We start from the raw sequence: 57,671 nt of genomic DNA on the forward strand, positions 1-57,671 counted from the left end.
GGTTTTTAAAACTACGACACAGATTACGATAAAGCATCAGCAATGATGAACATCGGTTTGATACTTGGTTATCGCTATTTCAAAAAAGAATTGTTAAAGATCCAAGCACGTATTCGCGTGTTTTGAGACAAACTAACGATAAAACGTCAGCGCACAACACAGTGCACCTCAGAACAAACGCAAAACGAATTGCTTGACGATCATAGAGGCGTTGAACCACCTGATCCCATTTCGAACTCAGAAGTGAAAAGCGCCATCGCCGATGGTAGTGTGGGAGATCCCATGTGAGAGTAGGTCGTCGTCAAGCTTTAATATTTTAGGAATAGATTTTCGCGATAGTGTGTGTCTATTTTTGACAGATAAGCATGTAATACTAGTTTATCGTCAAGCTTATAAATTGAAGTCCTGATTTAATTATTAGGCAATTGAAAATTTGGTTTTATTAGACAATTTCTAATAAAACAAACCAGTTTTCTTGATGATCATAGAGGCGTTGAACCACCTGATCCCATCCCGAACTCAGAAGTGAAAAGCGCCATCGCCGATGGTAGTGTGGGAGATCCCATGTGAGAGTAGGTCGTTATCAAGATTTAATTAGAGAAACCCTATCTTGCTAAGCAGGGTAGGGTTTTTTCGTTATAGGGAATCACCATCGCCGATGGTAGTGTGGGGCTTTCTATAACAGACAAGCATGTGAGAGTAGGTCGTTATCAAGATTTAATTAGAGAAACCCTATCTTGCTAAGCAGGGTAGGGTTTTTTCGTTATAGGGAATCACCATCGCCGATGGTAGTGTGGGGCTTTCTATAACAGACAAGCATGTGAGAGTAGGTCGTTATCAAGATTTAATTAAGAAGGCCCTGATAGTTAATGCTGTCAGGGCTTTTTTTCGTCTTTAGAAAAGTCATAAAATAACAATGGGGTAGTAAACCTCAATGAAAATGGAAATAAACTAAAATTTCTTGATGATCATAGGGGCATTGAACCACCAGACTCAACCTCGAACTCAGAGGTGACTCTTTACATGCTACAGGCGCCCGCCATCTCCTACGGTAGTCCCGCAAGGAGATAAAAAGTCACCAAGATTTAATTATTAGATAGCCAATAGGGCATATCTAACGATGCTAGAAAGCTTTCTGCATCTGACCCCTGTAAGAGGGCTAGTGTAGATATAATTCCTGCATTGATACAGGTAGGGGCTGCTACCGTCACACTTCTAGGTGCGTCTATCATAGCCAATCCGGTGATCGGGTTTAAAACGTGAGAATAGCGAATACCGTCTTTGAGCAGAAAGCGTCGGCTATCACCTGATGTGGCAAGGGCTCCTGATGAGAGGGCGACAATGTGTTTTGCTTTTTCTTGATCGTTAATCGATTCGATACCTACCTTCCAGCTTTCGCCGTTTAATCTTCTACCATTGCAGGCAAGATCGCCGCCACAATTGATTAGAAAGGCTGCGGATGTTTTTGATAAAATTATTCGACAGATACTAAGCATTTTATCAACAGCATATTCTTTCCCAATACCTCCAAAATCTAGCTCCATGCCTGAAGGGAGCTTTAATTCTGTTGGGTTATTTGGGCTCCAACCTAACTTTGCCCAACCAACGTTGGTTAATAGTTCATTAATTACGCTTTGTTGAGGTAGGTTGTCGCTACCATCAAATTTCCAAGCTTTTCTTAGAATACCGGATGTTATGTCAAATAGCCCTTCTGACGCGTGGTAAGCGTGATTAGCGAAAACCATTAATTGAGCGGTTTCTTGGTCCAATATTTGAGTTATGTCTGTTTTTGAATGTATTTTGGAAAATGTATTGTTTGCTTGATAACGGCTAAATTTGTGTTCAATTCGCCATGCTTCGATAATGGCTTTTTTCGCGGCGTTCTTAGCGAGCTGTGTTTGTTCACATTCAATCAGTATTGCACAGTTGCTTGCCATGCATTCGAATTGGATTTTATAGCTGTGTTTATTTTCTTGCCACAAGCTAGGATTCGGATGATTCGATGGGTTAAACGATGAATCTATAATTAATGCTTCAATAAACTTCATGGCGTCCCTGTAGATGAAAATCCTCTACTGCTGAGAGTAGAGGATTTATGATTCTAAAACTTATATCCTACGATCAACATAGCTGCGTCTAAACTTGGATAAAGTTCCTGAGATGTCAACTTTCCATAGCCTTTATCACCAGAGCTTTCTTGATGATAAACAGAGAATCGAGTGTAGAACTCGGTTTCATCAGCAAATTTATAACCGTATTTTAATCCAAGGGTATAGGTATCTAGATCCCCTAAACGGTAATCAGCACTGGCAAAATCAGCATTTGTATAATCACTAGAGTTTAAATATCGATGATAAAAGTCTGCTTTGCTTTGAGTGTACCAACGAAGTTGTGGTTCTAAGTACTGGTTATCAAAACGAATGCGATATTTTGCGTTGATAGTATGTGAGTTAATGCCCCAATCATCAAACATATAACGATAACTTATATCGAGTATATCGTCGTTATCAAATTGATATTTTGTTTGCCAATAAATGCTCTGTTTTAGGCGTGAATCAGGACGCTTTTCATAAAGGTATAAGTCTCGGCTACCACTTTGAAAATTGCCACCGAAATTAGCGCCGGCATTATCATCTATGACAGAAATGATCTTATACGGATCTGTTAAGTAACCAGAGCTGGTACTCAACGAATAGTTGAACTGCATGATGGTTTTGCGGTTGATGATTTGTGTGATGCCAAAAACTGCATCTACAAGGCTTTTATTATCTGAATCTGTGCGTTGAGTAAACTCACTATCAGAGTTATTGAGCGGCACTTGAACTAAACCTGTGGGCACGCCACCTTCTGGATTAACTGTGTCACTAGATAGGTTTAAGCCCAAAGTAAGGGTTGTGTTCTTTTGGTTTAAATAACGTGATAGGCTGCCATTTACGCCAAGAGACTGGTAATCATGCTCTTTAGAAAGGTAACCACCAACACCATATGCCCAATCACGGTCTATTGGTGCAGACCAGTTGGTTGATAATGCAATGCGGGTATCTTTAAACGTATCGTCTAGAGGTTGTTCACCAGCTGCGGCGTCATAGGAACCTTTACCTGAAGGACTGGTAAATGTCTGAACATGGTCACTTGGCGTTGCGCCATTTGGAGATGCACCGGTTAAAGTGTCGGCTGCAATTTTAAAAGTGAGTTTCGTTTCCTCGTCATAATTCTTGGTAGCACTAATGACTGGCTCAGCGGCAGAAACTCGTCCGTCGCTTTCTGAGTAGAGTAAGAAAGCAGAGTCTACATCCCAGCTATCAGCGGCATTAACACTTGGAGAGATACCACCAATAAGTGCGCAGCTTGCAGCCGTTAATAATTGGGCCAAGTCACGATTTTTATGAGTGTTCTTAGTTACAGCCACAGCCACCACCTCCAAATCCTTGTCCACCACTGCTGGCTTCTTTGCTGAAATAAATGTGATCATTTAAACTGTTTTCAATAGGGTCACTAATTAGGTTCATTTCCTGCTGGGCGAGAATATCTCGCTCCCAAGGTTTAACCCCTACATCACTGCATCCTGAAAGAATTATTGGCACGGCGAGCAAGCCAATAACACTGATTATTTTTTGCATAGGTTATTTCCCTTTTTCGGCTAATAGCTTGGCAATAGCAGATTCATATTCATTTATATTTTTCTGATGAAAACCAACATGCGTTGCTCTTATTTTTCCCTGACGATCAATTAAAAAACTCGTTGGCATGCCAATAACACCAAAGTCTTCGGGTAATTGCGCTTCAGTATCAAATAACACAGTAAAACCAGGTTTGAATTCTTTTAAGAAGTCTAATGCTTGTTCATTTTCTTGATCTAAATTTATCGCGATAACTTTAAGGCCCTGCTCTTTGTATTTTGCTTGAATGCTTGTCATCCAAGGAAACGACTCACGGCAAGGTCCACACCAGGAAGCCCAAAAATCCACGAGTACGACTTGTCCCTTTTCCATCTCTAGTGAATTTTTTTGGTTTGTTTGATATTCAGGTAGCATCACTGTTTGGTGTGGTGCTGCTTTTGCTGTGGCTTGTGGTGTTAAATTGGTTGCCCATAATGCTGAAGAAAAAAATGCGCAGCTAATAAATAGGCTAGATAGCGCTGTTAGAGAAAATCCCAGATGTACTTTGATCATGTATGCCACCTAATAAGAAATATGCCTTAATAATACGATGACATTCTTAAGGGAAAATTAAGCTTCAAAATCAGGAAGCGTAAGTTTTACTTAAGGTTTCTTATTTATAGTGGGTAAACCTCTGTAAATTAAGGAACATCAAGTGACGACTTCTTTCAGGCCTTTTAGGCAAATAAAATGGCTGGTAGCGTCGATGCTTGCTTTTTTGTTGGTATCGCAAGTGCTTGCTGCTGATGACTTTTTGAAGCCCTCGGAAGCATTTCAAGTAGAAATTGATAGCGCTAAGAAAGAGGTAACTTGGACTATTGCTGATGGTTACTACTTGTACAAGTCGCGCGTAAAAGTATTGTTGGCAGAAGATAAAACAGCATCGGTACCTTTTCATTTTTTAACCAAAGCTGAAGAAAAGGATGATCCTAATTTTGGTTTGGTTAATGTCTTTCATAACAGAATGGCGATTGCTATTGATGCTAATAATCAAAAGTTGGGTAATCTAAAAGTTACATATCAAGGCTGTGCGGCGGCGGGCTTGTGTTATCCACCACAAACTAAGATTGTGGCTTTTGGCGGCAGTGATAAAGCCGATGATACTAAGCAATTATCTGTTTCTGAGCCTTCCAAATCCGCCGGTGATACGGTGCAAGCTCTTCCTAAAGCATCTATTGAAGGTGAAGAAGGTCAGTTAGCTAAGTTGTTATTAAATGGTGATCGCTTCTGGGTGTTGATTACCTTTTTTGTTTTAGGTTTAGGTTTGACTTTTACGCCTTGTGTATTGCCGATGATTCCAATATTAGCTGGTATTATTGCTGGTCAAGCTGGAAACATTACAGCTAAAAAAGGCTTTTTCTTATCACTTTCGTATGTCTTGGGTATGTCTTTTTCTTATAGTATGGCGGGAGTTTTAGTTGGTATTTTTGGTGCACAACTTAATCTTCAAGCTTTGTTTCAAGCTCCCGGTGTATTAATTAGTTTTAGCGTGCTGTTTGTTCTTTTGTCTTTTGCGATGTTTGGCTTCTATGAATTACAGTTGCCTATGTTTCTGCGTGACAGGTTAGATAGGTTAAGCCAGAAAAGTGTCGGTGGACCATATCTTGGTGTTGGAATTATGGGAGCTATCTCTGCACTAATTGTTTCGCCTTGCGTCTCTGCGCCGTTAGCTGGTGCCCTAATTTATATCAGTACAACTGGTGATGCTGTTCTTGGTGGCTGTGTGTTGTTTGTTATGAGTTTAGGGATGGGGGTTCCTTTGTTGTTAGTCGGCTTAGGTGGAGGTAAATATCTTCCAAAAGCGGGCATATGGATGATGCAGGTAAAGGCCGCATTCGGAGTAATTTTGTTGGGTGTTGCTGTTGCTTTGGTGTCTCGTATTGTATCTGACACTGTGAGTATTTATTTGTGGTCATTGCTTTGTATTATTTATGCTGTGCATCTATCTCCTTTTCAATTGGGTGGTAACGGGTGGGGAAAGACTCGACAAGGTTTTTCAATAATTCTCTTGATCTATGGGACTGCATTATTTACCTCTGGATTAGCGGGCAAACCTAGTTTAGACAAACCGTTAGGGTATTTTTCTGCAGTATCGAATGACGTGAGCTCTGCTGAGGTAAAGCCTTTGTTTGATCGCATGCAAGAAGTTGTTCTTGTTGAAAATGCGATGCAACAGGCCAAAGCTAATGGAAAGGCAGTGGTTTTAGATATGTACGCTGACTGGTGTACAGCTTGCTTGGAAATGGAAAAAAATGTCTTTAGTAGCAGTAATCTAAAAATATATTCAAATAACATTTCATTTCTGCAGCTTGATCTCACTGAAAATATGCCCGCTCAACAAGCATTTTTATCAAAATATGGCGTATTTGGTCCGCCAACTCTGTTATTCTTTTCTTCTCATGGTGATTTGATCAACGTTCGCCAAGGTGAAATGGATTTAGCGCAATTTAATAGCATGCTGCAATCAACCTTGGCGAACTTATGAAAGAAGGAATAGGTTTGCGAATACTAGTTGTAGAGGATGATCTTTCGTTAGCGGATGGTCTTGTAACTGCCTTAAAACGTGAAGGTTACACAGTTGATTTGCTTCATGATGGAATCCATGCTTTGGAAGCATTAGCTAATGAAGTGTTTGACTTGGTTGTATTGGATTTAGGTTTACCAAGGTTAGATGGCTTGGCTGTGCTTAAGCAACTACGAGCCAATGAAAATGCAGTGCCGGTACTTATTCTTACTGCAAGGGATGCATTGGAGGATAGGGTTGCTGGTTTGGATTTAGGTGCCGATGATTATTTGGTGAAACCTTTTGATGTAACCGAATTGAAAGCGAGAGCTCGGGCTTTATTGCGCCGCAGTTACGGTCGAGCAATCAGTGAGATTCACTATAAAGGCCTTGTGCTATTTCCAGCGAGCCACAAAGTGACCTATCAAGACAAAGACGTTAATCTTACTCGAAGGGAATACTCTTTGCTGCATGAGCTGGTGAGCCAACCTGGCCATGTTTTTACTCGAGATGTTTTACAGCAACTGATGTATGGGTGGGGTGATGATGTAGAAAGTAATGCGCTTGAAGTGCATATACATCATCTGCGAAAAAAACTGTTTCCAGAGTTAATTCGCACCATACGAGGTATTGGCTATGTGGTCGATCAAGAAGTGGGCTAATGAAAAACTATTAAGCTCAATTAGGCGAAGAACCCTGTTTTTTGTCATGTGTATTTTTACCATGACAAGCATCCTTATCATGGTAATTGGTTTGCTGTTTGCTAATCATGAGGTCGAAGAGTTATTTGATGCTCGTTTAGCTCAACAAGCTAGATTACTACTAACCTTGTCCGAGAATATTGAAAAGCTTGGTTCGAGTAAAAACCCTTCATTCCCTTTATTAGTTGATGCAGCAAATACTGATGCATCCGTTGGACATAAATACGAAAGTAAAATTTTTTATCAGATTTGGAGTGGTGATGAATTAAAAATTGCGTCTGATTCAATGACGCTATCTCATCAGAGAGAAGATTCGTTTGGTTATGGCGATGCAACAGCTGATCATTACCAATGGCGAACTTTTACCTTAATCCAAACAGCTGGAAATATTAAAGTCATCGTTGCGGAGCGTGCTGATGTAAGAGGTGAAATTTCAGATCAAATAGTCTTTCAAACTCTTTTTCCTGAAATATTAGCCTGGCCTATTCTAGCTGTTCTCGTTTGGGCGGCTGTTGGTTTTGGTCTTGAGCCACTTCAGCAGCTTGCTCAGCGTATTCAAAAGATTACTCCTACCAAATTAGAACCTATTGAAATGTCTTATGTTCCAGAAGAATTGGTGCCCGTGAAAACGGCCTTGAACGGATTGCTTATTGAAATTGATGTATTGATGGAAAGGGAAAAGCGTTGGATAGCAGATGCAGCTCATGAATTAAGAACTCCTTTAAGCATTCTCCGAGTTCATGCTGAAAATGCAGCATCCGCTGAAAATGATCAAGAGAGAAATCAATCCTTAACTCAGTTAACATCAGGGGTTGATCGGTCAACTCGAATTGTGTCTCAGTTGCTTGCGCTTGCTCGTCTTGAACACCAGAAAAAAGTCACTAAAGAAGACGTTGATGTGCTGGCAATTAGTCGCTCAATGATTGCTGATATTCTTCCTTTAGCTTGGAAGAGAAATGTTGAAATTAGCCTGGATGTTGATGATAGTTTGCCTTGGAGTTGTTATGTCGAACCTAATCATGTTGAGATATTGCTGCAAAATCTAATTAGCAATGCGATTAAGTTTTCTCCTCAGGGTTCTATTATACAAGTGGTTTGGTCCCAGTTTGCAAATCAAGTTGAATTAAAAGTAATCGATGCAGGCAGAGGCGTTAGCAAAGAAGAAAAGCAAAGACTCAGCGAGCGATTTTTTCGTTCTGGAGAAGTCGAAGGGGCAGGCCTTGGACTTTCTATTGTTAAGAATATTGTCGATAAATATCAAGGAGTGCTTTCCTTTGAGGATTCACTTCCTCACGGTTTGACAGTGCGGGTTGCATTGCCCATTCTAGCGATAAAATAAGTTTCTCTTCCTAAAAAGAACGTTTAGATAAGCTATTACGTTTTGAGTAAATACCAGACATTGTCTGGTATTTTTTTGCCTACGTTTTGGCTTTAAGTTTTAGTCATGTTCATTTTTTCGGCATTTATTTTTTACTTAAGCATTCCTTTGTGACTTGGATTAGTTAGCTAAATATAATGTTTATCATAAGTGATCTAATGGTTACACATCTAAATAGTTCTTGATCATTTGGTTCGTTTTATTTAGTGTAAAGAGACTTATTGCTATTTTTTATCCATTTTTCTAAGGAACATGAGGTTTATTATGAAAAAATCACTAGGTAAATATCTTATATCTCTAATGAGTTTTACTATTGCTCTTTTCTCTGTATCAGTGGCAGCAACCACATTAGATAAGATAAAAGATGAGGGCACAGTGACTATAGGTGTCGCTAATGAAGTACCGTATGGCTATACCACACCAGATGGAGAGCCTGCTGGTGAAGCGCCTAGTATTGCAGTCAAAGTTTTGAACGATTTGGGCGTAGACAATGTAAAAGTTGTCGTGACGGAATTTGGCTCTTTGATTCCTGGTTTGCGTGCAGGGCGTTTTGATGTGATTGCAGCTGGTATGTACATTACCCCAAAACGTTGTAAACAAATTCTATTCTCTAATCCTACCTACAGTATCGGTGAGGGCTTTTTGGTTCAGAATGGGAATCCGAAAGAGTTAAATGGTTACGATAGTATTGATAGTAAAGCTGTTAAGTTAGGCGTGATGTCTGGTTCTGTAGAATACGGTTATGCTCGTGATTACGGTATCGATTTAAGTAAAGTCGTCACTCTTCCAGATTATCCATCTGGTGTTGCCGCTCTTAAATCTGGTCGTATTGATGCTCTAGCTGGTACTAGCTTGACGATGGCATCTTTGGCTCAGAAAGATGATCGTGTTGAGTTAGCTCAACCTTTTACACCTCTTATGATTAAGGGTAAATCAGTTAAAGGTTACGGTGGCTTCGGTTTCCGTCCAGCGGATACGGCTTTGCGTGACGCCTTTAACACAGAATTAAAAGGCTTCATCGATACGAAAGAACACATTGCAATGGTAGAGCCTTATGGTTTTGGTAAGCATACCTCTCCTGGTGGCATGACTGCTGCGAAACTGTGTAAATAACACTGGGGAATTAGACTCATGGAATTTGGAGAAATTGTCTCCGTATTACTCCAGGGGGCCGTTGTCACAATACAAATTGTGGCAATGGCATTGCCTCTCGCCGTGTTAATGGCCTTCAGCTTTGGATTGATTCGCCTTTACGCTCCAGCCCCCTTCAAACAAATTGCAATTGTTTATATTGAGTTCTTTCGAGGAACGTCAGCACTTATACAGTTGTATTGGATCTATTTCGTACTGCCATTTTTCGGAATTACCATTGATGCCATGACGGCGGCAGTTGTTGCTTTGGGACTAAATATCGGTTCGTATGGAACGGAAGTGGTACGTGGTGCTATTCAATCGGTACCGAAAGGACAATACGAAGCGTCAATTGCATTGAACTTCACTTCTTCACAACGATTGTGGCGAATTATCATGCCGCAAGCATTAGTTAATATGATCCCACCTTTTGGTAATTTGGCCATTGAGTTAGTCAAAGCAACGTCATTGGTTTCTTTGATAACGATAGGTGATTTGACCTTTAAAGCCAAAATGCTAGCCGATACCACCTTACAGGTTGGTGAGATCTTTGGCGTTGTGTTGTTATTTTATTTTGTTATGGCTCAATTCTTAGTCTTTTTTATTAGACGTTTAGAAACACACCTTAGTAAAGGTTTAGGTCGTGGAGGGCTTCATTCATGAATGGATTTCATTGGGACTGGGCGTTTACATGGGAAGTGCTTCCCATGATTTTGTCCGCAGCAAAAGTGACCTTACTGGCGACCTTACTAGGTAGTATTTTTGCCATTGTGATGGGGCTGGTATTTGCCTTGCTGCGTCGCAGTAAAAGTCGAACGCTGCGCATATCTACATATTGGATTGTTGAGTTTATTCGTAGCACGCCTTTGCTGGTACAGATCTTCTTTCTATATTACGTGATGCCAGAATTTGGGATCAGTATGTCGCCACTCGCTACGGGGGTATTTGCCTTAGGACTTCACTATGGCGCGTATTTATCAGAAGTATTCCGTAGTGGTATCGATGGCATTGAGAAAGGCCAATGGGAAGCAGCAAGAGCACTGAATTTAACAATAATTGATACTTACAAAGACATCGTGCTTCCTCAGGCCATTCGTCCAATGATTCCTGCGACCGGTAATTACATCATTGCCATGTTTAAGGAAACACCTCAGCTTTCTGCGATTACGTTATTGGAAATATTGCAAATGGCGAAGATTATTGGCTCTGAAAACTTCCGTTATCTAGAACCCTTTACCTTAGTTGGGATTTTGTATCTCGTGTTTAGTCTTTTAGCTGCCTACGGTATTCATCAGGTTGAAAGACGCTTTCCAAAAGAAGGATTTAGTTTGAAATGAGTGCACCCATTATTGAATTCAAAAATGTGAAAAAGTGCTTTGGTGAAACTGTCATTTTTAGTGATTTTAACTTTAAAGTAGAAGAAAACGAGATAGTTTCAATCATCGGACCAAGTGGCTCAGGTAAAAGTACCTTGTTACGTATCTTAATGACATTAGAAGGCATCGATGGTGGTTATATAAATGTTGCAGGTGAATCGCTTTGGCATATGCCTTGGCAGGGACAATATGTTCCTGCGAACAGCAAGCACTTGCATAAGATGCGAAATCATCTTGGTATGGTTTTTCAGCATTTTAATTTGTTTCCTCATATGACCGTGAAGCGCAACATTACAGAAGCGCCAATGCGCGTAAAAGGTGTTTCAAGAGCCGAAGCTGAGGAGTTCGCAGAAAAATTGCTGCAATTAGTTGGTTTGGCCGATAAAGCGGATAGTTACCCAAATGATTTATCTGGTGGTCAGAAACAGCGAGTGGGTATTGCGCGAGCGCTTGCGATGAAACCATCTATTTTATTGCTGGATGAGATTACTTCGGCTTTGGATCCAGAATTAGTTGATGAAGTATTGGACGTTATTCGTAATCTAGTAAAAGAAGAAAGTTTTACTATGTTGCTGGTGACTCATGAAATGTATTTTGCTCGTGAGATTAGTGATCGAGTGTGCTTTTTTGATAAAGGCGCCATAGTGGAAGAGGGTGAGCCAGAGGCTATTTTTACTCAGCCAAAGGAAGAGCGCACAAAGGCTTTCCTAAACGCTTATATTGGTCAGTGATTTTTATAACTGCTTAACTAGTTAATATTTATAAGGCGCCATACGGCGCCTTATTTTTTAGTCGTGACAAGTTACCTAGTCTACAAGGATAATGACAATATATTTTATGGAGTATTGTGCAAATGGCGCCTTTGTATAGCGTAATTTTTTTAACTTTAGCTGCTGGCTTAGCAATGCCATTGGGCGCCTTAATTGCCAATTTTGAACGTATAAAACCAGAATGGTTGGAAACTGAGCTCATGCATGGCATTACTGCATTTGGTGGTGGTGCTTTATTATCCGCTATTGCCTTAGTTTTAGTGCCTGAAGGTGTTCAGCATTTTGTGCCATGGTCTGCTGCGTTGTTGTTTCTATTAGGTGGCGTGGGCTTTATGTTGCTTGATATTTGGTTATCCAAACAAGAAACTTCAATGAGTCAACTGGTGGCAATGTTGGCCGATTTTATTCCTGAATCTTTAGCCTTGGGCGCTGCATTCGCTTTAGGTACTATTAATGGTGTATTGCTTGCAGCACTTATTGCCATGCAAAACCTTCCTGAAGGCTTTAATGCTTTTCGAGAGCTGAAATCGTCATCCCATTACAGTGCATTCACAATTATTTCGTGCTTTGCTTTACTGGCATTATCAGGTCCAGTAGCGGGTGCTATAGCTCATATTTGGCTCGCAGAATGGCCTGCCGTGGTATCAGGGATAATGCTGTTTGCGTCAGGTGGTATCTTATATGCCGTGTTTCAAGATATTGCTCCTCAGGTTGCCTTGGATAAACACTGGCTGCCGCCGATGGGAGCAGTCATGGGGTTTGCACTTGGTCTGATTGGCTATATGTTGGTTCATTAATAAAAATGTATACAAAAATAGTTTTTATGAAATATAGTGAGTACTCTTTTTAAGCCATACAGGTAGTAGGGTTGTGCTCAGAATATTAAATGATGTTAGTTTGAGTGCACTTGTCGCAGGTTTTGTGGCAGTGCTAATTGGTTTTGCGAGCTCCGTTGCAATTGTCTTTCAGGCGGCTCAAGCCGCTGGTGCGGACTCTAATACCATTGTGTCTTGGATTATGGCACTGGGATTTGGTATGGGAGCTACCTGCTTTTTCCTTTCTTTATGGTATCGATCTCCTGTTATTACGGCATGGTCAACGCCTGGTGCGGCATTGTTAGCAACCAGCTTAGGAACAATAAGTTATGCCGAAGCGATTGGTGTGTTCGTTTTTGCAGGCATATTAACTCTTGTAACGGGCATATCTGGCTTATTCGATAAGGTCATGCGTTTGGTTCCGTTGCCTTTAGCTTGTGCCATGTTAGCTGGTGTACTTTTCAAGTTTGGCCTTTCTATATTTGACTCCATGATGAGTGATGTTTTCCTCGTAGGGATTATGCTGATTACTTATTTGGTGAGTAAACGTCTTGTACCTCGCTATTCTGTGTTGTTTGTATTGGTCTCAGGTGTTGCGTTTGTGCTTGCAAGATCTGATGGGCAGCTTATGTCTACTATCCCTTTTGCTCTTGGCTCTCTGGTATGGGTTTGGCCTGAATGGAATATCGGCGCACTAATCGGTATTGGCATTCCTTTATACATAGTAACTATGACATCTCAGAATATTCCAGGTGTTGCCGTGATGCGCAGCAGTGGTTACCAAACACCAGTATCTCCATTAATCAGCTGGACAGGGTTTACCTCTATTCTTATGGCGCCATTAGGCGGTTTCGCTTTCAACTTGGCAGCGATTACTGCCGCAATTTGCTCAGGCGATGAATGTCACAAAGATCCTAAGCGACGTTATATTGCGGGCCTATCTGCTGGTGTGTTTTATGGGCTTGCTGGTTTAGCGGGTACCTCAGTAGTTGCCCTGTTTTCGATTTTTCCTACAACCATGATTGCTGCTTTAGCGGGTATAGCCTTGTTAGGAACCATCGGTATGAATTTGAAAAATGCGATGGCAGATGACTCTAATCGAGAAGCGGCGTTAGTTACCTTTTTAGTCACTGTTTCAGGTGTTTCGTTTGGTGGTATCGCATCGGCTTTTTGGGGGATTTTATTCGGTGTGATTTGTTTGCTGATATCTAATATTAGGCTCAAATAAAAGGTTCTTTTAATGGATGTTAGTCAAAGTATCAAAGAAGATATCTTGAAAAATCAGCTGCCGAGGGGTGTCCCTCTTCGGCAAGCGATCCTTTCAACTCGATATGGTGTCAGTAGAATTCCTATTAGGGATGCGTTGCTATCATTAAAGTCCGAAGGTTGGCTTGTTCCAAATGGGAAAGCAGGTGTGATGATTCCTGATTTGAATTGGACGGAAGCGGAAGATCTTTATTTGATGCGAGCTGAACTGGAATGTTTGTTGTTTAGTATGGCATTTGATTATATCAGTGAGGAAGACCTAATAAAGGCGAGGCATTTCTTAACGAAATTAAATAAAGAAAATTTAACTCTGGTCTATAAAGGAGAGCTTAATTGGTTATTCCACCACACTCTGTATAGAGCTGCTGAGCGACCGACATTACAGCGCGTGGTTGAAGGCCTTAATAAACAAGCTGTGCGTTATCTTGGCTTTCAGTACGGTCCATTGGGATATAAGGTAAGAAGTCAGAATCAGCATGAAGAGCTACTTTTACTTATTGAATCAAATAATAAAAATGCTGCGCTCATTTTTCTGAGGCAGCACATAGAAAATGCAGGAATCTTGTTAACTGAGTTTCTGAAAAAACTTAACACATGACTGGGTCAATAGGGTGTTAAAACTCTTCATCAGCAGGCTGAGGTAAATACACAGTTAAACTAGCACCACCTAGGTTTAGAGATGATTCTTTTTTTATGAAGCCTCGAACATCATTCACAACATGAGCTGTGGCTGATAATTCGGCGAAATATAAGCCTAAGCCAGTATTACCTTCAAGAAACTCTTCAGGCTGTTCATCAGTATCAGTCTGTTTGAAGCCTTCACCATCATCTTCAATTGCTATGATGAGAAAATCATTTTCCTTTTTTGCACTAATTAGAATTTTTGATTTTGCAAACCGCAGGGCGTTGTAAACTGCAGTACTGACCACTGCAGTCATTAGACGTTCGTCAAAAATACTAGTTAGATTTGCATCGCAGCTGTACTCTAGCTCTAAACTTTTTGCAATGGCGGAAGGCTGTAGAGCAAAAACTTGGTCATCCAAAAACTCATCAAGTAAAAAAGTATCTACATGTAGGTCATAGCCGTCAGATGCTAGTCTATACAAGTATAAATACTCAACCCATTCATCATTAAGTTTTTTAAGGGACTCTTCAATTAGGATAATTTTTTTTTGATTCGAATCCTTGCTCCCCATTGCGTCTTTAAGGCTTTGCAATTGGTATAGTAAAGTTCCTACCTGATTTTTACTTTCATGAATCGCACTGGCTAAGATAGTGCTGATATCGATTTTTTTCATCTCTAGCTTCCAAAAGATTTTGCGTAGGCGGAACTTTGCTGTTGGGTTGGAGCAATTGCGCTTCCGGATTTTACTTCACTAAGCCAAGCTTCAAAAATTTGTTTGGCAGTTGATATATCATTATCTGCTAAATAAATGTCTATTTCGTAGCTATAGGCTTTTGCTCTATTGTTTGGGTCATCAAAAAAAGATTCGTGTACTTTTTTAAGCGTGCTATTGAAGTTATCTTTTTGACGCGGTAACAGAGGGCCACTGTCCGATATTCTAGCAAGAGACTCTAAATGTTTTAAATAAACATCAGCTGTGTTGTAGCAGGAGTATTTAGCTAAAAATACAGCTCTTCTAAATGACATTTCTGCAGTCGTACTGTCGCTTAGAGATAGGCTTATATTTCCTAGCTCCATTTGACGCAAGATATTCTTAGGAGATCGACCGATAGCTTCAATTAATGTCGCTTGTGCTTCTTCATGCTTTCCTTGAATGACTTGGATTTTAGCAAGCCAATCGTAGGCACTAACAAAAAAGCGATTATCAAGCATCAGTTGTCTAAAGTTTTGTTCTGCTTTGTCTAGCTCTCCCATCAAAAAATAGGACTTTGCTTTGCCAAATAATGCCCAAGGCATTTTTCTGCTTTTTAGGGTTTTATTGAATAGTGATAGCGCTTTTTTGTATTCTTTAATTTCTAATAGGCTCTCGCCTATTATTCTTTCACATTTACCTATTAGAGACGGGTATTTTGTCATCACTTGTTTAGCTGCAGTAATGGCTTCTTCAAAATTGTTTGCGTCAAGCGCGACGTTTACCTTATATAGCCTTTCTTTTGTTTCTAATAGTTTGCTGAGCCGTCTTTGCAAAACAGCCTGAGAAAAGGGCTTTGTAATGTAGCCATCTGGTTGATATTCAATAGCACCCATTACCATTTCAATGGATGTTTCCGCTGTTACCATCAAATAAGTAGCGGTATTTGGAATGAGTTTAGAATGTCTTACTTCTTCTAATAATTGCTGTCCATCCTTGCCATTTCCGAGGTTGTAATCGGACAAAATGACATCAAAGGATTTGTTTCTTAGGAGTTCAATGGCAGTTTCAGCTTTCATAGCAATGTCGATAGACGTAAAACCAAAATCAGTCAGCATTTTTCGCTGCATAATTCTTGCTTCGGCCATATCCTCTATGAGAAGCGCTTTTTTCTTTGAAAAGTCTTGTTGTGCCATAAATAATTACATTCCGTGTCTAGCAATTATAAAAAGGATTTATTTGGATCAATCACGAGATCTTCTGAAAAAATTTCGTCCTCTTCAGAGGTTTGCTGTGGAATAGCGTAGGATTCACTTGCCCATGCTCCCAAGTCAATCAGCTTGCATCTAGGGCTGCAAAAAGGTCGGTCTGGATTTTCTTTGGACCAAGGCGATTTCTTTTGGCAGGTAGGGCAGGCAACCAAGGCTGCAGTATTACTATTTAACATGATTGTGACTCTAAAATTTTTTTGTGTAATTTTAAGACTTTAGCATTCATTTCAGCAATATTACCAGAGTTTTCCAAGACGAGATCAGCTCTCTCAATACGTTCGCTATTGCTTAATTGCGCTGCCATGATTTTTTCTGCGCTTTCTCTACTTATATTGTCTCTGCTCATGACCCGTTGAAGTTGTACATTTTCAGGTACATCGATTGCTATGACTAATTTACATACTGCATCTTGTTTTGTTTCAAATAGAAGTGGGTGAACAAGCAAGGCGTACGATGAGGTAATTGCATGAAGCCGCGTTGATATCTCTTCTCGAATTGCTGGGTGTGTTAGTGCTTCAAGCCATATTCTTTCTTCGGGGTTATCAAAAATAATATCACGCAGGGATTTACGATTTAAAGTGCCGTCGTTTAATAATATGTTGTCACCGTAGCGCTGATGGATATTATTTAAACAATTTGAACCCGGTTCAACAACAACTCTTGCGACGTCATCAGCATCAACGCTTTGAATGCCTATCTCATTGAAATATTTTGTTATTGTGCTTTTACCGGAGCCTATGCCGCCAGCAAGACCGATTATAGTAGGGATATGGGTTGTCATAGGCTAAAAATAAAACACCAACATGGCTGAAAATATTAAAAATGGACCAAATGCCATGTATTTAGCTCCATTTCTATTGGTCAATACAGTGTATAGGATTCCGCTTAAACTTGCACAAAGTAACAAGGGTGTTAAGCCTGAAAGTCCTAACCATGCACCGAGCGCTGCAATAATTTTAGCATCACCTAATCCTATACCTTCTTGACCTCTGAATGTTAAATAAAACCAGCGCAGTGTATAGACAATTCCATAGCCAATTATCATACCTAAGACGCTGGTTTCTAAGGTGTTGTTCGATAGATTAAATAGCAGCGCACAAGCTAGGGCAATGGTACTGCATTCATCCGGTATTAATTGATATTCTAGGTCAATTACTGCGGCTGTTATTAAAACGCTGATCAAAAGTGCATGTAGTACAAGTTGATATGCATCGCTAAATATCCAGGGCAAGGGGAGGCAGAAAACAAGATGAAGAAATTCAACTGAGGGATAGCGATACGAAATGGCGGCTTTGCAATAACGGCATTTTCCTTTGAGCAGTAAGTAACTAAATAGAGGAATAAGATCTTGCCACATTAGTGGATGATGACATTGAAAACAATGAGAGCGCTTATCACTTATTTTATCTGGCGGCAGTTTGTTAAACGGGAGTAAAAGTAATGAATGTGCTTCTTTTTCCCATAAATAAATATTATTAATCGGCCACCTGGCTGTAAATGCTGCAGCATAACTGCCCATGCTCAAGACAACTAATGCATATAAAAACCAGTTTATTGCTATCAAATTCATTTATGACATCTCAATAAGCGGTGCGTATAAAGCGATTAGTGCCGAGGCGACAAACCCTCCAGCGATCAAGAGGCAAACTACGGGAATCAATTTTTCAAGCAGGGATATGTTTTTTTGCCAACGTTTTTCGTGCTCTTTTGCAGCAAGAATAAGTGCTCTCTCTATGTCACCATCTTGTTCTGCTGAATGAAGCGCAATAGACGATTCATTAGGAAACCAATGAGTAGGAAAGCTGGTTGCATAATTTTTACCGAGACGAAGAGTGTAATAGACTTGGTAAATCTCTTCTTTTATGAGCGTATATTGGAAGTACTCGGGCATGCTCCTCAAGGCCTGTTGCAAGGTTAAGCCGGTTTTTCTTGTTGTGCTTAATAACGAAAAGAGTTTAGTTAGCCGAAAGTTGCCACTGTATTTTTCAAGCCAGTAACAAGCGTGACCTTGATATAGGCTCCGTATGATGATGAATTGAATGGCACTACAGACGAGATAAATGCTCACATTATTGGCTAACTCAAAAAAATAACTTTCTCCCATTTTTTGCTGCATTGCTCTATTCGCGATAAGAATAATCAGAGCAATCTGAATAATACAAAAGGGATAAATAATGGATTTTAATAAGCGTTGGGACCAATCGAGTAAGGATTTAAGCTGGATAATTGACACGGCGATGCTTTTTTCACAGTCTTCTCTTGAGCCTTGTGAATTAAGGAGTTGGCAGTATGGTATAGCGGACGTTTGCGTCAGTTTGCTTAATGCTTCGTTGAAAACCGTACCGTTTTCTAGCTCGGTTAATATAGCTTTACTGATATTTGCGATTTTTGGGTGAGTAGCCGAAAGAGCAAAATGGGAAATTGCTTGATTTAATTGAAGCCCAGAGTGTAGAGCGCTCTGTATCTCTTCATAAAAAATTTGCAGTGACTTGTAATCTAGCTTTTTAGGGGTCCACTCTGAGATTGATATTTGCCAGCATCCTCGGTTTATATAATCAAAGACAACATTGTTTTCGGATAATTCGTGTCGGTAATCAATCTTTCCATTTAGGTGCTGAATTTTATACCAAGGCATTTTGCACCTCACTGTTCTGAAAGGGAAAAGCTTCCCATAGGGATGGGGATGAAATAAGTGTGTCATAATCTTTCGGTAGCAATTCATTCCATAGTGGTCGTAAAGCGTTGAACATTGGTTGTTGTGAAGACGCTTTGTAGAGCATAGATTGATGGATGATAAGTTTTAATGAACTCACCAAAGAGAAAAAATCTACTTGCCAACCATGGCAGCGGTGCACGGCGTCGAGTGCAGAGTTTGTATGCAATGTAGCTAGCACGAGGTGTCCGGTCAATGCCGCATTTACTGCAAGATTGGCAGTAACGGCATCGCGCACTTCTCCGACCATAATCACATCTGGATCTTGTCTTAGGAAGGATTTCAAAAGAGCTGCAGAGTCCAAGCCAATGGCTGGATTGGGTTCACATTGAAACAAGCCTTGAATTTCGTATTCGACAGGGTCTTCTATCGTAAAAATAGTCTTCTTTCCTGTGTTTAAAGTATCAAGGCACGAATAGAGAGTCGTGCTTTTACCTGCACCTGTTGCCCCACAGACCAAAATTAAACCACTAGAGCTATTTAAGATTGTGCTCAGGGCAGTAAACAAAGATCGCTGTATGCCGATATTTTCAAGCTCTAAACGGTTTTTTTCAGGGAGTAGGCGCAAAGCTACTTTTTCGCCTTTAACCGTGGCAATAATACTGACCCGAATAAAAGTGCTTCGACTTCTTTCCTCAAAAAGAAATTGACCTTCTTGTGTTCGCCTTGTTTCTGACAAGTCTAAATTAGCGCGCATTTTTATGCGGTTAATTAAGCTTGTTCCTTGAGCTAAATTAGCTACTTTATGAAGTGATCCATAACAGCGTTGATAAATTTGAATGCCAAGATTTAAGTGTTCTATGTGAATATCGGTTGCATGATTACTCACAGCGTTAGATATTATTTCTTCTAAAGTCATTTGTCTGCTCCAGCCACACTGTCACATTGAAGCGGAAGGATGTTACTTTCTAAGTCTGAGAGGCATTTCCAATTCCTATCGGCATCGCGAGAGTATCTTAGATATTGGTTTTCAGTAATGCCGGTGCTGTCATTTAGTGTGAGAACAATATTCCCCATACCTTTGTTTTGGCTGTCTACAGAAATAGATTTGGTAATTGAGCCTTCTGCTAGGGATTGTTTTATGAGATTAAACTCTGCTTCGCTAGGAAAGGACCCATGTAAAAGAATGAATTCTTCAACCAGAGATTGATGTTGGGTAGCGAGGTTTTGTACTTCTATTAGTTTTGCTTTAGCAATTTGACGGGTAAATGTGGGGGCTGAAAGGCTTGCTATTATAGAAATAATGGCAATAACAACCATTAATTCTAATAACGTAAAACCACGTGTGGATAGACGAGAAAGTAACATTCTTCACTCCTTGAAGATTCTGTAATCATTGGCATCCTGCCGAAAAACTTAACTCATTAAGTTTTTATAGACTAAACAATTTGATCGAGAAAGTCTCCCGTTGGTGTTTTTTCTTGATAGCTATTGGTTTTACTCTCTTTAGTTGATGCGTGAATGGTTGGTTCAATATCATCTTCGATGAACTCTTCTTCTAGTTCCAACAAGATATCATTGTTTTTTCTAGCTTCGATTTCTTCGAGTTTTTTTCTATTTCGCTGGGATAATGCTTGGCCTTGCTCTGAAATAGTGACAACAAGATCACTCGAAGCCTTGGCGTTTCGAGCGTTAAGCGCTGCCATATTAGTGTCTTCATCAGAGCGTAAGTCAAATGTTGTGTAGCCAGGAGTGGTCATACTTGTGAAGGTATGATTTGAAAGCGCTATAGAATGAGGAAGGCTACCAGACATGTTGATCACCCACGTAATGTTTATCTACAAATACTAATTGGCAATATGAAATATGTCCACTTTCTAATCAAATTCAGTTGGGAAACTTCTTATCTTTATTAATTAACTCGTCTTCACTCATTAGAAAGCAAAGACGAGTTAAGGGATAAATTAGCTGGTAGATTATTCGCCTTTAAGCTTGCCCGCCTGAATAGCGGTAATAGCAATGGTGTAGACGATATCGTCGACCAACGCACCACGAGACAAGTCGTTAACAGGTTTACGAATGCCTTGCAGCATAGGTCCGATGCTAACTACATCGGCACTTCGTTGAACGGCTTTATAGGTGGTGTTGCCAGTATTTAAATCTGGGAAAATAAATACAGTGGCTTTACCAGCTACTTTGCTGTTTGGCGCTTTTTGCTTGGCTACTTTTTCCATGATTGCAGCGTCGTATTGTAGTGGTCCATCAATTAACAGATCAGGCCGAAGTCTTTGCGCAATCGCGGTAGCTTCTCTGACTTTATCAACATCGTTACCTGTACCAGAACCACCAGTGCTGTAGCTAATCATGGCGACTTTTGGGGTAATGCCAAATGCTGCAGCAGAATCAGCACTTTGAATGGCAATTTCTGCGAGTTGCTCAGCCGTTGGGTCTGGGTTTATAGCGCAGTCACCATAGACCAATACTTGATCCGGCAAACACATGAAGAAAATCGACGAGACAAGATTTGAATTAGGTGATGTCTTTATTAATTGCAGGGCAGGGCGAATGGTGTTGGCAGTAGTGTGCACAGCACCTGAAACCAAACCATCAACATCGCCAACTTGCAGCATCATGGTACCCAATACAACATTATCTTCAAGCTGTTCACGAGCAACAATATCAGTAAGTCCTCGACTTTTTCTCAACTCAACCATCGGTGCTACGTAGCGTTCACGAATGCTGTTCGGATCGAGTATTTCAACACCATGACTTAATTCAATACCGTTGTTTTGAGCAATACGGAGAATCTCGGTTTCGTTACCTAATAATGTACAGCGAGCAATGCCACGCTCCGCACATATAGACGCCGCTTGAATGGTGCGAATCTCTTCACCCTCTGGAAGAATGATGCGTTTATTCAAGGAGCGAGCGAGCTCAATCAAACGGAATCGAAACGCTGGAGGAGATAGTTTTCTTTCTTCTTGGTTCAAGGCAAAAGAGTTGATCCAATCGTGATCTATACAACGAGCAATATGCTCTTTAACCATTAAGACTCGCTCTTTATCATCAAGTGGAATCTCTTGGTTAAAAGATTGCATATTAATAACGGTTTCCCAGCTGTTAGATTCAACAGAGAGGATTGGCAATCCTTTTGCCATGGCTTTACCACAAAGCGCCATCAGTGCTTCACTTGGCTGATAACCACCAGTAACCACTAGTGCTGCAATTTTAATATCATTAAGCGCTGCAATAGCTGTCGCCATGATGATGTCAGTACGATCACCGGGAGTGAATACTAAAACACCTGGTCGTAATGCTTCTAGCATATTTTCCACGCCGCGAGCACATAGTGTGTAAGATTGTACTCGCCGAGATTCGATTTCACCCGCATTGATAATACGAGCACCAAGAAAGTCAGCTACATCTTTAACACGAGGATAGGTCAGTTCGTCCGCTTTCGGTATTTGACCTAGCAGACTAAAGTTGCGTTTGAAAATTCCTCTTTGGGCAAACAAATCGCCGTAGGATTTAACGCCCAATGACCCTGGTGTGGTTTTATTTAAAATACAACCAATAACATCGTTGGCCTTTATGCCACCGTAAGAGCCTGCGGCAATCTCAACATGATGTTCAAGTTCGTTAACTCTCATGTTGTTTGGCGCAGTGACTAAAACTAAGCCAGCGTCTAGTGTTCTAGCAATGGCTTTATTTAGCCTTGTTGCATATGGGTGTCCGGCGATCTGCGCAAGACCTTCTACAATAACCGTTGAATCTGGTTCAACACTTGCTTGAAAACGGCCAACAATTTCTTCCATGAGTTCGTCGATATTATCGTTGTACAAATAACGTTCAGCTTCATGAAGCGGAATTGGCTCAGCAGGTGTTAGTGTTGAACCTTGCGCAACCATAGCCGTTGATTTGTCTGGTCCTTTATCTCCTGGTTGAGGCTGGGCGATAGGCTTGAAGAAACTGGCTTTTAATCCCTGCTGTTCAAGTGCGCGGACAAGACCTACAGAGACGGATGTTAGGCCGACACCTGGGCCCGTAGGAACGGTCATGAGTACATTTATTGACATATCTGATGAATCCTAAATTAGTCCATTATGGTTAGCATAGTTTCGATCAATGCTGAATTAAGCTTATAGTATCTAGTGCGATCATTAGCTCTTCGTTAGTAGGTATAATCCATACATTCGTATTGCTGCTATCAGAGCTAATATTTATCGTTTCGCCACGAGGTGCATTTTCATTTAATGTTGAGTTTATACCGATATTCAGTGCTTTCAAATGATTGCAAATGACTTGGCGTAAATAGCTTGAATTCTCACCGATACCACCAGTAAAGACCAAATGATCAATACTTTCTAAAGTTGTTGCCACACTTGCTAAATGTTTGGCAGTGCGGGCTGCGAACATGTCTAAAGCCAGTTTAGCTCTAGGGTCACCAGATTCCATTGCTTCTTCTAATGTTCGACAGTCATTAGAAATTTCTGATACACCAAGTAGACCACTTTTTTTGTTTAGAATATCAAGCGCTGCGTCAGCGGATATATTTTCAGCTTGGCTAATAAAAGACAGCAGGCTTGGGTCGAGGCTTCCTGAGCGAGTGCCCATCATTAAGCCTTCTAATGGCGTGATGCCCATGCTGGTATCAGATGATAGACCTTTGTTTATTGCGCAAGTACTGGCTCCATTGCCCAGGTGAGCAACAAGTACGCCTTGTTGATCACTGCCTTTCGCAATTTGCGCTAACCGCTGACTAATATAGCGATAGCTAGTGCCATGGAAGCCATACTTGCGAAAATGATGTTCTCGATAAAAATGCATTGGAATAGGGTACAGGTATTGTTCTGGTGCCAGAGTTTGATGAAATGCAGTATCAAAAACAGCTACTTGAGGCAGTCCTGGGAAAAGCTCAAAAGCCACTTCCATCCCTTTTGCGTGAGCAGGGTTATGTAGTGGCGCAAATTGGGCGCACTCTTTAATACTATCTATGACATTTTGATTGATTAGTGCAGATTCACTAAAATTTTCACCGCCGTGTACAACACGATGACCTATGCCTGCTAATGAGCTTTCAATGATAGGGTGATTGCTAAGCCAATCTTTTATGTGAGCTACAGCATTTTTATGGCTGCCATCTTCTAGTTGAATAACATTTTTCTGCCCTTCAAACTTAAAGGTGATGCTACTCTCGTCCGAACCTAATCTTTCTGCGATACCTTCGACTAGAGTTTTTTGTCCAGCATTGGCAAGAATGGCAAATTTTAAAGAAGAGCTGCCGCAGTTGATGACTAAAATACTATCTTTCATAGTTATTCCTGAGATACGCGCAAAGACAGGTCTATTGCTTGGATGTGTTTTGTTAGGGCTCCAATGGATACAAAATCAACGCCTGTTTCAGCTACCTTTAATAGACGATCTTTGTCCATGTTTCCTGATGCTTCAAATTTAACTTGACCTTTGAAGTCTGAAACCGCTTTGCTCATATCTTCATACGAAAAATTATCTAGCATAATGATATCTGCGCCAGCAGCGACTGCCATGGCAACTTCTTCTAAATTTTCTGTTTCTACTTCAATGGTTTTACCTGGCGCGATTTTTTGTGCCATGCTGACAGCGTTGGCAATTGATCCTGTGGCCATGATGTGATTTTCTTTTATCAAAAATGCATCATATAACCCCATTCGGTGATTTTTCCCACCGCCAACAGTTACCGCATACTTCTGTGCTCGGCGCATGCCTGGTAGTGTTTTTCGTGTATCCAAAATGGTTAATTGCGTGCTTGATACGATTTCACTGTATTGGCGAGTCACCGTAGCAGTATAAGAAAGTGTTTGTAAAAAATTTAGAGCAGTGCGTTCACCCGTTAGGATTGTTCTTGCATGACCTTTAATAGTCAAAAAAGGTTTGTTGCTTTCCAGCGTATCGCCTTCATTATTATGCCAAGTGAGAGTAGTTATGTTTCCTAATTGAGCAAATACTTCGTTTACCCAAGCTTGACCGCATAGGACAGCAGGTTCTCGACTGATAACCGTTGCTGTAATTTCTTGATCGTCAGGGATAAGTTGAGCTGTTATGTCCCCGGAGCCTATGTCTTCTTTTAATGCAAACGTAACTTGCGATTGGATGTGCTCGGATAATAGAGCGTTCAGAAGGGTCATGTACTATCCTAATTTTGCCAAGTAAATAAAGAGTATTGTAGCGTTATATTGGTAATGCGTCAGTGTTGATTTTTTTATATTCATTGATTTGCATGGTCTTTCTAGACAGAAAAGAGCATAAATTTAGAATTTGTAAGTATAGATCTAGCTTTTTAAATGGAACTTCTTGCTTAACTGGGCACTATTTTTGTGTTTCTACCTGAGGCGGACTTAAGAGCGGATTAGTCTCTATAGAGCTAATAATGTGATACAGATTATCATTTTTTGAATAGTATATTGGCTTTGATACTGTGTATTCTTCGCTGTCTGAAGCGAAACATAGGATTCATGCAGTTTATACATCTCATATCTCTGGTGAATTTTGGTGGGGCGCCTTAAGCTTTAAGGCATTTATTATGGAGTTTTTACCTATTTTTATCTGTTTTTAGATGAATTCTAGGAGATTTAAAAGCTTCAAAAGTGCTTTGAGTACTTCAATCTTTATTTGGGTGGCTAGGCGATCTCTTGATTAGGTGTTAATCTAACGCCCGAATTAGATGCTTCTGATATGTAAAAAAGCCTTGTTTAGCGTAAGGTTTTAGTAAAATATCTAGAATGCAAAATCTTAGAAGTGCTCTATCTATGCGCATTCTAAGTAAATGACTTTGATTTTTTACATGCGTTTAGTAAGGCTATTTGTATGTGGAAATTTAATGTTGGGTTTGATGAACCAAACCCAAATTGGAAGCGAACTGACTAGATTTTTAGTGGTCGATGCAATGGAAATAAAATTAAAACAATAATAATTGCCATTGGAACGGATAAAAACGACGCGTTTTAAAACGTAATATACAGTGCGTCGTTTTATCCTAGGTCGGCTGGAACTTAATGGCTATTCATATGAGTTCCGACGGTTCGTTTAAGTAGCCTCCAAGGCTTAAATACACATAATGTCCTTGGTAGGTTAGTATCTGTTCTAATAGCGGGAGTTATTAACACGATGACTGAGCAGCATATTCTCGAAGACATCGATCCAATTGAAACTAAAGAGTGGGTCGATGCGCTTGAGTCTGTCCTTCGCGAAGAAGGTCCTGATCGCGCGCAATACATTTTAAATCGTTTGACGAATGAAGCTTCAAAAGCTGGTACGTCAATGCCGTCGTCTATTACGACTGCATACCGGAATACAATCGCTCCTGAAAATGAGAAGCCATTGCCGGGTGATGTATTTATGGAACGTCGTATACGCTCTATAATTCGTTGGAATGCATTGGCTATGGTAATGAAGGCAAACCGTGTTGATTCAACACTTGGTGGCCACATTACAAGCTTCTCTTCTGCAGCAACGCTTTATGATATCGGTTTTAACCACTTTTTCCGTGGTAATGACGGTAAACAACAAGCGGATATGGTCTTTTTCCAAGGTCATATTTCCCCAGGGATTTACGCGCGTTCATACATTGAAGGGCGTTTGACAGACGAACAGCTTGATAACTTCCGTCGTGAAGTGGATGGCAAAGGTATCTCTTCTTACCCGCATCCTTGGTTGATGCCGGATTACTGGCAATTTCCTACAGTGTCTATGGGTCTTGGGCCATTACAAGCGATTTACCAAGCGCATGTGATGAAGTACCAACATAGTCGTGGTCTTATTGATCAAGGCGACCGTAAAGTATGGGCGTTCCTTGGTGATGGTGAATGTGATGAGCCAGAATCTTTAGGTGCAATCGCTCTTGCGGGACGTGAAAATCTAGACAACCTTATTTTTGTGATCAACTGTAATCTACAGCGTCTTGATGGCCCTGTACGTGGTAACAGTAAAATTGTTCAGGAACTTGAAGGTGTGTTCCGTGGCGCTGGCTGGAATGTCATTAAGTGTCTATGGGGTCGTCATTGGGATCCTCTTTTCGCGAAAGATCACAACGGTTTGCTTGTTAAACGTATGAATGAAGTTTGTGATGGTGAGCTTCAGAACTACAAAGCAAATGGTGGTGCTTATACTCGTGAACATTTCTTCGGCAAATATCCAGAATTGCTAGAAATGGTTAAAGACATGACTGACGATGAGATTATGAATCTTAATCGCGGCGGGCATGATCCTTACAAAGTTTACGCAGCGTATTCCGAAGCGACTTCTCATAAAGGTCAACCGACTGTTATCTTGGCGCAAACCGTTAAAGGTTACGGCATGTTTAAAGCGGCTGAAGCGCAAAACACTGCGCACCAAACGAAGAAGTTGGATGAGGAATCTCTTGCTCAGTTCCGCGATAAATTCGGTATCCCTATTAGCGATGAAGAGCTAAAAGACTTACCTTATTACAAGCCAGCTGAAGACAGTCCTGAAATGCAATATATGCGCTCTCGTCGTAAAGAGTTGCATGGCGCTTTCCCTATTCGTAACCATGATTGTGAAGCGCTTGAAGTGCCTTCTTTGGAAGCATTCAAATCTCAGATCGCGGGAACAAATGGGCGTGAAATTTCTACAACTATGGCGTTTGTGCGTGCACTGAATGTTATGGTTAAAGATAAAAACATTGGTGAGCGCGTTGTTCCAATCGTTGCCGATGAAGCCCGTACCTTTGGTATGGAAGGTATGTTCCGCCAGCTAGGTATTTATTCATCTGAAGGTCAGCGTTATACGCCTCATGACCATACTCAGATTATGTACTACAAAGAATCTTCTGACGGTCAGATTTTGCAAGAAGGTATCAATGAGCCAGGTGCATTCTCTGCATGGTTGGCATTGGCTACGTCTTATGCAAACAGCGCTCTTCCAATGATTCCTGTTTATATTTATTACTCAATGTTCGGTTTCCAGCGTATTGGTGACTTGGCTTGGGCGGCAGGTGATTCACAGGCGCGCGGTTTCTTGATTGGTGCAACAGCAGGTCGTACTACGCTAAATGGCGAAGGTTTGCAGCATGAAGATGGTCATTCCCATATTCAGGCTGGTCTTATTCCAAATTGTGTGTCTTATGATCCAACTTATTCATACGAAGTCGCTGTTATCGTGCAAGATGGCTTGCGTCGTATGTATAAAGAAAAAGAGAGTGTTTTCTATTACCTAACAGTAATGAATGAAAACTACACACACGAAGATATGCCTGAAGGTGTTGAAGAAGGCATTATCAAGGGGATGTACAAGCTTAAATCTCATGCTAAGAAAGCCAATAAGAAACAAGTTCAATTGCTTGGTTCTGGCGTTATTCTTCGTGAAGTTGAAGCTGCTGCAGAGATCCTATTTAATGATTTCGGTGTTAACTCTGATATATGGAGTGTAACGTCTTTCAATGAGCTGCGTCGCGAAGGTCTTGATGTAAGCCGTTGGAATATGCTTCACCCTGAGTCAGAAGCTCGCAAATCTTATGTTGAATCTTGCTTGAATGGCAATGGCCCTGTGATTGCATCTACCGACCATATTAAATTGTTCGCAGATCAAATTCGTCCATTTATAACAGGTACATACAACGTACTTGGTACTGATGGTTTTGGCCGCAGTGATACTCGTGCTCAATTGCGTCACTTCTTCGAAGTTAACCGCTATTGGGTAGTAGTTTCTGCCTTGAATGCATTGTCAAAAGACGGTGTGATTGATGCATCTGTAGTTAGTGGAGCAATTGCTAAGTTTGGTTTAGATCCTGAAAAGCCAAACCCTGTAACGTGCTAATTACCTGACAAGCTAGGTATCTGGCTTAGTGTATGTTTGTAGCTAAGCTAGATAAGTTTTTAAGTTTGATGCGTCTATAAGACAAAGGAGATTTCTGTGAGTACTGAAATCATTCGAGTACCGGATATTGGTGGTGCGACTGATGTCGAAATTATCGAGATCAGTATTAAGGTTGGTGACATTATTGAAGTGGACCAATCTATTATTGTTTTAGAAACAGATAAGGCTTCCATGGATGTTCCATCTTCCATGGCTGGTAAAGTAAAAAGCATTTCTGTGAAAGAAGGCGATAAAGTTTCTGAAGGTGATGAGCTTCTTGTTATTGAGGTTGAAGGTGCAGAAAAATCCGCTCCTGAAACGCCAGTAGAGGCTTCTGCGCCAGCAAAATCTGCCGAGAAGACTGCTCCAGCTTCATCATCTTCTAGTGAAGAAAAAGTTTCTGTGCCTGATATTGGTGGTGCGACTGACGTAGAAGTTATTGAAGTCTGTGTTGCTGAAGGTGATATGGTTGAAGAGGGTGACTCTTTGATCGTTTTGGAAACTGATAAAGCATCTATGGATATACCTTCGCCGTTTACAGGCAAGATCGGTAAAATTTCGATCAAAGTAGGTGATACTGTTTCTGAGGGTGCTGACATCCTTATGTTAATAACTGAATCATCTACGCCTGCAGCTTCAGAAGAAAAAGCGGAAGCACCAAAATCTTCAGCGCCTGCGGCTGCAGCGCCTGTATCTGGTGGTGTTGAGACTGTTAAGGTTCCTGATATTGGTGGTGCGGAAGGTGTAGAAGTTATCGAAGTTGCTGTAGCGGCTGGTGATAAGGTTAAAGAGGGCGATTCTATTATCGTTCTTGAAACTGATAAAGCTTCCATGGAAATCCCTGCGCCGAAATCAGGAACAGTTAAATCTGTTTCTATTAAAGTTGGTGATAAGGTTTCTGAAGGTCATCTTGTTCTTGAGCTTGAAGTGGAAGGTGGTTCTGAAGTTGCGGCGTCTGCGCCGGTTGCTGAAAAAGCGGCTCCTGCTTCTGCTGAAGCGCCTAAAGCTAGTACTGCAAAAGCAGCTCCTGCGGCGGATCAATCTGCTGTATTGTCTGAACCTTCCAAGAAAGTTCACGCAGGTCCAGCGGTGCGTATGCTTGCTCGTGAGCTAGGTGTTGATCTATCTCTTGTTCGTCCTACTGGCCCTCGTGGTCGTATTACGAAAGAAGATTTGCATGCCTATGTGAAAGCTGCTGTACAAAAGGCTGCATCAGCTCCAGCGGGTGTTGCAACAGGTTCTGGTCTACCGACTGTGCCTGATCAAGACTTTAGCAAGTTCGGTGATGTCGAAGTTGTTAAGATGAGTAAGATTCAACGTCTAACTGCTCAAAACATGGTTCGCAACGCACTTGTTGTGCCTCAAGTTACTCAGTTTGATAAAGCTGACATCTCTGATCTTGAAGACTTCCGCAAAGGCTTGAAAGGTGAAATGGAGAAACAAGGTGTTAAATTGACGCCACTTCCATTCCTGATTAAAGCGGTAGCGCAAGCTATGGTTGCGAATCCAAGCTTCAATGTGTCGCTAATGGCCGATGGTGAAAGCTATGTTCAGAAGCATTATGTACACATTGGTATCGCTGTAGATTCTCCTGCTGGCTTGGTTGTTCCTGTTTTGCGAGATGCTGATAAAAAATCAGTTATTCAAATCGCTAAAGAAGCGAGCGAGCTGATTAAGAAGGCGCTTGATAAGCAACTTAAACCTGCCGATATGCAAGGTGGTTGTTTTACTATTTCTAGTTTGGGTGCAATTGGCGGTACTGGATTTACTCCTATCGTTAACTGTCCTGAAGTAGGTATTCTTGGTGTTTCTAAAGCAGACATCGAGCCACGTTGGAATGGTAAAGAATTTGAGCCTCGTACAATGTTGCCATTGTGCTTGTCTTATGACCACAGAGCTGTGAATGGTGGTGATGCTGGTCGTTTCATGACCTTCTTGAACTCATTGCTAAGTGATGTGCGTCGCTTGTCTCTTTAATGAGTCACTTTGGTGAATAGCTAAATAAATAAAAAGCCGCTTACAAAGCGGCTTTTTTTGGTCTATAACTTTTTGATTTTAGTGTTTTTTTTCGGTTTAGTATTTTTGGTTCACTAAGTAATTTTCTTATGTACTGGGTAGGTTGTTAACAGCCTGCATCAAGGCAGATTTTCGTGAGTCGCAGAACGCATTGTGTGGCAATCGGTTTAATACGCCCAATTTTTCAAGTCGTTCTGTGGTTTGTCCGTTGGGACTAAATATATAAACGGCACAATCTGCTTCTATAGCGTCTTTGATGGCGTTTTCTAATGCAAGACCAATAGTTAGGTCCATCATAGGGACTGCGCTCAGATCTAATACTACAGCCTTATAGTTATGTATCCGATTGTGGTGTTTTGCGATGGCCTTACTTGCGCCAAAAATCATTGGTCCGGACAAATAGAAAAGTAATACTTTTCCGTCTGCTTGATCTAGTAATGATTTTTCTTCCTCAGATAGTGGGATGTCATCATCAGCATCACTGATTGCTTTTACATTTCCTGATTGTAGTCGGCTGAGTTTTTCTATTGTCATTATGTTGGCTATAAAGACGCCGATTCCTACCGCGACCATAAGGTCAACAAACACGGTTAGTGCCATTACGCCATACATGATTATGGTTGGCGAGAGGGCAACTTTGTGTGCGCGCTTCAAGAAGCTCCAATCGAGAATATTAATCCCTACATATAAGGCTATGCCAGCAAGCACGGCCATTGGGATCGGGCTGATTAGCTCTGATGCTCCAAGTACAACCAGTAAAAGAATTAAAGCTCTTGTGATGCCTGCAAGTGGTGATTTGCCACCGGACTGTATGTTCACCACGGTTCCCATAGTGGCACCAGCGCCAGGAAGGCCGCCAAGCAGGCCCGAGAAGAAGTTGGCTGTGCCTTGACCGATAAGCTCTCGATTCGAATCGTGCTCTTTGCGGGTTAGGCTATCAGCAATGACGGCTGTTAACAGAGTATCAATACAACCTAAAGTGCCAAGCACCAATCCATTGATGATCATTTCAATAAATACTGAACGTTCAAAATGAGGCCAGTGGATAGATGGTAAGCCAGATGGAATAACACCGATACGACGTACATCCGAGTCACTAAATAGCACAACAGAAACAAGAGTTATTGCGACTAAAGCGACAAGTTGGGGAGGGATGTAGCGACGCCAGTGCTTAGGAAGATAAAATAATACGCCTAATGTTAATAGGCCTAGAAATAATTCGGAAAACTTCAAGTTAACAATAAGGGTTGGTAATGCAGTCAAGGTTCCCATTACGCCGCCAGATGGCGATGCGTGTCCTAAGAAAGGGGCAATTTGTAAGATGATTAAGATAATGCCGATGCCAGACATGAATCCTGAGATTACGCTATATGGCATGAGTGTTATGTATTTGCCTAACTTCAGATAACCTAATGTGATTTGGAATAAACCGGCGATCATAACTACGGTAAAAGCCATCGCTATACCGCCTTCTGGACTGCTAGCCATCATACTGGTCAATACCGCAGTCATGATGACGGTCATTGGCCCAGTTGGCTCTGAGATTAGGCTGGTAGACCCACCAAAAATCGCAGCAAATAGGCCGACGAGTATAGCGCCCCAGAGTCCTGCTTCTGCACCTGCTCCTGAGGCAACGCCAAACGCTAATGCGAGAGGTAGCGATACAATAGCGGTGGTTGCGCCGCCGAATAAATCGCCTACAAGAGTCCAATCTTTAAAGCGAGAAAAATCAATGATCATTGTTTTTTTACCTGTCCGTTATTTATGTTCAAATCAATCCGTTGAAATAATCCATAGTGCTCTTTTTGCAAAAGAGCCCGCATAATGCGGGCTCTTTGTTTTTTCCTAGAGAGAAGCTGTAGGTTTTATTCTACATTGGCTTCTGAAATTGATTCAGAGCCTTTTTCTTCTTCTCGAGCAATCCTAGGGTCGTTTTTCACACGACCTGCTGATGCACGTCGACGTGAAGTCGCAGCATTGCGTTTTTCTTCTTGCTCTAAACGAAGCTTCTCTTGCTGAGCCAAAATAGCGGCTGGTAATTCTACCGGTGCTTTGGCTTCTATGTTTGCTTGTTTAGTGGCTGGTTTGCCACGTCCACGGCGAGGAGTTCGAGTTGAGCTACCTGCAGTGTTTTGTACTTTCTCTTCTTCCACTTCTTTGGTTTCGGAGGAGTTCACGGCTGCAGTTTCTGAGGTGACTGGATCAGTCGTAGCTTCAGTAGCTTCTTGTGTAAGCTCTATTGCTGCAGTCTCGGCTTCTACTGTTGATGGTTTTTCTGGTGCTTCGGTTTTTATCTCTTCCGTTACACTTGCTTCTTCCATTAGTTCTTCAGTCGAGGTTGCTACTTGAATCTCTGCTGTAGAAGTTGCTGTTTTTGGTTCCGCTTCAGCTTGTTCTGCGTTGGTTTCTTCTGTCGTAATTGTTTCAGCTTCCGGTGTCTCTTGCGCAATTTTACGCATTTGAGCTTTTACTGACATCTTAGGTTTTGCAGGTTTAGCTTCAGGAGATTTTTCTTTAGTTTCTTCTGTTGCTTGCTCGGCATCAGTAGATTCTACTTTCTCAGCTTCAACAGCTTCAACAGCTTCAACAGCTTCAACAGCTTCAACAGCTTCAACAGCTTCAACAGCTTCAACAGCTTCAACAGCTTCAACAGCTTCAACAGCTTCAACAGCTTCAACAGCTTTATGCTCATCTTTTGTAGAGGATTCTGATGTTGTGTCTGCTGATTTTGCTTCGACTTCAGTTTTTGCATGCTTAACGTCTGAAGTGATTGATGCTTCTTCTGTTTGCGCCACAGTAACTTCAGTAGATTGTGCTTCATCGTTTTCAGATTCAACATTTTCTTGCTGTACGTTGTTTTCTTCTTTTTGCGGGCGACGTGAACGACGTGAACGACGTGAACGGCGTTGAGGCTCATCACCGTTTTCGTTGTTTTCCACTTCAGCATTTTGAGCAGCTTCTACCAGAGCGGCATCTTCTTGCTCTTGTAGTTTAGTAGCTTCTAGTGCTTCGTCTTTTAGTTTGCCGTTGCGACGACGGTTATCATTGCGATCGCGTTTGCGTTCTTTAACTTCAGGAACTTCTTTCTGTGGTTGGCGCGGAGTAGCTTTTACAGCAGCTTCTTGCTTCTCAACTCTTGGTTCTTGAGTTTCTTGTTTATTGCCACGGTTGTTGCGACGGTTGTTATTACTTCCCTTGGTGCTGGCTTCGGCTTGCTCTCGGCGAGATTGACGAGTAGAGCGATTTTTTTCAGCTGCATTGTTGTCATCACGGTCCGCATTTTGATGCTTAACATTGCGTTTGTTTCGGTTTACACGATTGCCGTTAGGCTTGCTTGACGTATCACGATCATTTTGTGAAGGCGCTACAGGAGGCGTTTTGCTAACGGTTTTTTGTTTTGGCTTGCTTTGAGTTTCGCCAAACAATGCCGTCATGAAGCGTTTAAACAAACTTGGCTTGTTTTGCGCATTTTTGATTGCCTTTGGCGCGACGGCTGCTGCTTGTGCTGGTGCCGTGTGCTCAGGAGCTGGTGCTTTAGGTGCAATACTGGTTACGGCCGCTTGTGGGCGAACATTTTCATTTGCTTTGCGAGGCTCATATGGCGGCTGCTCTGGTGTCTCTACCAATGTGTAGCTGTTCTCATTTTGCATAACAACTGTACTGTCATCACGAATACGCTCTACTTCAAAGTGTGGCGTTTCCATATGAGGATTTGGTACAAGAATAATATGAACATTGTTACGTTTTTCAATTTTAGCAATGTTAGTGCGTTTCTCGTTTAATAAGAAAGTTGCAACAGATACTGGTAAAACGGCACGAATTTGAGCTGTGCGCTCTTTAGAGCATTCTTCTTCGATTAGGCGAAGTACAGAAAGCGCTAGAGATTCCACGTCACGGATGAATCCTTGGCCATTACAGCGAGGGCAAACGATACCACTTGTTTCACCAAGGGAAGGGCGTAGGCGCTGACGTGACATTTCCAGCAAACCGAAGCGAGAAATGCGGCCAAGTTGAACGCGAGCACGATCCGCCTCTAGAGCGTTCTTCATGCGGGTTTCAACTTCTTTCTGGTTGCGTACTGGTGTCATATCGATGAAGTCGATAACAACCAAGCCGCCAATGTCGCGAAGGCGTAATTGGCGAGCAATTTCGTCTGCGGCTTCTAAGTTGGTTTGTAATGCTGTTTCTTCTATGTCTCCGCCTTTTGTGGCGCGAGCCGAGTTAATATCGATAGAAACTAAGGCTTCTGTCGGATCGATAACAATAGAGCCACCAGAAGGCAGGCGGACTTCACGCTGGAAAGCCGTTTCGATCTGAGTTTCGATCTGGAAACGGTTAAACAGAGGAGTTGAGTCGGTATACATTTTAATGCGCGACTTAAAGTGCGGCATTACTTGCATGACGAAGTTGATCGCGTCTTGGTAGGCGCTTTTCTCATCAATCAGTACTTCGCCAATGTCTTCACGTAAGTAATCGCGAATGGCGCGGATAACGATGTTGCTTTCTTGATAGATTAAGAAAGGAGCAGGTTTTTCAGATGCGGCTTTAGTAATGGAAGACCATAGAGTATCAAGGTAATCCAAATCCCACTGCAATTCTTCAGTTGAGCGACCAACGCCAGCAGTACGAACAATAAGGCCACCATTTTCTGGCGTGTTCAAACCTGACATAGCTTCTTTAAGGTGTGATCTGTCATCACCGTCGATACGACGAGATATGCCACCAGCGCGAGGATTATTTGGCATCAAAACCAAATAACGACCTGCTAAGCTAACGAAAGTGGTTAAAGCAGCACCTTTATTGCCGCGTTCTTCTTTATCCACTTGAACAATCACTTCTTGACCTTCGCTTAACACATCTTTGATGTTAATTCGGCCTTCATGGTTCGATTTTTTGGAAAAGTAGGTCTTGGAAATTTCTTTTAAAGGTAAGAAACCATGGCGATCTGCGCCGAAGTCAACAAAAGCAGCTTCTAGACTCGGCTCAATGCGAGTGATGCGGCCTTTATATATATTCGACTTCTTCTGTTCGCGTGAACCGGATTCGATGTCTAGATCATATAGACGTTGTCCGTCTACTAGGGCGACGCGCAACTCTTCTTGTTGAGTTGCATTAATAAGCATTCTAATCATTATATGTGTGAACTCTGTTAGCTGATTACGAAAGAGTCACAACAGTGATAGGGTAACCATTAATAAATCTGACTCAGAATTAGAGCAAGTCATTCAGTGTTCTCTGGCGAGAGGAGTACGCGATTCGTTTATTTTATTTTAAACGCTTTTATGCGGTCGCTGCCGTGATCAATACTAAATAGTCTCTTTAACCGGTCTCGTTTCTTTGCTTTTACGAAACAACGCGAACGCGCGGCCTAGCAATTTTAATGAGAGTTCCTTCCACTGAAGCGGATTTTTCCGAATCATGCGGTTTATTATTTAAGATTAACTGTTACAGAGGTAAGATAGGGGGCCAAAGTGTCGCTTCGGCAATTGTCATTCAATTCTTGCATCTTATCTTCGAGGTGTTTTGTTGCCTCTTACCCTTTGCGAATGTGAATATAACAGTAAAAACTAAGTGCTTCAATTATAAAGGAAACCAATCTTAGCTTATGTCGGACTCAGAACTAAAATCAGCAGAGCGTCCCGCGGTTCGTTACGTCACGATTGACGACAATAATACGGGTCAGCGAATCGATAATTTTTTGGTTACCTTTTTAAAGGGTGTTCCGAAAGGCAAGATTTACAACTTACTTAGGAAAGGGGAAATACGCGTCAATAAGAAGCGGACCAAGCCTGACTATCGCCTTCAAAATGAAGATGTTGTACGTATTGCGCCAATTGTTATTGCGCCAGAATCCGACAAGCCTGTCTTGTCAGATCGCCTTAAAAGCGAGATAGAATCACGTATTGTCTACGAGGACAAGGGGTTGATCGTCATTAATAAACCTTCCGGCTTAGCCGTTCATGGTGGCAGTGGTTTGAGTTTCGGTCTGGTTGAAGTTATTCGCCAAATGCGACCGCTAGAGAAGTTTATTGAGCTTGTTCATCGACTTGATCGTGATACTTCTGGTCTGATCATGGTCGCTAAGAAGCGCGCAGTCCTCAAAGAATTACATACAGCATTACGCGAAAAAGAAGGCGTACAAAAAACTTACCTTGCATTGGTTTATGGCAGCTGGCCTAAAAGAAAATTGCAAGTTAACGCCCCTTTATTAAAAAATGAACTGCAATCTGGCGAGCGCGTTGTAAGAGTACACACTGACGGAAAAGAGAGTTTGACTCGGTTTAAGTTAGTTCGACAGTTTGAAGGCTATAGTTTGGTTGAGTGTGAGCCGGTAACAGGGCGCACACACCAAATTCGGGTTCATACTCAATATGCTGGCTATCCGATTGTTGGCGATGAAAAATATTCTCCAGCGGAGTCTTTAAAAGAAACAAAGGCCCTTGGTTTTAAACGCTTGTGTTTGCATGCGACTCGCCTGGATATAATGTTGAACGGCGAACGTATGTTGTTTGAAGCCCCACTCGATAAAGAATGGCAAACCTTGATGAATGAAAACTTAACAGGAATTTTTTCCTAATCTTTTTTCATTATTGATTTCAATTATTGATCTAAAAAAGACTTGCTGATGCAGGTCTTTTTTTTACCTTACTGTTAGTGAATCTTGCTTCTGTGATGTGTATCACCTTTTTTTAGTACTGAATGCTTTAACATAGAGGAATGATTCCCTTGTCTTCAATAGGGAAACTTTTTTCTAAGATGAAAGGATTTTTCATGAAAACCCCAGATATTCGGATCATTCCGGGACTCATTTCTGTTTTTATCACGCTGTTAATCTGGTTTATTGCGCCTGTGCCCGATGGTGTATCTGCTAATGCTTGGCATTTGCTAGCTTTATTTGTTGGTACTGTGGTTGCCATTATAGGGAAGGCGATGCCAATTGGGGCTCTCGCGATTTTGGCGATTACTCTAGTGGCGCTAACTGGTGTTACTAGTGATACGCCTGCTGGCGCGATTAAAGACGCATTGAGTGGCTTTTCGAATTCTCTAATTTGGTTGATCGGTATAGCGATTGTTATTTCACGAGGCTTAGCAAAAACAGGGCTTGGAAACCGTATTGGTTACTACTTTATTTCTTTGTTTGGTAAAAAGACCATTGGTATTGGCTACGCTTTGGCTATTTCAGAATTGGTTATCGCACCGGTAACACCGAGTAATACCGCACGGGGTGGTGGTATAATTCATCCAATTATGAAATCCATTGCTACTAGTTTTGGCTCTTCGCCAGAGGAGGGAACCTCTCGTAAGATTGGTCATTATCTTGCTTTGGTTAATTACCATATTAACCCCATTACCTCGGCTATGTTCATTACAGCAACCGCACCCAATCCCCTAATTGTTAAATTAATCTCTGACGCCACTGGCGCTAATATTAGCATTACTTGGGGAACATGGGCGCTAGCGGCACTTTTGCCAGGCTTGGTGTGTATTGCACTTGTGCCTTTGGTTGTTTATGCCATTTATCCTCCCGAGATTAAAAGTACACCAGATGCAAAAACTTACGCAAAATCTCGACTCGCCGAAATGGGGCCTATGTCTTATGGAGAAAAAGTCATGGTGGCGGTGTTTGCTCTTTTACTTATTCTTTGGGCTGGTATTCCTGCGATGTTGTTCGGTGCAGACTATGCGGTGAATACAACGGCGGTAGCATTTTTAGGCTTGTCTGTTTTATTAGTAACAGGTGTTTTGAGCTGGGATGACGTGCTCAAAGAAAAATCCGCTTGGGATACGGTTGTATGGTTCTCCGCCTTGGTGATGATGGCCACTTTTTTGAATAAGCTTGGTTTGGTGCAATGGTTTTCGACTGTTGTTGAAAGTAATATTGAACACTTCGGATTTGATTGGGCTATTTCTGTCGTCATCTTAGTCGCAATTTATTTTTATGTGCATTATTTCTTTGCAAGTACGACCGCGCATATTACCGCCATGTTTGCGGCTTTTTATGCCGCAGGTTTGGCGTTAGGTGCACCACCTTTGTATCTTGGTCTGTTACTGGCTGGCGCGTCTTCCTTGATGATGTCATTGACTCATTACGCGACAGGCACATCGCCGATTATCTTTGGGTCTGGTTATGTCTCGATGGAAGATTGGTGGATCATGGGCTTTATTATGAGTGTCGTGAATTTAGCCGTATGGGGTGTTGTCGGCGGCTTATGGTGGAAGGTATTGGGTTACTGGTAATGAAAGCTTCAAATAAAAACAGTCACCTATTCGGAATGAATTAGGTGACTGTTGGTGATCGTTTTTCCTCCAGAATTGACTGGATGGTGATTAGATTTTAAAGCGATCTGTTAGTGATTTAAGTTGATGACTTAATGCTCTCAAGTTGCTAACGGCAGCAACAGATTCGATAGAGCCTTCAGTGGTTCGATCTGCTAACTGACGGACATTTTCAACACTGCGATTGATCTCATCAGACACTTGAGATTGCTCTTCCGCTGCGGTAGCTATTTGATTGTTCATATCTTGGACATAGCCAACTTGTTCGCTTATGTTTGCAAAAAGAGCCAAGACCTCTTTCGCTTGTTCGGCATTTTTAGTAGACAAATCGCGGCTTTTAAGCATTTTATCCAGAGACTCCTGGGCGCCATTTTGCAGTTCGACAATTAAGTCCTCAATCTCTTTAGCTGAACTTTGGGTTCTGCTGGCTAGACCACGCACTTCGTCAGCCACAACCGCAAAGCCTCGTCCGGCTTCACCAGCTCGCGCTGCTTCAATTGCTGCGTTAAGAGCAAGTAAGTTAGTTTGTTCAGCAACCGCTTTAATAACTTCTAATACGTTTCCAACGTTATCAGTACGTATTTTAAGTTGCTCCATTGCTTTACTAGTTACAGTCAAGTCGCTAGCTAACGATTCGATTGATTTCGCTGTGTCTGATACCTTCAAATTGCCTTGGTTTACTATGTTGTCGGTTTTAGTTGTTGCTTCTGCCGCAGTTTCTGCATTACGAGCAACTTCAGATACCGTTGATGACATTTCATTTATCGCTGTGGCAACTTGATCCGTCTCGTCTTTTTGAGACTGCATCATGGTTTGGCCTTGCTTTGAAATCGCTTCTAATTGCTCACTGGTTGAGCTCAGGTTTAGGACACCAGTAATCACTTCAGAAATGAGCTTGTTTAGAGTCCGGCTCATGACTCCAATGTTGTTATAAAGTTGACCTAATTCGTCTTTGCGGTCAGTGTTTAATATCTGAGTTAAGTCACCATCAGAGATTTTCTCAACCGCAGTCATAACCTCATTCATTGGTTTTATAATCATATGACGGATCAGCATAGCAAAGAAAATACCCATCAGAATAGCGATGGCGGTTACTGTGATTAGGAGTGTTGAAACTTGATCGCCATCCTCTTTACTTTTTTGTTCTTGAAGTAGTGTTATTGAATCAATTTTATCGTTCATATCCGCTGACAAAGCCATCAGATTTTTTTGCGCTCTTATAAGTTCAGCATTAACGGTTGGGTTGCTTTTTCCAAGTTCTTCGTATCCGTTTAAAAGAGACAGTATTGTTTGTTTTTTGTCCTGAAGATCGTTTGATAGCTGTAGGCTTTTTGTTTGGTTAATAATGGCTTGGAACCTTGTGGTGACAAGCTCAGTAGGTATATTTTCTTTCTTGATAACATAATCATTTATCTCAGATGTCAGTGCATACCAGCTGTTTGCAACATCCAATGCAGTGTTCATGTTCTCTATATCATTTTGCTGGCGAAGCTGTTGAATTGTTTGATCATATTGATTAAATATATTGCGGCGTAACTTAGTCGCATTATCGTCAATTGCTTCCCAGTTTTTTCGGGCATCAGTAAGATTGGTTAGTGCTTTTTTATACTCTAAGAGATTTTGCTCTGTTAGTTTTACTAGTTCTCTAACATCTGAACCGTTGTATAAATTTTTACCTTCCTTTAAAAAGTCAGCGAGCACTTCTGTACGGCGAAGTAACTCATCTTTGTCCTTTGCTGAGCCTGACGTTACATAAAGTTCTCTGGCTCTTTGCATTTCAACAACCGTATCGTCTAAATCGTTCGATAAACGAACCTTATCCGCTCTACTTAGTAGAGTGTTTACACCTGAAATACCGACTATTCCAACAATAAGAGCAAGTATTAATACTGACCCAAAGCCTAAACCAAGTTTAGTGCCGATGAGTCTGTTTTCTAGAAATTTTTTCATGAGAATGCTTCCTTAGCTATTCTTTGGGGTAGAAGGGGTATAGAGCGGTTAAATATTATCCTTATTATTCATGTAACCGTTTTCTTGGTGGTTATCATAACGGGTATGCCTAGTCTCAATAAACAGTAAAAACGTGCATAAAATAAGATGTTTCAAGGTTTTGGTTATGATTGTAATGCAGTACTTTGATGTGTATCGTTTATGTATTAATTCGTTTATGTATTAATTCGTTTTTGGTAGTGGTAGGGTGTCGTTCCTAGTGCTTTTTTAAAATGATTGTTCATATGACTTTGATCGAAGAAGCCGCATTCTGAGGCGACGTTACTTGGTTGATCACCATTTTTGAGTAAAGTTTTTGCCTTTTGTAGCCGAGATTGAATCTGATATTGGTGAGGAGTGAGGCCAAATGATGCTTGGAATTGGCGAATGAGATGATATTTACTCATACCCACTATTCTTGATAAGTTTTCTAGGCTAATTTCCTGGCTGGCATAAGCATGAATGTACTCTTTCGCAATTAGTAATGACTTATTTGCCTTTTTCGAAGGAATGACTGAGCTGTTGGTTTTACTATTGAGAGTTAATTGTACGAAAAAATTATAAACTGTTGTTTCTATGGTTAGCCTTGATGGCTTATCAGCGAGAGAGCGGAATATGAGGTTAAATAGTTTTATAAGCTTTTCGTCATTAATAATCGGACGATGGAAATAGGGTGCGTTTTTTGATTTGAATGTTAAGTCACTCAAAAGATCATCAAAAAGCTCTGGGGTTGGGTACATGGCTCGATACCCCCAGCCATTTTCTGAGGCGGGTCCACCAGTATGGGCAGTATCTGCATTCACAATAACTAAACTACCCGCACCAGAAGTGTGGTTTTCTCCTTGGCTGAAAAAACTTTGTGCCCCATGTTCAATGACGCCAATAGCGTAACCTTCGTGTATATGTTTTGAGAAGTGCTGATTTTTGAAGTTTGCTCGAACACATTCAATCCCATCGTAACAATCCAGATTAAAGAAATGTGAACCGATTTCCGTTTCCATAAAATGTCCTTTGGGTTGTTGAGATGTTATAAAAACGCAATTTTATCCTATAAGCAAATATCTCTATATAGATAATAGATTCTTGCTTTATATAGGAGGATTTATGTTTGATCTTGGTGGCGCTACTGTTTTGTATTACATAGCAATTTGTTTGGTTGCGGCAGGGACGCCAGGTCCAGGTACGCTTGCTGTATTGAATTCTGCTTTGTACTTTGGGGTAAGGCGAACACTGCCTTTAATGTTAGGCATTGTATTTGGTTTGGGGGTTGTTGCGGTGGCAACTGTAACGGGCCTAAGCGAGTTAGTTTTGCACTCGACGTTGGCTTTTGCTGTAATCAAGTATGTTGGCGGTTTGTATATCGGCTATTTGGGAATTCGTATCTTATGGCCTTTATTTAACAGTAAACAAGAAGAGGTGAAGTCACAAAAGCCCGGGAAGAAAATGACATTCGTAACGGGGGTTATTCTGTCTATTTTTAACCCGAAAACCTTAGTTGTTTTCACCGCTCTGCTTCCTGCTTTTATTCATCAAGAGAGCAGCGTGATTTCACAGACAGTTAGCCTTACTCTGATTTTGTTGCTTTGTACTTTTCTTGTGCATTTAACCTACAGTACGTTGTGTGGTTATGTGTCTGATTTCTTTGTACGACATATGATGTGGGTAGATGCCATTACAGGGTCGATGTTTGTCTGTTTTTCAATCGCTGTTTTGTTGTTGTCTTAACATGTGTTTATTATGATGAATAACTAGATGAATGCATCAATTAAGTAAGGAGTAATACTGTGACGGTAAAGCAATTTTGGATCGATCCTTATCAGACTGAATTGACGACAACTATTACTCATATTGATGGTAATCAGATTCAGCTCGCAGAAAGCATTTTTTATGCTGAGTCTGGTGGCCAAGAAAGTGATTCGGGAAGCATTGCTGGTTATGAAGTCATTAAGGCGGAAAAAATAGGTAAATCTATTCTTTATACTCTTGCTGCAGACCCTGATTTTAACGTTGGTCAATCTGTATTTGTGAAAATTGATTGGCCTCGTCGATATAGTTTGATGCGTTTGCACTTCGCCGCGGAAGTGGTTTTGGAATTATTTTACAAAGCACTGCCAAATTTAGAGAAAATGGGTGCGCATATTTCAGAGACTAAAAGTCGGATCGATTTTGAATGGCCAGAAAGTATTTCTTCCATGCTGCCAGATATTCAAGCTCAAGCTCAGTTGTTAATTGATGCAGATTTGCCCATCGAAAAAGGTTTTTCGGATGAGCAAGCAGATCGTCGATATTGGAAGCTTGATGGCTTCGCACAAGTTCCTTGTGGTGGAACTCATGTTAAAAGCACGATAGAACTTGGAAGTATCAAATTAAAAAGAAAGAACGTCGGTAAAGGCAAAGAACGAGTAGAAATTTATTTGGTTTGAGTGCAGGTAATAGATACAAAAAGGGCAGCCAGATGGTTGCCCTTTTCGTTTTTACATAACTAAAGTGTTAGCTCTTAAATCTTAGGCTCTTAAATCTTAGGCTCTTAAATCTTAGGCACTTATACCTTAGGGATACCTGTGATGTAACCAACAGCTGCACCGTAACGGTCTTTGTAGTTAGCGCGGATGTATGGATCTAAAGTATCTTTTACTTTTGCGTGTAGTTTGTCATCCCAATCGCCAGCGTGTTGGATGTTACTCATGATGTAAGTCCAGCCGTTGATTTCATCTACTGCGTGTAAGCCAGTTGATTCTGCGCCAGCAGGACAAGACATGATGCGTGATAGTTCGCCGCTGTCTACGTTATAAGCCCAAAGGAAGTTGTTTACGTGGTTGCCACTGTCTTCCCCAATGAACAAAGTGCGAAGTTTTTCAGAGAACTTGATGTTATCAGGGTTTGCAATGCGATCAGCGTGAGCTGTGTTCCCAAGTGCATCAGGCGTTGCTAAGTCTTCTCCAATTAGGTTTGCAGGAGCATGCATGTGAACAGATACCCATTCACTGTCGATTGCTTGGCCGTTGTTGTCTTTTTGACCGCCGGTTAATTTATGTTCATAAACCGCACCTGCTTTAGGACCTTCAACATGAATGTCGTTGCTGCCATCTGTCATGGTTTTGTAGATGTAAGACATAGCTGAATAGGCTTTTTTGTCTTTAATGTTGACAGTGGTGCCTTCCATTTTAGTAAAGCCCAAAGATCCGCCAACTAATGCTGCGTAACGGTGAGTCTCTAGAAAGGCTGCTTCTTTTTCCATACCTGGTTTTAGTTTCACCCAGTTAGATTTTCCGCCGTAGCCAATTTTAGTAAAGCTTGAATCTTTAGGGTCCTTCGTATGAACTTCCATGATGTCAGTCGATTTAATATCGGCATCTACCAAGCGTTGAATCTCATCACTATTAGCTTCACCTAATTTGATCCAAGAGATATCGCCTGCACCTGGGCCTTTACTAGAAATTTGAGTCCATTTAGCCACGTAAAGCTTACCAGAAGAAAGGTCGCGGGCTTTATCTGCAATGAACATAAACAAACCGCTGTTTGTTGCATCGTCACCCATGATAACAGTACGCTCATCAGGCATAACTTGTACAAGCTCGTGAGAAATTCGACCCATACAGTAATGTTTCTTGATAGACCCCGTTCCGTCTTTGTTAACCGTTACTTCAGGCAAATGACCATAGTTGTATGGTTTGCCTTTGTTTTCATCACCAAATAGGTTTTTAGAATAGGCTTTGAATTGTTTGTCATCTGCTTTAAAGGCATCTGGCTCGTATTCTTCACTGGAAAGGTGAGTGCCCCAAGGTGATAGACTCGCACCACAAGTAATCCATAAACCACCAACATTCGATGTATCAACGTTGTGGTATTTAACTAGTTTCAATTCACCAGTTTCTGGATTTTGGTCTAAGGTCAGGATAGCAATAGGAGAAGGTAGCTTGCCGTACATGTCATCGCCAGCACCATCGCGAGTAGCATATTCAAATTGAACGACTGCAAAGACGTGATTACCGTAAACACCAGCAACTTTTGCGTCTTTAACAGTTAATAAGCTAGAGCCATCTGGACAGTCTGAGAAAAATTGGCGATTTCCGGCACTTGGATCAAGTATTGGCTTGTTGTTGATGTCGTAATAACCACCAGCAATCACTGTATTGCCATTACCGTCTGCAACTTTGTCGCCCGTCATGAAGAATGGCTGGTAATCCAGTTTAACCATGCGGCTTGTGCCATCTTCGAACTTCAATTGCATCGCTGAGTTAATAAGATTGGTTGACATGGCTGCAGGGTTGCTTAGTGATGGTGCGGCCATAGGAACAAAGCTAACAGAAGAAAGAGGGGCATCGGTCATTCCAGCAAAAGCAGTAGAGCTAAATACACCACCTGCAAGTGGTAGTAATGGTGCTCCAGCCATAAAGCCGAGCATACGACGGCGATTTGAGTCGACAGAATTAGTCATGGTTTTTTTCCTTGATTCCTACAGGTCGCAACCTGAACTACATGTGTAAAAAGAAAGTGAGAGAACCACTGAGATATGGTTCTTGAAAAAGATTAAATCAGGGTTTGATGAAGTTTCTGTGACAGGTTTAAGTTATTTGGTTGCAAATAGAAAAAATAATTCATGAATGAGAATGCTTTTTATTTCAATTAGTTAAACTCAGAGTAAATGCCCAGCTTGGCTTTTGAATCGAGCTTTCTTGCTATTGAGGATTCGTAACAAGGGCATTGGTTTTATGCGTCTCATGAATTTAATTATCATGAAATGAAGGAATAGGATATGTTTATGATCAAACGTGGGAGTAAATTAAATCATGAATATATCCATTTTAACTTTCGATGGCTTTAATGAGTTGGACTCATTTATAGCGCTTGGTATTTTGAATAGAGTGAAAAATAAAGGCTGGAAGGTATCTATTGCCAGCCCAACTAAACAAGTTAAGTCGATGAATGGTGTTGTGATTGAAAGGCAGGCTTCCCTTGAAAGCTTATCTTCTGCTGATGCTGTCATCGTAGGGAGTGGGATAAAAACAAGAGAAGTGGTAGCTGATGCATCTATTATGGCGCAATTACAACTTGACCCAAGTCGTCAGGTAATTGGGGCTCAATGTTCTGGCGCTTTAGTTTTAGCTAAACTGGGATTATTGGACGATGTTCCTGCTTGTACCGATATAACAACATTGCCATGGGTAAAAGAGGTTGGCGTTGAAGTACTTAATCAAGCTTTTTTTGCAAAAGGAAATGTAGCTACTGCTGGTGGCTGCTTGGCCTCTCATTATCTTGCTGCTTGGGTTATTGCTCGGTTAGACAGCATTGAAGAAGCGAAAAACGCTATCGACTACGTTGCCCCAGTTGGTGAAAATGAAGAGTATGTGAATCGTGTCGTGCATAATATAGCGCCATATTTATAGTGTGCTATAAAGACTAGTGTCAGGTAATTGATCTGAAAAGCACAAAGATAAGGTTAAAATGTGCATCTGTGCTTTGGGTGTTGTTCTTATCTTTGAGCCTCAATAGAATCAAAACTTGCTTCATAATTAACCTCGCTGTTAATTATGAAGCAAGTTTTACCTGATAACTGATTGAGAATGACCATTATGAAGAAAGTTTTTCTAAAAAAGCTGCAGTCTCTTACCGCAATTCTCGTTTTAAATACTGTGCCAGTCAGCTTTGCACAAACTGGCATGGGTTATGATGCGGAAATATCCTCTGCAAGAATCGTATCGGATGAAAGAAGAAGTTCCTCTAAGAATTCCGTTACAGCAAAGGATTCTTTGAAGCAGCTGTATTTTGATAATTCACTGGCATACATTCAAAAGCATACGGAAAAAGCGGCTAGCTTTCAGCATCAAGTAGCTTTGGCGCTGGTGGAGGAAGCGTATCAAGATGACTATGATACTTTATTAGATCAGTATGAACGCGAATTAGAAAATGCTGTTGCCACTGCTGATTCAGATACAATAGAGATTGTAAAAAATAAGGTGGAGAGTCAGTTGCAGGATCTAAAAGATATGCGACGTATGAAAATTGCTGAGTTTAATCAGCAGTTTGGTATTGTTTAAATCCTAGTGTTATTTTGAGTTTACATAGGTAATTAGCGAATCGAAATGTCTTCTTATCAAGTCCCAGTTAATTTTGTCATGATACGTCGGCAATTTGATTTTCGTGGCATTGAGATGGGACGTTGGGTCACGCCAGAAGAAAGGGACCGCGCGGCGGTTAATTTCTATCGAGCGCTAGAAGATCTAATGTCTGTATTACAAGGGCCAGAACTGCTGATATCTTTACGAGGCACTCTTGGTCTTCAATATGGGAAGGGTGGGCGTCCCGGCGTGGCGGCTCATTACGTTCCGGCAACTCGACAATTATCCCTAGCGAAAAATGCAGGCGCAGGCAGCCTCGCACACGAGTGGTTTCATGCTTTTGACCATCACATGGGCGAAAAGATGTTTCAACATGCTTCATCCTCACAATTCGCTTCCGAAAGATGGTTAAATAATTCTCCTATAAAGCTTTCTCATAATAAAACCCCTCATCCACTGAGCTTATTATTGGCTGAATGCTTCAAGACTATCATGCTAAATGAGCAAGGAGATGAGCCCAGCGACCTGTTTAAAGCGTCCCGTAATGCAGACCAAAAACTAAAAATTCTCTATTACGCCAAACCAGAAGAGATGTCAGCAAGAGCCTTCGAAGCCTTCGTTGAAGACACAAAACCTACCAGTACCTTTTTAGTAAAAGGGAGCCGCTATTCTGAAGAAGCTAAAATGGGCCTTTATCCTCAAGGTGAACAGCGGCACCGAGTCAACAAAGCCTTTCATAATTATTTCAGTCTGCTTGGTCATGCCTTAAAGTAAGAGTATTTTCCGCTTTTTTTTTGTCCATTATTCTTTATTGGTTTTCATTTGCGAGCTAACTTAATTAGTTAGAAAATGAGAAATAACCCATAAGCACAGTGTTTTAAATAATACTTCTCATGCGGTAGGGGGAAATTATCACGGACTTAGATGTTAAAAACTTGGTAGGCTTGGTATCACAAAATAGGTTCTATGAATAATAAAAGGTGCGGTTATGGTCCCAGTGCTAAAATCAATAATATCTCGTTTGCGTTTTAAACATTTGCAACTGATTGTTGCCATTGAAGATTATGGATCCTTACACAAAGCGGCAATTTCCATCTCAATTTCTCAACCAGGTGCGACTAAGCTGCTTAACGAGGTTGAGAAATCCATCGGTTTTAAGCTATTTGAGCGTACTGCAAAAGGCATGGTGCCAAATGAAGTGGGGAGCTGTGTGACCAGATATGCCCGAGTGATCTTTAATGATTTATCTCATATGAGAGAAGAAATTGTTGGTATTGCAGAGGGCTCGGGAGGGCATATCTCTGTCGGATGCATCATGGGTGCTGTTCCAATACTAACTAGGGCTATTTATGAGTTACGATGTGACCAGCCGGAATTAACCGTCGAAATATTTGAGAACAATAGTGCGAATTTACTGCATAAAATAGATCAAGGCCGTATTGATTTTGCCGTATGTCGAGTCAGTAGAGGGCAAAATATTTTGCCATACGACAATATTGCTCTAAGTGAGGAACCACTTGCTATCGTTGCGAACATAGCCCACCCACTTTTACAAAATAATTCCGTTAGTTTGGAAGACTTAGCGGATCATCCTTGGGTGCTATACACGTCAAATACCCCTATGCGTCAATCTATTGAGTATGAGATGCAGAAGCTAGGTCTTGATATTGTTAAACACCCTGTAGAGTCATCATCGGCATTTTCGACGATAATGCTTCTTCAGTACGATGTTAATCTTTTAGCAGTTCTTCCGTTAGATGTAGCTGAGTTCTTTGTCAGTAAAAACCTTATATCTTTGTTAGATATAAAAATAACCTCGTTGATGAGTAAAATTGGAATTGTAAAGCGTAAAGATTCGAATCTTACTTCAACCGCCCATCTCCTAATATCAAAGCTATATGATGATGTAGGTTTGGTTTACGATCAAAATGAATGGCATCGATAAAGCCTACCTGATTTTCGAAAATAATTTTTTGGGTGAAGAGGCAGTGCATTCAAAAGGGCCGATATGGAAGTCGGTCTAACATCTTGATCAAAAGATTCTTCAATCATTTCTTTATACTTAAGGGGAGAGTTCATTCTTCCCAAATTTTGGTCGATTAGCAGATTAAAGCGAGGTCGACGTCCTTTCACGTCATTACCTATCAGTTGGTTATACAACAAGTATTTTGGCTTATTTTTACCTGAACATCTTCTGTTTGTAGTGCCTTTAGTGAGTATTTTGATGAATCACTTGTCACCGTGAGTCGGCTTAGTAATGGACGCCATGCTTGCTTTTGTAAGGCGTGATGAGGTTTGTTTTGATGGCCTCTTGAACCTAACAGCACTATGCCATCAGGCGATAACTATTGGTTATATTGGAATCATGAATCTTCATTATAAAAAATAATCCTATAGTGCAACAATGCTAGCTAAAGGAGAAAAGCCCCATCATTTATCTTTTTATCCATAGTATTGATGGGCAGCTAGCGCTTTAAAATAGATCAATTTAATAGGGCTTCCTTTATCAGAATTAATTAATTTCTATCAATAAGACAAAAGAGGTTCTTATGTCTAAAATAAATATAATAAATAAATTATGTGCGGTTACTTTTGCTGGTCTTCTACTTTCTTCAAGTGCTATTGCTGCAGATTTTAATATTAAAATATCGCATTCTTCTCCTGCGACTAACGATAGATTAGAAAAATCTTTGGCTATATTTAAAAAGAATGTAGAGGAGAGAACCGATGGTCATATTTCTATTTCTACTTATCCAGCTAGCCAACTAGGCGGGGAACGAGAACAGCTTGAAGGTGTTCAGTTTGGCTCTATTGAAATGGCAGTATTGGCGGGGCCAATTCCTAATATCTACCCTGATGCTATGGTTTTTGATTTGCCATATCTGTTTAAGAACAGAGAAGTGGCATACAAGGTCATGGATGGTGAATTTGGAGAAAAAATACTAAATGGTATGTTAGAAAAAACTGGGATCCGCGCATTAGCATGGGGTGAAAATGGTTTTCGAAATTTTGTAAACAATGTTCGCCCTATTAAGACACCAGCAGATTTATCGGGGCTAAAAATCAGAACGATGGAAAATCAAGCACACATTGCAATGGTCGACTCCTTTGGCGCAACGGCAACTCCGATGGCCTTTAGTGAGCTGTATTCATCTCTTCAACAAGGTGTGATTGATGGTATGGAAAATCCGATTTCCCTCATCGAAAGTATGCGCTTTTATGAAGTTCAGAAATATCTTACGCTAGATGGTCATGTCTATAACCCCTTTACTTTCATTGTAAATAACAACTTTTTTGAACGCCTTCCTGTTAAATATCAAACAATCATTCAGGAGGAAGCTAAGAACTGGAGTTCTGTTGAACGAGAGCTGAATACCGAGCAAGAAAACAGTGGTATTGAAGAACTTAAGAAACAAGGCATGCAAGTTGTTTATTTAAGTGATGAAGTCAAAGGCGAATTTCGCGAAACTACAAAACCTGTCTACGATACTTACCGAAAAAAATTGGGTGATAAGCTAATTAATGAATTGATGGACGCGGTTTCTAAGGCTGAAGCCAGCCAATAATAACTATTTTTATAAAATAGTTATTTCAAGTAATAGTTATTTTACTTAAACCTAAAAATTTAAAGGTCTTGCTGCATCGTATTTGATGCAGTGAGACTCGATTAAATGAAATTTTGGTTTATAGGATTTACTATTATTAGAAATGTTAAATTGGTTTATGTTGGTAAGTAAAAGGCTGATTAGTATGTCATTTTATAAAACGTTGAAGTCGTTTGATTCTATTTTAAGTAATATTGAAGAATGGATTGTATACATTCTTCTTGCAGGGATGCTAACCGTTGTTTTTTTAGGGGTTATTAATCGTTCTTTTATTCATATGTCTATTCCATGGTCTGAAGAGCTAGCACGCTATTTTATGATATGGGGCGTATTTATCGGTGCTAGTCTTGGGCTAAAACGTTCTGTACATATATCAGTCGATGCTCTAATTCATATTATCCCAAAATTTTTGCAACAGATAGTGACACTATTTGGAAATATGGTTGGCTTTATATTTTGTGCTTGGTTTTTCTATATAGGTGCAGAATTTATTGATCGAATGATGAATATGGGCCCACTTTCGCCAGCACTTAGAATGCCTATGTATATTGCTTACGCTGCGGTTCCATGTGGTTTTGCCTTGATGTCTATACGCTATCTTATGAGCTGTCTCTATTTTATCTGTGAGCATAAAAGAAAAAATATAGAAGAAGCCACAGAGAATAATAAAGCCGTCTTTAATGGGAGTGAATCTAAATGACTTCTGCTATGTTTCTAAGCATGCTTGTTTTAGTGGCCTTCAATATACCGCTTGCACTTAGTATTGCTTTTGCCTGTATTGTTGCGTTTGTATTTTTTGCTGATATGCCTACATTCGTAACGGTTCAGCGTATGTTTACAGGCATTGATTCTTTTCCTTTGATGTCGATCCCATTTTTTCTTTTAGCCGGAAAAATTATGGAGAAGGGCGGTGTATCCATTCGATTGGTTAATTTAGGGGCGAGCATTGTCGGCTCCACGCCGGGTGGATTGGCTATTATAGCACTGCTAGCAAGCATGTTTTTCGCTTCTATCTCAGGTTCTGCCCCAGCAACTGTTGTAGCTATTGGTAGTATAATGGTTCCTGCGATGATAAAGGCAGGTTATGACAAAGGTTTCTCCGTTGCGCTTATGGCTGTTGGCGGCACAATCGGGATTATTATCCCACCCAGCATACCATTTGTTGTTTACGGTATATCTGCCAATGTCAGTATAGGTGATCTTTTTATCGCTGGTATTGTGCCTGGATTGATTGTTGGTTTTTCACTGATAATTTATTCGTACTATTACTCTAAATCCCGTGGCTTTAGAGGAAGTGAGCCGACTAGTTTTGCTAACTTTATATCTTGCCTAAAAAAATCACTGTTTGGCCTGGCTATGCCTGTGATTATTCTTGGAGGAATCTACAGTGGCTTTTTTACTCCTACAGAGTCTGGTGCTATAGCCTGTGTATACGGTTTAGTTATATCTGTTTTTATCTACAAAGAACTTAGTTTTTCAGATTTAAAAGAAGTATTTGTTTCTTCGGGTCTAACGTCTTCAATGGTATTACTCATTATTGGCGCTGCTAATATAATGGGATGGATATTAACAACTGAACAATTTCCACAGCAGGTATCTAATTGGATATCTAGTGTAGGGGCAGACAAAATATGGCTTCTACTTGCAATTAATGCGGTACTTCTTTTAATTGGAACTTTCTTGGAGCTAAACGCTGCAATTATTCTACTCGTACCAATATTTTTACCAATTCTTATCAACGAAGATGTAAACCTAATTCATTTTGGCATCATTATGATTACTAACCTTGCAATTGGGCTTCTTACCCCTCCGCTTGGTGTAAATCTATTTGTTGCTAAAAGTCTGAGTGATACATCATTTTCGCTTGTTGTAAGAAAAGTATTTCCATTGCTTTTAGTAATGATTGTTGACCTGCTCTTATTCACTTTCCTTCCAGATATATCACTGTTTTTTATTAGTTAATAAATAACCTATTTAATTTCATAATTTTTTACTAGGGGGTATTTTTGCCCCCTCAAGGGGATGCTATGCAAAATTTTAACTTCTTTTTTCCTACTACACTTAAATCTGGCTATGGATTAGCCAAACAGGCGGGTGAATTACTAAAGCCGTATGTTGAAAAAAAACTCCTAGTTGTTACAGATAAAGGCCTCGTGGATTCAGGTGCTTTAACTGGCTTTTTCACTTCTTTAGATCAGGCTGGTCTGAAGTACGATATCTATCAGGATGTTCAACCAAATCCATCCAGTACTGTGATTGATGATGCTGTTGCGTTCCTCAAAAATTCTGAGTGCGATGCGATTATAGGTATTGGCGGTGGTAGTAGTATTGATGCTGCCAAAGCGGTTGCGGCTATGGCAACTAATCCTGGAAGTATCTTGGATTATGAAGGATACGATCGATTAATTAATGATCCGATGCCGCTATTCGCAATCCCTACTACGTCTGGAACAGGTAGCGAATGTACTGCTTCAACTGTAGTGACGAACCCTAAAAATAGCTTTAAAACTGCTATTATTAGTCCACGCTTATTTCCAAAATTAGCTATTTTAGACGCTGAGCTGACTATGAAGTTACCTCCAGCTATTACTGCGTCAACAGGGATGGATGCTCTAACTCATGCAATTGAGTCATATGTTTCTAAGCTAGCTAATCCAATTAGCCGAGCATTAGCAATTGAAGCGATCAAGATGATCACTCAGAACATTAAGAAAGCCTACTTTGTGGGTTCTGATGTTGCAGCGCGTGAAAATATGCTGGTTGCCTCTTTCTTGGCTGGGGTGGCATTTTCTCTCTCTAAGCTCGGTAATGTTCATGCTATATCGCATACTTTTGGTGGTATTTTTAATGTACCACATGGTGTAGCTAACGCAGCATTGTTGCCGTATGTCCTTAAATTCAATATGGATGCTTGCCCTGATCTTTTTAAAGAGATTGCCGTTGCCATGGGTGAAAATGTAGATGGGTTGGATGATTATAGTGCTGGTAGCAAAGCAATTGAGGCTGTCGTAAAGCTTAATGCTGCTATTAATATACCTGCCAATGTTCAAGAGTTAGGAGTGACACTTGATAAGCTTCCACAAATGGTTGAAGACTCTATGAGAAGTGGCAACGTATTAGTTAACCCTCGCTTAACTAAAGCTTCCGATATTAAACAAATCATTACAGATGCCTACCATGGACATCTTGCTTAATACCATTGGCTGATATTTGTGACTATTTATAAGGAGGCTATATGTCTTTAACCGGTGAAATGTTAATTGGCCAGCAGCGTGTTGGTGGCTCTGGTGATCCTATTTATGCTGTCAATCCTGCTACTGGTGAGCAGCTTGATCCTGTATATCTAGGCGGGAGCTCACTAGAAGTTGAACGTTCAGCGCAGCTCGCTTGGGATGCGTTCGACCAATATCGAGAAACTACGCTGGAAGAGCGAGCCAGCTTTCTAGATGCCATTGCTAGTGAAATAGAAGGTATTGGCGATGAGCTAGTTAAACGTGTGATGGATGAGACTGGGCTGCCTCAAGCTCGAGTTGAAGGTGAGCGAGCACGAACCTGTATGCAACTTCGTTTGTTTGCAAAAGTTGTGCGCAGTGGTGACTGGCTTGATGTGCGTATTGAGCCAGCATTACCGGATCGTCAGCCTATGTCGCGTGTGGATATGCGTTTACGTCAAATACCATTGGGGCCAGTGGTTGTTTTCGGTGCTAGTAATTTTCCGTTAGCATTCTCTGTTGCTGGTGGTGACACTGCTTCGGCATTAGCTGCTGGTTGCCCTGTAATAATTAAGGCTCATTCAGCTCATCCTGGGACTTCAGAACTCGTTGGTCGCGCTGTTCAAAAAGCAGTAGCAAAATGCGGTATGCCTGAAGGTGTGTTTTCTGTACTTTTCGGGTCAGGTCGTGAAGTTGGTGCAAAACTTGTCGCTGATCGTCGTATTAAAGCAATTGGTTTTACAGGGTCTTTCAGTGGTGGAACGGCTCTTATGCATATAGCTCAGCACCGTAAGGAGCCGATACCTGTATTTGCCGAGATGAGTTCAAGCAACCCGGTCTTTTTACTTCAAGGAGCATTGAAGCATCGTGGGGAGGATCTAGCCGAAGCATTTGTGAATACTCTCAATACTTGCGCTGGTCAGTATTGTACTAGTCCTGGATTGTTGATTGCTGAAAAAGGTTTAGCTCTGGACGCTTTTGTGGCATCTGCATCTGCGGCTGTCAATCGGGCTACAACTAATACTATGCTTACTCCTGGTATCTACGAGGCCTATGAGCATGGTGTGTCGGCGCTTTGTAACAATCCAAGCGTGCGGATGAACGCCCAAGCTGAGGCGTCAGATAAGCCTAACCAATGCAGGGCTACGTTATTCTCGGTGGCTGCTGAAGACTTCATTAATGACGAGTCATTGCATGAGGAGGTTTTTGGATCGGCTGCATTGATAGTTGAATGCAACGATTTGGCTGAAATGGCTCAGGTGGCGGAACGTTTAGAGGGGCAGCTGACAGCGACACTTCAACTTGATGACATAGATTTCGAAACGGCTCGACGTCTGATACCTATACTAGAGCGCAAAGCTGGTAGGTTACTGATTAATGGTTGGCCTCCAGGTCTTGAGGTCGGTCATGCGACAGTACACGGTGGTCCTTTTCCTTCGACTTCAGATAGTCGGACAACGTCTGTTGGTAGTGCTGCTATCGCCCGTTTTTTGAGACCTGTATGCTATCAAACCATTCCAGATAGCCTGCTGCCAGAAGCATTAAAAGAGGCTAATCCGCTAGAGCTTAAACGACTTTACGATGGTAAATGGGATTGTTAATCTGAATTTGACAGGGGTGGATATTCCACCCCTTGCTTTGTTTGGAGGTGAACTGGCGTCCTTTTTAACCTGCCACCTGTAAGCAATTATTTATTTGCAAATACAGTTACGACCTTTGTTCTTAGCCTGATACATTAAATTATCAGCACGTTTTAATAGCTCACCTTGGTTGTCATTGGGCGTGCTTTGAGCTACGCCGGCACTAAATGTAACAGGTCCATGTATTAAGGGAGTTTTGCTGAATGTCTCTGCAGCTTGGCTGATTATTTGGTAGGAGTCATCAGCTGACAAGGGAAGCAGAAGGACAAACTCTTCTCCGCCAAGTCTTATAGCGAAACCTTTATTGTTTATAGCAACATCCTTTAATAGAGATGAAAACGTTCGCAAGATATCATCCCCATAGTTGTGTCCCCATTGATCATTTTGTTTTTTAAAATGATCTAAATCCAATAAAGCCAAGCTGAAAATTCGGCCTTGTGTTTTCCATAATGAATATTGCTTATCTAATATTCTGCGATTATATAGGTCAGTAAGTGAGTCTTTTTCTGATAAGTTGCGCAGTTTCTTAGATAGCTGTTCTGCTTTATTTCTTTCTAATTTGAATCTGGTGGATAAGCTTTCCATCATGACGATCAAAAAAAGACCAATAATGATAAAGGTAATTGTTAGATCAATCTGCTTCTGTGTTTCTGTAGCATATTGAAAAATAACATCGGGGTATTCCTTTTCAAATAAAATTAATGGGATAGGAATGATGATGCAAAAAAATTGCCCGAGGCGACGATAAATCCCTAGGTCTTTGAATGACACAGATATGTAAATAAGTAAACCAAGATCAACAAAATAGGTAGGGCCATTTGATCCTCCGTTGCCAATCCAATTTGCAGGTATTGATACCAATATAATGATAGTAATAAATGCAATTCTCATTTTTTTGAATTGGTTTCGCCAGCGAGATAGATACCAAATGACAAAAATTAAAAGGGCTAAAACAAGCTGGAAGTAGATGCTGTATATGCCTGCTAGTTCAAGGTAGTAGTTCGCTATAGCTGCGTAGATGTATAGAACCGTGCCTACTAGCAATATAGCGTGGTGTGTGTACTCAAATGGATTGTCTTTATTCCCAAGTAACCATTCTAATACTTTCTTCAAATAGCATTTGTACATTTTACTTTCTCAAAACATAGTATGTTTATTGTAAATAAAATATAGGTGGCGTTCGATAGAAGAATTGAAACGAAAGGTGTCTGTTCGTGACTTTTGTACTAAAACGGTTACATGAGCGTTTAATAGTTTGACGTTTTAACTATTTAGAAAGTGTATGTGTGTTTATAGGGCTAAATGTCAAAATCAATAAACCGAAAAAAGCAATAGTAGCACCTACCCAAATGGTTATTGTTAGCTGGTAGCCGAATGATAATGCTATTCCAGCAGTAAAGCTGCCAAACATGATACCTAAGGTTATCATTGACGCATGTAGCGTGTTGATAAATGCACGACCGCCTTGAGGCAACTCCATTAATCTACTGACCATGGCAGGGTTTAGGCTTACGCCACATAATCCGAGCAGTAAAGTGCAGGTTATTGCTAGCCAATGATAATCATTAAAAAGGGCAAATATACACAGATTGACAATTAGAAAACTGATGCCTATTACGAGCGTTCTTTTTGTATTTTTAGCTGCCATTTTAGCAACCAAATTGTTTCCGATGAGCATAATGCCACCGTATGCAAAGAGAATTAATGTGATGCTGTTTTGAGATATTCCAGATGTTTCATTGAGAATAGGGACTATATAGCTAAACGGAGCGTATACGGCACCAATGATACAGAAACTGGTACAAAACACCCACCAAAGCCGAGTATCAAAAATAGCGCCTAATTCTTTTCTAAGGGGTTGTGGTGGTTCGGGCGAAAGATCGGGTAGGGTCAAGTATGTCAATAAAGCACTGATACTTGCCAGACCAACAACAAGGAAAAAACTGGTTTGCCAGTTGCTGTATTCAGACACTACTTTAGCCAGCGGCAAGCCTATGATGGTGCCAAGCATAATACCTGCTAATACCGTTGATATGGCTTTAAGTTTGCTATCTGAATTGACAAGTCGAGCTGATAAGCCAATAGAAACGCCAAAAAATGCACCTGAAACCATGCCTGTTATAGACCGAGCGATGACTAGTTGGCTAAAAGTATTCGAAAAACCGCCAAGTAGTTCACCTAAAAT

At 41.0% G+C, this 57,671-nt stretch carries 48 protein-coding genes and 2 rRNA genes (1 of these 50 running past the window's edge); 27 read left to right on the forward strand and 23 right to left on the reverse strand.

The annotated features are described in order from the left end of the window. Nucleotides 1-192: 192 nt before the first annotated feature. Nucleotides 193-307: ribosomal RNA gene (gene rrf, locus CCS02_RS19690) — 5S ribosomal RNA — on the forward strand. 167 nt (nucleotides 308-474) lie between these two features. Then, nucleotides 475-589: ribosomal RNA gene (gene rrf, locus CCS02_RS19695) — 5S ribosomal RNA — on the forward strand. Nucleotides 590-1,085: 496 nt separating this feature from the next. Here the strand turns inward: rrf (CCS02_RS19695) and CCS02_RS19700 are convergent. From CCS02_RS19700 to CCS02_RS19715, 4 genes are read right to left on the reverse strand one after another with little or no spacing between them, the layout of a single operon-like run. Further along, nucleotides 1,086-2,048, reverse strand: a complete 963-nt coding sequence (locus tag CCS02_RS19700; RefSeq protein WP_100637484.1) for an FAD:protein FMN transferase — start codon at nucleotides 2,046-2,048, stop codon at nucleotides 1,086-1,088. A gap of 53 nt (nucleotides 2,049-2,101) precedes the next feature. Then, nucleotides 2,102-3,409 carry a DUF3570 domain-containing protein gene (locus tag CCS02_RS19705; RefSeq protein ID WP_232728924.1) on the reverse strand — a complete coding sequence of 436 codons (1,308 nt, stop codon included), beginning with the start codon at nucleotides 3,407-3,409 and terminating at the stop codon, nucleotides 2,102-2,104. Continuing rightward, nucleotides 3,396-3,620 (reverse strand): DUF4266 domain-containing protein, encoded by a 225-nt coding sequence (locus CCS02_RS19710; RefSeq protein ID WP_072841769.1) that lies wholly within the window; start codon nucleotides 3,618-3,620, stop codon nucleotides 3,396-3,398. Before CCS02_RS19710 ends, CCS02_RS19705 begins: the two co-directional genes overlap by 14 nt. A gap of 3 nt (nucleotides 3,621-3,623) precedes the next feature. Further along, nucleotides 3,624-4,172, reverse strand: coding sequence for a TlpA disulfide reductase family protein (locus CCS02_RS19715; RefSeq protein ID WP_100637486.1), 549 nt, complete (start codon nucleotides 4,170-4,172; stop codon nucleotides 3,624-3,626). A gap of 142 nt (nucleotides 4,173-4,314) precedes the next feature. Between CCS02_RS19715 and dsbD the strand changes: the two genes are divergently transcribed. The 10 genes from dsbD (at nucleotide 4,315) to CCS02_RS19765 (ending at nucleotide 14,197) form a co-directional block, all read left to right on the forward strand. Then, nucleotides 4,315-6,144, forward strand: a complete 1,830-nt coding sequence (gene dsbD, locus CCS02_RS19720) for a protein-disulfide reductase DsbD (RefSeq protein ID WP_100637487.1) — start codon at nucleotides 4,315-4,317, stop codon at nucleotides 6,142-6,144. A gap of 14 nt (nucleotides 6,145-6,158) precedes the next feature. Beyond that, the gene (locus CCS02_RS19725; protein ID WP_048814316.1) at nucleotides 6,159-6,824 is read left to right on the forward strand and encodes a response regulator; all 666 of its coding nucleotides are present in this window, start codon (nucleotides 6,159-6,161) and stop codon (nucleotides 6,822-6,824) included. A gap of 61 nt (nucleotides 6,825-6,885) precedes the next feature. Continuing rightward, a complete protein-coding gene (locus tag CCS02_RS19730) occupies nucleotides 6,886-8,202 on the forward strand; it encodes an ATP-binding protein (protein ID WP_198515425.1) in 1,317 nt (438 codons plus the stop codon). Between the two features lie 303 nt (nucleotides 8,203-8,505). Beyond that, a complete protein-coding gene (gene ehuB, locus CCS02_RS19735; RefSeq protein ID WP_072841761.1) occupies nucleotides 8,506-9,354 on the forward strand; it encodes an ectoine/hydroxyectoine ABC transporter substrate-binding protein EhuB in 849 nt (282 codons plus the stop codon). 18 nt (nucleotides 9,355-9,372) lie between these two features. Next, entirely contained in the window at nucleotides 9,373-10,035 is a 663-nt protein-coding gene (gene ehuC, locus CCS02_RS19740; RefSeq protein WP_072841760.1) for an ectoine/hydroxyectoine ABC transporter permease subunit EhuC, read from the forward strand. Continuing rightward, on the forward strand, nucleotides 10,032-10,709 hold the full coding sequence (ehuD, locus tag CCS02_RS19745) for an ectoine/hydroxyectoine ABC transporter permease subunit EhuD (RefSeq protein WP_100637489.1): 678 nt from the start codon (nucleotides 10,032-10,034) through the stop codon (nucleotides 10,707-10,709). The genes ehuC and ehuD overlap by 4 nt, the downstream gene beginning before the upstream one ends. Continuing rightward, the gene (gene ehuA, locus CCS02_RS19750; RefSeq protein WP_100185901.1) at nucleotides 10,706-11,479 is read left to right on the forward strand and encodes an ectoine/hydroxyectoine ABC transporter ATP-binding protein EhuA; all 774 of its coding nucleotides are present in this window, start codon (nucleotides 10,706-10,708) and stop codon (nucleotides 11,477-11,479) included. Before ehuD ends, ehuA begins: the two co-directional genes overlap by 4 nt. Nucleotides 11,480-11,601: 122 nt before the next feature. Then, a complete protein-coding gene (locus CCS02_RS19755; RefSeq protein WP_100185900.1) occupies nucleotides 11,602-12,315 on the forward strand; it encodes a ZIP family metal transporter in 714 nt (237 codons plus the stop codon). 73 nt (nucleotides 12,316-12,388) lie between these two features. Next, the gene (locus CCS02_RS19760; protein ID WP_100637490.1) at nucleotides 12,389-13,561 is read left to right on the forward strand and encodes a benzoate/H(+) symporter BenE family transporter; all 1,173 of its coding nucleotides are present in this window, start codon (nucleotides 12,389-12,391) and stop codon (nucleotides 13,559-13,561) included. A 12-nt stretch (nucleotides 13,562-13,573) separates the two neighbouring features. Beyond that, entirely contained in the window at nucleotides 13,574-14,197 is a 624-nt protein-coding gene (locus CCS02_RS19765; protein WP_100637491.1) for a GntR family transcriptional regulator, read from the forward strand. 16 nt (nucleotides 14,198-14,213) lie between these two features. On the opposite strand, the gene CCS02_RS19770 is transcribed toward CCS02_RS19765, so the two are convergent. The 12 genes from CCS02_RS19770 to nadC form a co-directional block, all read right to left on the reverse strand. Continuing rightward, nucleotides 14,214-14,897 (reverse strand): sensor histidine kinase, encoded by a 684-nt coding sequence (locus tag CCS02_RS19770; RefSeq protein ID WP_100185897.1) that lies wholly within the window; start codon nucleotides 14,895-14,897, stop codon nucleotides 14,214-14,216. Nucleotides 14,898-14,899: 2 nt separating this feature from the next. After that, nucleotides 14,900-16,111 (reverse strand): response regulator, encoded by a 1,212-nt coding sequence (locus tag CCS02_RS19775; protein WP_100637492.1) that lies wholly within the window; start codon nucleotides 16,109-16,111, stop codon nucleotides 14,900-14,902. Nucleotides 16,112-16,137: 26 nt separating this feature from the next. Beyond that, nucleotides 16,138-16,362 carry a DNA gyrase inhibitor YacG gene (locus tag CCS02_RS19780; protein WP_072841744.1) on the reverse strand — a complete coding sequence of 75 codons (225 nt, stop codon included), beginning with the start codon at nucleotides 16,360-16,362 and terminating at the stop codon, nucleotides 16,138-16,140. Further along, nucleotides 16,356-16,967, reverse strand: coding sequence for a dephospho-CoA kinase (coaE, locus tag CCS02_RS19785; protein WP_100637493.1), 612 nt, complete (start codon nucleotides 16,965-16,967; stop codon nucleotides 16,356-16,358). Before coaE ends, CCS02_RS19780 begins: the two co-directional genes overlap by 7 nt. A gap of 3 nt (nucleotides 16,968-16,970) precedes the next feature. After that, nucleotides 16,971-17,756 (reverse strand): prepilin peptidase, encoded by a 786-nt coding sequence (locus tag CCS02_RS19790; protein ID WP_100637494.1) that lies wholly within the window; start codon nucleotides 17,754-17,756, stop codon nucleotides 16,971-16,973. Next, the gene (locus tag CCS02_RS19795) at nucleotides 17,757-18,821 is read right to left on the reverse strand and encodes a type II secretion system F family protein (protein WP_100637495.1); all 1,065 of its coding nucleotides are present in this window, start codon (nucleotides 18,819-18,821) and stop codon (nucleotides 17,757-17,759) included. Continuing rightward, nucleotides 18,808-19,758 (reverse strand): GspE/PulE family protein, encoded by a 951-nt coding sequence (locus CCS02_RS19800; protein ID WP_100185894.1) that lies wholly within the window; start codon nucleotides 19,756-19,758, stop codon nucleotides 18,808-18,810. Before CCS02_RS19800 ends, CCS02_RS19795 begins: the two co-directional genes overlap by 14 nt. Beyond that, complete coding sequence (locus tag CCS02_RS19805; RefSeq protein ID WP_100185893.1) at nucleotides 19,755-20,207, reverse strand: pilin; 453 nt, start codon at nucleotides 20,205-20,207, stop codon at nucleotides 19,755-19,757. The genes CCS02_RS19800 and CCS02_RS19805 overlap by 4 nt, the downstream gene beginning before the upstream one ends. Nucleotides 20,208-20,278: 71 nt before the next feature. Continuing rightward, the gene (locus CCS02_RS19810; RefSeq protein WP_072841732.1) at nucleotides 20,279-20,653 is read right to left on the reverse strand and encodes a hypothetical protein; all 375 of its coding nucleotides are present in this window, start codon (nucleotides 20,651-20,653) and stop codon (nucleotides 20,279-20,281) included. Between the two features lie 162 nt (nucleotides 20,654-20,815). Then, nucleotides 20,816-22,915: a phosphate acetyltransferase gene (pta, locus tag CCS02_RS19815; RefSeq protein ID WP_072841731.1), complete on the reverse strand. Its 2,100-nt coding sequence runs from the start codon at nucleotides 22,913-22,915 to the stop codon at nucleotides 20,816-20,818. Between the two features lie 46 nt (nucleotides 22,916-22,961). Further along, on the reverse strand, nucleotides 22,962-24,152 hold the full coding sequence (locus CCS02_RS19820) for an acetate/propionate family kinase (RefSeq protein WP_100185892.1): 1,191 nt from the start codon (nucleotides 24,150-24,152) through the stop codon (nucleotides 22,962-22,964). Nucleotides 24,153-24,154: 2 nt separating this feature from the next. After that, nucleotides 24,155-25,003, reverse strand: coding sequence for a carboxylating nicotinate-nucleotide diphosphorylase (nadC, locus tag CCS02_RS19825; protein WP_100637496.1), 849 nt, complete (start codon nucleotides 25,001-25,003; stop codon nucleotides 24,155-24,157). A gap of 979 nt (nucleotides 25,004-25,982) precedes the next feature. On the opposite strand from nadC, the gene aceE reads away from it, so the two are divergent. Continuing rightward, nucleotides 25,983-28,649, forward strand: a complete 2,667-nt coding sequence (aceE, locus tag CCS02_RS19830; RefSeq protein WP_100185890.1) for a pyruvate dehydrogenase (acetyl-transferring), homodimeric type — start codon at nucleotides 25,983-25,985, stop codon at nucleotides 28,647-28,649. A 96-nt stretch (nucleotides 28,650-28,745) separates the two neighbouring features. Next, nucleotides 28,746-30,665 carry a dihydrolipoyllysine-residue acetyltransferase gene (aceF, locus tag CCS02_RS19835; protein ID WP_100637497.1) on the forward strand — a complete coding sequence of 640 codons (1,920 nt, stop codon included), beginning with the start codon at nucleotides 28,746-28,748 and terminating at the stop codon, nucleotides 30,663-30,665. 126 nt (nucleotides 30,666-30,791) lie between these two features. Here aceF and CCS02_RS19840 read toward each other — a convergent pair whose 3' ends face one another. Together CCS02_RS19840 and rne are read right to left on the reverse strand one after the other, a co-directional pair. Beyond that, the gene (locus tag CCS02_RS19840; RefSeq protein ID WP_198515426.1) at nucleotides 30,792-32,444 is read right to left on the reverse strand and encodes a SulP family inorganic anion transporter; all 1,653 of its coding nucleotides are present in this window, start codon (nucleotides 32,442-32,444) and stop codon (nucleotides 30,792-30,794) included. A 125-nt stretch (nucleotides 32,445-32,569) separates the two neighbouring features. After that, nucleotides 32,570-35,836, reverse strand: coding sequence for a ribonuclease E (rne, locus tag CCS02_RS19845; RefSeq protein ID WP_100637498.1), 3,267 nt, complete (start codon nucleotides 35,834-35,836; stop codon nucleotides 32,570-32,572). A 473-nt stretch (nucleotides 35,837-36,309) separates the two neighbouring features. On the opposite strand from rne, the gene rluC reads away from it, so the two are divergent. Together rluC and CCS02_RS19855 are read left to right on the forward strand one after the other, a co-directional pair. Continuing rightward, on the forward strand, nucleotides 36,310-37,281 hold the full coding sequence (gene rluC / locus CCS02_RS19850; RefSeq protein WP_072841722.1) for a 23S rRNA pseudouridine(955/2504/2580) synthase RluC: 972 nt from the start codon (nucleotides 36,310-36,312) through the stop codon (nucleotides 37,279-37,281). 194 nt (nucleotides 37,282-37,475) lie between these two features. Beyond that, a complete protein-coding gene (locus CCS02_RS19855) occupies nucleotides 37,476-38,942 on the forward strand; it encodes an anion permease (protein ID WP_072841720.1) in 1,467 nt (488 codons plus the stop codon). A 90-nt stretch (nucleotides 38,943-39,032) separates the two neighbouring features. On the opposite strand, the gene CCS02_RS19860 is transcribed toward CCS02_RS19855, so the two are convergent. Together CCS02_RS19860 and CCS02_RS19865 are read right to left on the reverse strand one after the other, a co-directional pair. Beyond that, nucleotides 39,033-40,931 (reverse strand): HAMP domain-containing methyl-accepting chemotaxis protein, encoded by a 1,899-nt coding sequence (locus CCS02_RS19860; RefSeq protein WP_100637499.1) that lies wholly within the window; start codon nucleotides 40,929-40,931, stop codon nucleotides 39,033-39,035. Nucleotides 40,932-41,146: 215 nt separating this feature from the next. After that, nucleotides 41,147-41,971 carry an AraC family transcriptional regulator gene (locus CCS02_RS19865; RefSeq protein WP_100637500.1) on the reverse strand — a complete coding sequence of 275 codons (825 nt, stop codon included), beginning with the start codon at nucleotides 41,969-41,971 and terminating at the stop codon, nucleotides 41,147-41,149. Nucleotides 41,972-42,074: 103 nt separating this feature from the next. Here CCS02_RS19865 and CCS02_RS19870 point away from each other — a divergent pair, with 103 nt between their 5' ends. Both CCS02_RS19870 and CCS02_RS19875 read left to right on the forward strand, forming a co-directional pair. Continuing rightward, nucleotides 42,075-42,695 (forward strand): LysE family translocator, encoded by a 621-nt coding sequence (locus CCS02_RS19870; protein WP_100185885.1) that lies wholly within the window; start codon nucleotides 42,075-42,077, stop codon nucleotides 42,693-42,695. Between the two features lie 59 nt (nucleotides 42,696-42,754). Next, nucleotides 42,755-43,393, forward strand: coding sequence for an alanine--tRNA ligase-related protein (locus CCS02_RS19875; RefSeq protein WP_100637501.1), 639 nt, complete (start codon nucleotides 42,755-42,757; stop codon nucleotides 43,391-43,393). Between the two features lie 119 nt (nucleotides 43,394-43,512). Here CCS02_RS19875 and CCS02_RS19880 read toward each other — a convergent pair whose 3' ends face one another. Beyond that, nucleotides 43,513-45,408, reverse strand: coding sequence for a PhoX family protein (locus CCS02_RS19880; protein ID WP_100637502.1), 1,896 nt, complete (start codon nucleotides 45,406-45,408; stop codon nucleotides 43,513-43,515). 352 nt (nucleotides 45,409-45,760) lie between these two features. Here CCS02_RS19880 and CCS02_RS19885 point away from each other — a divergent pair, with 352 nt between their 5' ends. From CCS02_RS19885 to CCS02_RS19925, 9 genes are all read left to right on the forward strand, one after another. After that, complete coding sequence (locus tag CCS02_RS19885) at nucleotides 45,761-46,357, forward strand: DJ-1/PfpI family protein (RefSeq protein WP_100637503.1); 597 nt, start codon at nucleotides 45,761-45,763, stop codon at nucleotides 46,355-46,357. Between the two features lie 186 nt (nucleotides 46,358-46,543). Then, nucleotides 46,544-47,008 (forward strand): hypothetical protein, encoded by a 465-nt coding sequence (locus CCS02_RS19890; protein WP_100185881.1) that lies wholly within the window; start codon nucleotides 46,544-46,546, stop codon nucleotides 47,006-47,008. A gap of 45 nt (nucleotides 47,009-47,053) precedes the next feature. Beyond that, the gene (locus tag CCS02_RS19895; protein ID WP_100637504.1) at nucleotides 47,054-47,803 is read left to right on the forward strand and encodes a CLCA_X family protein; all 750 of its coding nucleotides are present in this window, start codon (nucleotides 47,054-47,056) and stop codon (nucleotides 47,801-47,803) included. Nucleotides 47,804-48,017: 214 nt separating this feature from the next. Next, nucleotides 48,018-48,974: a LysR family transcriptional regulator gene (locus CCS02_RS19900; RefSeq protein WP_072841686.1), complete on the forward strand. Its 957-nt coding sequence runs from the start codon at nucleotides 48,018-48,020 to the stop codon at nucleotides 48,972-48,974. 604 nt (nucleotides 48,975-49,578) lie between these two features. Next, on the forward strand, nucleotides 49,579-50,595 hold the full coding sequence (locus CCS02_RS19905) for a TRAP transporter substrate-binding protein (RefSeq protein WP_100637505.1): 1,017 nt from the start codon (nucleotides 49,579-49,581) through the stop codon (nucleotides 50,593-50,595). Nucleotides 50,596-50,779: 184 nt separating this feature from the next. After that, on the forward strand, nucleotides 50,780-51,334 hold the full coding sequence (locus CCS02_RS19910; protein WP_157808015.1) for a TRAP transporter small permease: 555 nt from the start codon (nucleotides 50,780-50,782) through the stop codon (nucleotides 51,332-51,334). Beyond that, nucleotides 51,331-52,596 (forward strand): TRAP transporter large permease, encoded by a 1,266-nt coding sequence (locus tag CCS02_RS19915; protein ID WP_072841678.1) that lies wholly within the window; start codon nucleotides 51,331-51,333, stop codon nucleotides 52,594-52,596. Before CCS02_RS19910 ends, CCS02_RS19915 begins: the two co-directional genes overlap by 4 nt. A 65-nt stretch (nucleotides 52,597-52,661) precedes the next feature. After that, nucleotides 52,662-53,828, forward strand: coding sequence for an iron-containing alcohol dehydrogenase (locus CCS02_RS19920; protein WP_100637507.1), 1,167 nt, complete (start codon nucleotides 52,662-52,664; stop codon nucleotides 53,826-53,828). A gap of 41 nt (nucleotides 53,829-53,869) precedes the next feature. Beyond that, nucleotides 53,870-55,447: an aldehyde dehydrogenase (NADP(+)) gene (locus CCS02_RS19925; RefSeq protein ID WP_100637508.1), complete on the forward strand. Its 1,578-nt coding sequence runs from the start codon at nucleotides 53,870-53,872 to the stop codon at nucleotides 55,445-55,447. Nucleotides 55,448-55,537: 90 nt separating this feature from the next. On the opposite strand, the gene CCS02_RS19930 is transcribed toward CCS02_RS19925, so the two are convergent. Both CCS02_RS19930 and CCS02_RS19935 read right to left on the reverse strand, forming a co-directional pair. Then, entirely contained in the window at nucleotides 55,538-56,614 is a 1,077-nt protein-coding gene (locus CCS02_RS19930) for a GGDEF domain-containing protein (RefSeq protein WP_100637509.1), read from the reverse strand. A 139-nt stretch (nucleotides 56,615-56,753) separates the two neighbouring features. Next, a protein-coding gene (locus CCS02_RS19935) for an MFS transporter (protein ID WP_100185874.1) crosses the window boundary here: on the reverse strand, nucleotides 56,754-57,671 show its 3' portion. It continues 246 nt past the right edge of the window; only the last 918 of its 1,164 coding nucleotides appear in the window; the start codon falls outside the window, past its right edge; it ends in the stop codon at nucleotides 56,754-56,756.

Origin of the sequence: Marinomonas sp. ef1, assembly GCF_002806845.1 — a bacterium.
Taxonomy (GTDB): Bacteria; Pseudomonadota; Gammaproteobacteria; order Pseudomonadales; family Marinomonadaceae; genus Marinomonas; species Marinomonas polaris.

What these genes read in the sequence shown, in the direction of transcription:
- CCS02_RS19895 (WP_100637504.1), top strand. Translation starts at nt 47,054, where the DNA reads ATGTCTTCTTATCAAGTCCCAGTTAATTTTGTCATGATACGTCGGCAA.
- CCS02_RS19820 (WP_100185892.1), bottom strand. Translation starts at nt 24,152, where the DNA reads ATGAAAGATAGTATTTTAGTCATCAACTGCGGCAGCTCTTCTTTAAAA.
- CCS02_RS19925 (WP_100637508.1), top strand. Translation starts at nt 53,870, where the DNA reads ATGTCTTTAACCGGTGAAATGTTAATTGGCCAGCAGCGTGTTGGTGGC.
- CCS02_RS19885 (WP_100637503.1), top strand. Translation starts at nt 45,761, where the DNA reads ATGAATATATCCATTTTAACTTTCGATGGCTTTAATGAGTTGGACTCA.
- ehuC (WP_072841760.1), top strand. Translation starts at nt 9,373, where the DNA reads ATGGAATTTGGAGAAATTGTCTCCGTATTACTCCAGGGGGCCGTTGTC.
- CCS02_RS19800 (WP_100185894.1), bottom strand. Translation starts at nt 19,758, where the DNA reads ATGACTTTAGAAGAAATAATATCTAACGCTGTGAGTAATCATGCAACC.
- CCS02_RS19865 (WP_100637500.1), bottom strand. Translation starts at nt 41,971, where the DNA reads ATGGAAACGGAAATCGGTTCACATTTCTTTAATCTGGATTGTTACGAT.
- CCS02_RS19920 (WP_100637507.1), top strand. Translation starts at nt 52,662, where the DNA reads ATGCAAAATTTTAACTTCTTTTTTCCTACTACACTTAAATCTGGCTAT.
- CCS02_RS19915 (WP_072841678.1), top strand. Translation starts at nt 51,331, where the DNA reads ATGACTTCTGCTATGTTTCTAAGCATGCTTGTTTTAGTGGCCTTCAAT.
- CCS02_RS19870 (WP_100185885.1), top strand. Translation starts at nt 42,075, where the DNA reads ATGTTTGATCTTGGTGGCGCTACTGTTTTGTATTACATAGCAATTTGT.
- CCS02_RS19775 (WP_100637492.1), bottom strand. Translation starts at nt 16,111, where the DNA reads ATGGCACAACAAGACTTTTCAAAGAAAAAAGCGCTTCTCATAGAGGAT.
- ehuD (WP_100637489.1), top strand. Translation starts at nt 10,032, where the DNA reads ATGAATGGATTTCATTGGGACTGGGCGTTTACATGGGAAGTGCTTCCC.
- ehuA (WP_100185901.1), top strand. Translation starts at nt 10,706, where the DNA reads ATGAGTGCACCCATTATTGAATTCAAAAATGTGAAAAAGTGCTTTGGT.
- CCS02_RS19900 (WP_072841686.1), top strand. Translation starts at nt 48,018, where the DNA reads ATGGTCCCAGTGCTAAAATCAATAATATCTCGTTTGCGTTTTAAACAT.
- nadC (WP_100637496.1), bottom strand. Translation starts at nt 25,003, where the DNA reads ATGACCCTTCTGAACGCTCTATTATCCGAGCACATCCAATCGCAAGTT.
- CCS02_RS19710 (WP_072841769.1), bottom strand. Translation starts at nt 3,620, where the DNA reads ATGCAAAAAATAATCAGTGTTATTGGCTTGCTCGCCGTGCCAATAATT.
- CCS02_RS19790 (WP_100637494.1), bottom strand. Translation starts at nt 17,756, where the DNA reads ATGAATTTGATAGCAATAAACTGGTTTTTATATGCATTAGTTGTCTTG.
- CCS02_RS19905 (WP_100637505.1), top strand. Translation starts at nt 49,579, where the DNA reads ATGTCTAAAATAAATATAATAAATAAATTATGTGCGGTTACTTTTGCT.
- coaE (WP_100637493.1), bottom strand. Translation starts at nt 16,967, where the DNA reads ATGACAACCCATATCCCTACTATAATCGGTCTTGCTGGCGGCATAGGC.
- pta (WP_072841731.1), bottom strand. Translation starts at nt 22,915, where the DNA reads ATGTCAATAAATGTACTCATGACCGTTCCTACGGGCCCAGGTGTCGGC.
- CCS02_RS19730 (WP_198515425.1), top strand. Translation starts at nt 6,886, where the DNA reads ATGACAAGCATCCTTATCATGGTAATTGGTTTGCTGTTTGCTAATCAT.
- CCS02_RS19880 (WP_100637502.1), bottom strand. Translation starts at nt 45,408, where the DNA reads ATGACTAATTCTGTCGACTCAAATCGCCGTCGTATGCTCGGCTTTATG.
- CCS02_RS19700 (WP_100637484.1), bottom strand. Translation starts at nt 2,048, where the DNA reads ATGAAGTTTATTGAAGCATTAATTATAGATTCATCGTTTAACCCATCG.
- CCS02_RS19780 (WP_072841744.1), bottom strand. Translation starts at nt 16,362, where the DNA reads ATGTTAAATAGTAATACTGCAGCCTTGGTTGCCTGCCCTACCTGCCAA.
- rluC (WP_072841722.1), top strand. Translation starts at nt 36,310, where the DNA reads ATGTCGGACTCAGAACTAAAATCAGCAGAGCGTCCCGCGGTTCGTTAC.
- CCS02_RS19795 (WP_100637495.1), bottom strand. Translation starts at nt 18,821, where the DNA reads ATGCCTTGGTATAAAATTCAGCACCTAAATGGAAAGATTGATTACCGA.
- CCS02_RS19840 (WP_198515426.1), bottom strand. Translation starts at nt 32,444, where the DNA reads ATGATCATTGATTTTTCTCGCTTTAAAGATTGGACTCTTGTAGGCGAT.
- CCS02_RS19855 (WP_072841720.1), top strand. Translation starts at nt 37,476, where the DNA reads ATGAAAACCCCAGATATTCGGATCATTCCGGGACTCATTTCTGTTTTT.
- CCS02_RS19910 (WP_157808015.1), top strand. Translation starts at nt 50,780, where the DNA reads ATGTCATTTTATAAAACGTTGAAGTCGTTTGATTCTATTTTAAGTAAT.
- CCS02_RS19890 (WP_100185881.1), top strand. Translation starts at nt 46,544, where the DNA reads ATGAAGAAAGTTTTTCTAAAAAAGCTGCAGTCTCTTACCGCAATTCTC.
- ehuB (WP_072841761.1), top strand. Translation starts at nt 8,506, where the DNA reads ATGAAAAAATCACTAGGTAAATATCTTATATCTCTAATGAGTTTTACT.
- CCS02_RS19755 (WP_100185900.1), top strand. Translation starts at nt 11,602, where the DNA reads ATGGCGCCTTTGTATAGCGTAATTTTTTTAACTTTAGCTGCTGGCTTA.
- CCS02_RS19810 (WP_072841732.1), bottom strand. Translation starts at nt 20,653, where the DNA reads ATGTCTGGTAGCCTTCCTCATTCTATAGCGCTTTCAAATCATACCTTC.
- rne (WP_100637498.1), bottom strand. Translation starts at nt 35,836, where the DNA reads ATGATTAGAATGCTTATTAATGCAACTCAACAAGAAGAGTTGCGCGTC.
- CCS02_RS19860 (WP_100637499.1), bottom strand. Translation starts at nt 40,931, where the DNA reads ATGAAAAAATTTCTAGAAAACAGACTCATCGGCACTAAACTTGGTTTA.
- aceE (WP_100185890.1), top strand. Translation starts at nt 25,983, where the DNA reads ATGACTGAGCAGCATATTCTCGAAGACATCGATCCAATTGAAACTAAA.
- CCS02_RS19770 (WP_100185897.1), bottom strand. Translation starts at nt 14,897, where the DNA reads ATGAAAAAAATCGATATCAGCACTATCTTAGCCAGTGCGATTCATGAA.
- CCS02_RS19765 (WP_100637491.1), top strand. Translation starts at nt 13,574, where the DNA reads ATGGATGTTAGTCAAAGTATCAAAGAAGATATCTTGAAAAATCAGCTG.
- CCS02_RS19715 (WP_100637486.1), bottom strand. Translation starts at nt 4,172, where the DNA reads ATGATCAAAGTACATCTGGGATTTTCTCTAACAGCGCTATCTAGCCTA.
- CCS02_RS19930 (WP_100637509.1), bottom strand. Translation starts at nt 56,614, where the DNA reads ATGTACAAATGCTATTTGAAGAAAGTATTAGAATGGTTACTTGGGAAT.
- CCS02_RS19805 (WP_100185893.1), bottom strand. Translation starts at nt 20,207, where the DNA reads ATGTTACTTTCTCGTCTATCCACACGTGGTTTTACGTTATTAGAATTA.